Source organism: Dysgonomonas mossii (genome assembly GCF_004569505.1).
GTDB lineage: Bacteria > Bacteroidota > Bacteroidia > Bacteroidales > Dysgonomonadaceae > Dysgonomonas.
Genome location: NZ_SPPK01000002.1, coordinates 1038086 through 1085138, shown reverse-complemented (window position 1 = coordinate 1085138; position 47053 = coordinate 1038086). Strand labels below are relative to the sequence as shown.

Annotated in this window: 44 protein-coding genes and 1 tRNA gene (1 of these 45 only partly in view); 21 read left to right on the top strand and 24 right to left on the bottom strand. The window is 36.1% G+C overall.

Annotation, left to right across the window (positions count from 1 at the left end; all coding sequences use genetic code 11):
* Positions 1-112: 112 nt before the first annotated feature.
* The 4 genes from nth to bamG form a co-directional block, all read right to left on the bottom strand.
* A complete protein-coding gene (gene nth / locus E4T88_RS09910; protein ID WP_135105270.1) occupies positions 113-751 on the bottom strand; it encodes an endonuclease III in 639 nt (212 codons plus the stop codon).
* Between the two features lie 76 nt (positions 752-827).
* Positions 828-2954, bottom strand: a complete 2127-nt coding sequence (locus E4T88_RS09905) for a peptidylprolyl isomerase (protein WP_135105269.1) — start codon at positions 2952-2954, stop codon at positions 828-830.
* A gap of 106 nt (positions 2955-3060) precedes the next feature.
* Positions 3061-3687 (bottom strand): LPS export ABC transporter periplasmic protein LptC, encoded by a 627-nt coding sequence (gene lptC / locus E4T88_RS09900; RefSeq protein ID WP_228093850.1) that lies wholly within the window; start codon positions 3685-3687, stop codon positions 3061-3063.
* Positions 3688-3743: 56 nt separating this feature from the next.
* Positions 3744-5063: a BamG family beta-barrel-assembly machinery protein gene (gene bamG / locus E4T88_RS09895; RefSeq protein ID WP_135105267.1), complete on the bottom strand. Its 1320-nt coding sequence runs from the start codon at positions 5061-5063 to the stop codon at positions 3744-3746.
* Positions 5064-5439: 376 nt separating this feature from the next.
* On the opposite strand from bamG, the gene E4T88_RS09890 reads away from it, so the two are divergent.
* Complete coding sequence (locus E4T88_RS09890; RefSeq protein WP_135105266.1) at positions 5440-6135, top strand: archaeosortase/exosortase family protein; 696 nt, start codon at positions 5440-5442, stop codon at positions 6133-6135.
* A 13-nt stretch (positions 6136-6148) separates the two neighbouring features.
* Here E4T88_RS09890 and E4T88_RS09885 read toward each other — a convergent pair whose 3' ends face one another.
* From E4T88_RS09885 to E4T88_RS09875, 3 genes are all read right to left on the bottom strand, one after another.
* Positions 6149-7300 (bottom strand): glycosyltransferase family 2 protein, encoded by a 1152-nt coding sequence (locus E4T88_RS09885; protein WP_135105265.1) that lies wholly within the window; start codon positions 7298-7300, stop codon positions 6149-6151.
* Between the two features lie 90 nt (positions 7301-7390).
* Positions 7391-8548, bottom strand: coding sequence for a diaminopimelate decarboxylase (gene lysA / locus E4T88_RS09880; protein WP_135105264.1), 1158 nt, complete (start codon positions 8546-8548; stop codon positions 7391-7393).
* Positions 8549-8563: 15 nt separating this feature from the next.
* Complete coding sequence (locus E4T88_RS09875; RefSeq protein WP_135105263.1) at positions 8564-9877, bottom strand: aspartate kinase; 1314 nt, start codon at positions 9875-9877, stop codon at positions 8564-8566.
* 407 nt (positions 9878-10284) lie between these two features.
* Here E4T88_RS09875 and E4T88_RS09870 point away from each other — a divergent pair, with 407 nt between their 5' ends.
* Both E4T88_RS09870 and E4T88_RS09865 read left to right on the top strand, forming a co-directional pair.
* Positions 10285-10794, top strand: coding sequence for a peroxiredoxin family protein (locus E4T88_RS09870; RefSeq protein ID WP_006842786.1), 510 nt, complete (start codon positions 10285-10287; stop codon positions 10792-10794).
* A gap of 91 nt (positions 10795-10885) precedes the next feature.
* Entirely contained in the window at positions 10886-11506 is a 621-nt protein-coding gene (locus E4T88_RS09865; protein WP_135105262.1) for an EcsC family protein, read from the top strand.
* 15 nt (positions 11507-11521) lie between these two features.
* Here E4T88_RS09865 and E4T88_RS09860 read toward each other — a convergent pair whose 3' ends face one another.
* Complete coding sequence (locus E4T88_RS09860; RefSeq protein WP_135105261.1) at positions 11522-12310, bottom strand: cysteine hydrolase family protein; 789 nt, start codon at positions 12308-12310, stop codon at positions 11522-11524.
* A 219-nt stretch (positions 12311-12529) separates the two neighbouring features.
* On the opposite strand from E4T88_RS09860, the gene E4T88_RS09855 reads away from it, so the two are divergent.
* The 4 genes from E4T88_RS09855 (at position 12530) to E4T88_RS09840 (ending at position 17642) form a co-directional block, all read left to right on the top strand.
* Positions 12530-13063: a hypothetical protein gene (locus E4T88_RS09855; protein ID WP_228093849.1), complete on the top strand. Its 534-nt coding sequence runs from the start codon at positions 12530-12532 to the stop codon at positions 13061-13063.
* A gap of 159 nt (positions 13064-13222) precedes the next feature.
* Positions 13223-15076 carry a DNA topoisomerase IV subunit B gene (locus E4T88_RS09850; protein ID WP_135105259.1) on the top strand — a complete coding sequence of 618 codons (1854 nt, stop codon included), beginning with the start codon at positions 13223-13225 and terminating at the stop codon, positions 15074-15076.
* A 9-nt stretch (positions 15077-15085) separates the two neighbouring features.
* Complete coding sequence (purU, locus tag E4T88_RS09845) at positions 15086-15949, top strand: formyltetrahydrofolate deformylase (RefSeq protein WP_135105258.1); 864 nt, start codon at positions 15086-15088, stop codon at positions 15947-15949.
* A gap of 145 nt (positions 15950-16094) precedes the next feature.
* Complete coding sequence (locus E4T88_RS09840; protein ID WP_135105257.1) at positions 16095-17642, top strand: peptide MFS transporter; 1548 nt, start codon at positions 16095-16097, stop codon at positions 17640-17642.
* A gap of 76 nt (positions 17643-17718) precedes the next feature.
* On the opposite strand, the gene E4T88_RS09835 is transcribed toward E4T88_RS09840, so the two are convergent.
* On the bottom strand, positions 17719-18204 hold the full coding sequence (locus E4T88_RS09835) for a hypothetical protein (protein ID WP_135105256.1): 486 nt from the start codon (positions 18202-18204) through the stop codon (positions 17719-17721).
* A gap of 8 nt (positions 18205-18212) precedes the next feature.
* Positions 18213-19091 carry a helix-turn-helix transcriptional regulator gene (locus E4T88_RS09830; protein WP_135105255.1) on the bottom strand — a complete coding sequence of 293 codons (879 nt, stop codon included), beginning with the start codon at positions 19089-19091 and terminating at the stop codon, positions 18213-18215.
* Positions 19092-19415: 324 nt separating this feature from the next.
* On the opposite strand from E4T88_RS09830, the gene E4T88_RS09825 reads away from it, so the two are divergent.
* The gene (locus E4T88_RS09825) at positions 19416-19991 is read left to right on the top strand and encodes a superoxide dismutase (protein WP_185091201.1); all 576 of its coding nucleotides are present in this window, start codon (positions 19416-19418) and stop codon (positions 19989-19991) included.
* Between the two features lie 78 nt (positions 19992-20069).
* Here E4T88_RS09825 and E4T88_RS09820 read toward each other — a convergent pair whose 3' ends face one another.
* From E4T88_RS09820 to E4T88_RS09790, 7 genes are all read right to left on the bottom strand, one after another.
* A complete protein-coding gene (locus E4T88_RS09820; RefSeq protein WP_135105254.1) occupies positions 20070-21029 on the bottom strand; it encodes a DUF4421 domain-containing protein in 960 nt (319 codons plus the stop codon).
* Between the two features lie 433 nt (positions 21030-21462).
* Positions 21463-21852 carry a DUF1398 domain-containing protein gene (locus E4T88_RS09815; RefSeq protein WP_135105253.1) on the bottom strand — a complete coding sequence of 130 codons (390 nt, stop codon included), beginning with the start codon at positions 21850-21852 and terminating at the stop codon, positions 21463-21465.
* Between the two features lie 302 nt (positions 21853-22154).
* Positions 22155-23300: a cytochrome d ubiquinol oxidase subunit II gene (locus E4T88_RS09810; RefSeq protein WP_135105252.1), complete on the bottom strand. Its 1146-nt coding sequence runs from the start codon at positions 23298-23300 to the stop codon at positions 22155-22157.
* Positions 23301-23333: 33 nt separating this feature from the next.
* The gene (locus tag E4T88_RS09805; protein WP_135105251.1) at positions 23334-24893 is read right to left on the bottom strand and encodes a cytochrome ubiquinol oxidase subunit I; all 1560 of its coding nucleotides are present in this window, start codon (positions 24891-24893) and stop codon (positions 23334-23336) included.
* Positions 24894-25069: 176 nt separating this feature from the next.
* Positions 25070-26176, bottom strand: coding sequence for an alanine dehydrogenase (gene ald, locus E4T88_RS09800; protein ID WP_135105250.1), 1107 nt, complete (start codon positions 26174-26176; stop codon positions 25070-25072).
* A gap of 38 nt (positions 26177-26214) precedes the next feature.
* Positions 26215-26526, bottom strand: a complete 312-nt coding sequence (locus E4T88_RS09795) for a DUF3467 domain-containing protein (RefSeq protein WP_006842800.1) — start codon at positions 26524-26526, stop codon at positions 26215-26217.
* 119 nt (positions 26527-26645) lie between these two features.
* A complete protein-coding gene (locus E4T88_RS09790; RefSeq protein WP_135105249.1) occupies positions 26646-27074 on the bottom strand; it encodes a YbaN family protein in 429 nt (142 codons plus the stop codon).
* Between the two features lie 267 nt (positions 27075-27341).
* Here E4T88_RS09790 and E4T88_RS09785 point away from each other — a divergent pair, with 267 nt between their 5' ends.
* Positions 27342-28241 carry a PfkB family carbohydrate kinase gene (locus E4T88_RS09785; RefSeq protein ID WP_135105248.1) on the top strand — a complete coding sequence of 300 codons (900 nt, stop codon included), beginning with the start codon at positions 27342-27344 and terminating at the stop codon, positions 28239-28241.
* 80 nt (positions 28242-28321) lie between these two features.
* Here E4T88_RS09785 and E4T88_RS09780 read toward each other — a convergent pair whose 3' ends face one another.
* Positions 28322-29542 carry an MFS transporter gene (locus E4T88_RS09780; protein ID WP_135105247.1) on the bottom strand — a complete coding sequence of 407 codons (1221 nt, stop codon included), beginning with the start codon at positions 29540-29542 and terminating at the stop codon, positions 28322-28324.
* A gap of 168 nt (positions 29543-29710) precedes the next feature.
* Between E4T88_RS09780 and E4T88_RS09775 the strand changes: the two genes are divergently transcribed.
* Positions 29711-31090 (top strand): C1 family peptidase, encoded by a 1380-nt coding sequence (locus E4T88_RS09775; RefSeq protein WP_135105246.1) that lies wholly within the window; start codon positions 29711-29713, stop codon positions 31088-31090.
* Between the two features lie 287 nt (positions 31091-31377).
* Here the strand turns inward: E4T88_RS09775 and prmA are convergent, their stop codons facing one another.
* The gene (gene prmA / locus E4T88_RS09770; protein ID WP_135105245.1) at positions 31378-32217 is read right to left on the bottom strand and encodes a 50S ribosomal protein L11 methyltransferase; all 840 of its coding nucleotides are present in this window, start codon (positions 32215-32217) and stop codon (positions 31378-31380) included.
* A 181-nt stretch (positions 32218-32398) separates the two neighbouring features.
* Positions 32399-33355, bottom strand: a complete 957-nt coding sequence (locus tag E4T88_RS09765) for an alpha/beta fold hydrolase (protein ID WP_167755444.1) — start codon at positions 33353-33355, stop codon at positions 32399-32401.
* A 371-nt stretch (positions 33356-33726) separates the two neighbouring features.
* Between E4T88_RS09765 and E4T88_RS09760 the strand changes: the two genes are divergently transcribed.
* The 6 genes from E4T88_RS09760 (at position 33727) to E4T88_RS09735 (ending at position 39674) form a co-directional block, all read left to right on the top strand.
* Positions 33727-34749, top strand: a complete 1023-nt coding sequence (locus tag E4T88_RS09760) for a hypothetical protein (protein ID WP_135105243.1) — start codon at positions 33727-33729, stop codon at positions 34747-34749.
* Between the two features lie 101 nt (positions 34750-34850).
* Positions 34851-35651 carry an alpha/beta hydrolase gene (locus tag E4T88_RS09755; RefSeq protein ID WP_135105242.1) on the top strand — a complete coding sequence of 267 codons (801 nt, stop codon included), beginning with the start codon at positions 34851-34853 and terminating at the stop codon, positions 35649-35651.
* 270 nt (positions 35652-35921) lie between these two features.
* A complete protein-coding gene (locus tag E4T88_RS09750) occupies positions 35922-37253 on the top strand; it encodes a hypothetical protein (protein ID WP_228093848.1) in 1332 nt (443 codons plus the stop codon).
* A gap of 30 nt (positions 37254-37283) precedes the next feature.
* Positions 37284-37784: a hypothetical protein gene (locus E4T88_RS09745; RefSeq protein ID WP_135105241.1), complete on the top strand. Its 501-nt coding sequence runs from the start codon at positions 37284-37286 to the stop codon at positions 37782-37784.
* Between the two features lie 209 nt (positions 37785-37993).
* Positions 37994-39478, top strand: coding sequence for a DUF3078 domain-containing protein (locus tag E4T88_RS09740; RefSeq protein ID WP_135105240.1), 1485 nt, complete (start codon positions 37994-37996; stop codon positions 39476-39478).
* A gap of 124 nt (positions 39479-39602) precedes the next feature.
* Positions 39603-39674, top strand: a tRNA-Met gene (locus tag E4T88_RS09735).
* A 143-nt stretch (positions 39675-39817) separates the two neighbouring features.
* Here the strand turns inward: E4T88_RS09735 and E4T88_RS09730 are convergent.
* Complete coding sequence (locus E4T88_RS09730; protein ID WP_228093847.1) at positions 39818-40321, bottom strand: hypothetical protein; 504 nt, start codon at positions 40319-40321, stop codon at positions 39818-39820.
* Positions 40322-40525: 204 nt separating this feature from the next.
* Positions 40526-40693 (bottom strand): 4Fe-4S ferredoxin, encoded by a 168-nt coding sequence (gene fdxA / locus E4T88_RS09725; protein WP_006842812.1) that lies wholly within the window; start codon positions 40691-40693, stop codon positions 40526-40528.
* 284 nt (positions 40694-40977) lie between these two features.
* On the opposite strand from fdxA, the gene porT reads away from it, so the two are divergent.
* Complete coding sequence (porT, locus tag E4T88_RS09720) at positions 40978-41691, top strand: type IX secretion/gliding motility protein PorT/SprT (RefSeq protein ID WP_497707118.1); 714 nt, start codon at positions 40978-40980, stop codon at positions 41689-41691.
* 62 nt (positions 41692-41753) lie between these two features.
* Positions 41754-42113 carry a nitrous oxide-stimulated promoter family protein gene (locus E4T88_RS09715; protein ID WP_135105239.1) on the top strand — a complete coding sequence of 120 codons (360 nt, stop codon included), beginning with the start codon at positions 41754-41756 and terminating at the stop codon, positions 42111-42113.
* On the opposite strand, the gene aroC is transcribed toward E4T88_RS09715, so the two are convergent.
* Both aroC and E4T88_RS09705 read right to left on the bottom strand, forming a co-directional pair.
* Positions 42052-43140, bottom strand: coding sequence for a chorismate synthase (aroC, locus tag E4T88_RS09710; RefSeq protein ID WP_135105238.1), 1089 nt, complete (start codon positions 43138-43140; stop codon positions 42052-42054). The genes E4T88_RS09715 and aroC overlap by 62 nt on opposite strands.
* A 140-nt stretch (positions 43141-43280) precedes the next feature.
* Complete coding sequence (locus tag E4T88_RS09705) at positions 43281-43631, bottom strand: hypothetical protein (protein WP_135105237.1); 351 nt, start codon at positions 43629-43631, stop codon at positions 43281-43283.
* 159 nt (positions 43632-43790) lie between these two features.
* Here E4T88_RS09705 and E4T88_RS09700 point away from each other — a divergent pair, with 159 nt between their 5' ends.
* The 3 genes in view from E4T88_RS09700 to E4T88_RS09690 are tightly spaced (at most 45 nt apart) and all read left to right on the top strand, a layout consistent with a single transcriptional unit that may run on beyond the window.
* Positions 43791-44180 carry a diacylglycerol kinase family protein gene (locus tag E4T88_RS09700; RefSeq protein ID WP_135105236.1) on the top strand — a complete coding sequence of 130 codons (390 nt, stop codon included), beginning with the start codon at positions 43791-43793 and terminating at the stop codon, positions 44178-44180.
* Positions 44181-44225: 45 nt separating this feature from the next.
* The gene (locus E4T88_RS09695) at positions 44226-45083 is read left to right on the top strand and encodes an endonuclease/exonuclease/phosphatase family protein (protein WP_135105235.1); all 858 of its coding nucleotides are present in this window, start codon (positions 44226-44228) and stop codon (positions 45081-45083) included.
* Between the two features lie 19 nt (positions 45084-45102).
* Positions 45103-47053, top strand: partial view of a M16 family metallopeptidase gene (locus tag E4T88_RS09690; protein WP_135105234.1) — the 5' portion only. The gene runs 854 nt beyond the window's last position; the window shows 1951 of its 2805 coding nt (coding positions 1-1951); it begins with the start codon at positions 45103-45105; its stop codon lies beyond the right edge, outside the window.

Genomic DNA, 47053 nt, shown 5'->3' with positions numbered 1-47053 from the left:
GCGGGTGCAAAGATATGCATTTTATTTATACATCTCCAAATATTTTAATGCCTTTTTTTCAAAATATTTTAACCGAAATATACAATCACCTTAAACAAAACTACTTAATTGATTATTGTTTTTTCGAGAAGTATTTGCAAAATGGCGTCAATCCACATTCTTCACATTTTGGCTTGCGAGCCAAGCATACATATCTGCCATGTAATATCAACCAATGATGTGCTTTCGATAAATATCGAGAAGGGATATATTTTATCAACTCCCGTTCTGTTTGAGCCGGATTTTTTGAATTATCAGTCAATCCTATCCTATTAGAGACTCTGAACACATGCGTATCAACAGGCATAGCCGGCTTATTAAAAGCGACTATAAGCATTACATTGGCAGTTTTGCGCCCAACCCCGGGTATTGACTCCAACTCCTCCAAAGTATCGGGAATTTGGCCGTTAAAATCAGCCATAACCTTCTTTGCCATCCCAACAAGATTCTTCGCCTTGTTATTGGGGTATGAAATGCTTTTGATATATTCATAAACATCATCCGGAGAAGATACAGCTAAAACCTCGGGGGTTGGGAATGCTTTAAAAAGCGCAGGAGTGACCATATTAACTCTCTTGTCGGTGCATTGAGCAGATAGAATAACTGCAATCAAAAGATGAAATGGGCTATCATAGTGGAGTTCGGTATCCACAACCGGCATATTTTTATCAAACCAGTCTATCACACGCTCGTATCGTTCTTTCTTTGTCATATAATAATTAGATAAAAACACAAAATCCCCTATAGTTATAACTATAAGGGATTTTTTATAATTTAAGTTTTAATAATTACCAGAATGCAACCCTGTTGTCTTTTACATTCATTTTTTCTTTCAGAACCAACATTGCCTGAGACATCAACTGATACATGTTGCTTTGACGTATCATTTGTTTTGACTGTGCCGGGTCGAATGTTGCTGTATTTTCAGTCTTACTTGTTACATCTATAACGTACACTCCCGATTTACCTTTCTTAGGAGCTTCCAGCTTGTTTACTTGCCCATGTTTTGCATATACGTTCAACAACGGCTCATAACCAACACCCGATATATTATTCGTTTGGAAAGTAACAAAGTTTACAGTATCAACTCTACCTGCTATAGCTTGAGCATATCCATCTAGTGAAGTCAAGTTTTTAGCTTTCAGATCAGCAATTATTTTTTCTGCCTTTTTATCATTAATCAATTCAGCTTTCAACATTGCTGAAACTTCTGATACTGGCATATAATCACCGCTTATTTCATTCTTAACTACAGCAATGATTCTCTTGTTTGTAAGATTATCAAATTTCTTCACAGACCCAACTTTATTATTGAAAGCCCAAGATATAACTTGACGAGAACCTGCGACCTGCCCCAATAACATATCAGACGGAGAAACAACTGCATTTGATATAATATTATATCCTTTAGTTAATGCAGCATTATCGAAATTCTGAACATTTCCATTTTCAGCAACAAATTGGTTCAACTCGTTATCTACCGAGTTTTGAGTCTTATCACTAACAATCACCGGCATTTGTATAAGTGCAATCTTAACTTTTGCAACAGGATTGGTTTTATCTTCAACACGTACGATTTGTGTCTGACCATTTATTGACACATTGAAAACATCGCCTTTAGCTGCTCCGAAGCATTTTTTGATCAAATCTCCACCGGCACTAGCCAAAGCCATTTCTGTAGCCCAGCCAATATTACCGCCATTTGATCCCGGCATCAACTCATTTGCTAGAGCAGAAAAATCTTTACCTCCTTTAATTACATTTAGCAAACTATCTGAAATATGAGTTGCAGTAGCCTGATCCAAGCCCTGAGGTAATGGAATCATCTGTAGTTTTACAGAGTCGGCAGCAGAAGTTCTGTCAACCAACTTATACATTATATATGATTGCTCGTTGCGTTCAGGTCCGTTTACTTGACCAATTGTAGCTGTTTGAGCAAATTCTTTCATATCTGCAGGTAAAGTATTTACCGAGATAAATGCATCTACATACTGATTGTTTGAATATTCATTAACAAGTAGTCCAGGATTATCTGTTGCTACAAATTTATCATGAATAGCATTGATTTCTTTTTCTACAGCAGCATAATCTTCATCACTCGGAACAACATCTTTTACAAAGTAAGAAATCTTACGTAATTCAGATTCAAGCTTAAAGTTGTTTTTACGTTGATCGTATAACGCTTTAATATCCTTATCTGTTACATCCTTAGCAACTAAAGAGTCTGCGATAGAAGTATATTTTTGTACAACATACGAGATGCTGGCTTGTGTCTTAGAATCATCAAAAGCCGATTTAGCTTCTGTGGCTGTAGGAATCACAATACCTGCAACTATAGCTGAATATTTTTCTTCGAGACGTTGATATTTCATCATATTCTGGATAAATGTCCAGATTTCTCTCCTTGCCTGAATTTCAGCTCTTTGATTCTCAGGTAAATTAGTATCATCCTGAGAGATAGTTTGTATGAACTGATTTAAAGCCGCTCTTTCGAATTGACCTGTTTGAGGATTAACGAAGAATGGTATCTGATGTAGTATCGGAGCTACGTTAGGCCCTGTAACCATATCATTCAATTCTTCTTTGGTCACATTTAAGCCAAGTTGAGCAGCCTGCTTGTCGAGAATAATCTCTTTCACCATTTGTTGGTAAACCATTTCGCGAATTTGCAAAGTAGCATTTTCGTCCAATGAGTTCTGTCCAGACATTATTTTCTGAAAATGTTCCCACTGCGCAATCCTATCTGCATACTGCTTAGTTGTAACAACTTCACCGTCTACAGTGAATGCTTTATCCTTACTTTTGTTTATAAAAGAAGATATTTCGCTCCAAGGGAGGACGAATGCCAATAGTCCGAGAGCGATAACTCCGATCAAGAGACTCGATTTGCTTCTAATTTTCTGTAAAGCAGCCATTTAAATAAATTATTATTTTATATTATTAGTTATTTTATTTACAATTTATAACTTTTTGCGCACGAAGATAATAAATTGAGATTGAATTTCATTCATAATTGAATAACTATTCTTTCTTTTCCTCATTGTTTTGATCATCTGCATTCGCTTCTTGATCTTCATTGTATGTTATTGGCGAGTCTTTCACATTCCAGAATCGATATTCTGTCATTTGTTGATTTGCCTCAAACCCACCCATACCGTGCAAAGTCATTTTATCAGGTCTAAAAACTTCTACATATTTCTTTGAATACACTTTCTGCTGACGCTGATCCCAAAATAATTCTTCGCTCTTAAAAGTTTCGTTAAGTCTATTACGAATTACCACATTCCCTTTCCATCTCCAGATTTTCCGGCTAGTATAATTCCAAGCCGAATCTGATTTTACTGTAGCGACAACATTAAAGACTGTATCCAATTGCTCGAAATAAAAACCATGAGGGAAAAACCAGTGAGGATCTTTTGCCCTATCGAATATTTCCCATGTTTTAGCAATCACTTTATATCGTATGAGCCCCGAATCGGATATTAACATGGTTACACTATCCGTATTCAAAGAGGGAACCTTATCAGCATCATAATGGAGGTCGACAGTACTCTTTACTTCTTCTTTACAGGATATAAAAAAGAAAGCCATAACAGATAAAAATACTGTTACAACCGATAGATTCTGTCGTGTCTTTAACTGTTGCATTTTAAAAACAAGTAGCCCCAATGTATTATTGAGGCTGAATATAGAGTTATATTTTGTTAGTCAATTTTCTTACGGAAGAACCAGAACTCATTAATATTCACATTTAGAGAAACTCCAAAATATTCTTCGGCAATCATGGTTTTAATCTGTGGCTTAATCTTCTTATATTCGAAGTTTAAATTAATATATGAAACCCTTCCTCCTAGATTATCCCTTATCGGGAAACCAAATCCAAGGGTTGCACCATATTCTTTATATCCTTCTACCTTTTTCGTAGAGGCTTCGGTTACATTCAAATAAGAATTACTATAGTTAAGCCCTCCTCTGAATTTTATTTTTTTGAAGAAACTTCTGTCATACGGATCAATCATATATTCGGCACCTACATTGTACCTCCATCTATTATTGAAACGTTCACTGTCGGACAGTTCATCTCCCATGAGTGAAGAGTATTTCACTCCATCCCATTTCTGGTAGGTAATATCAGCTCCTACAACAAGCCTTTCGTTACGTTTCCATGTAAATCCGGCTCCATATGTTTCAGGAAGACCTGCACTGATTCCATTCTGAGTAATGGTGTCACCGCTGGCAATACCTCCTGCTACATTCAGTTCATAATGATAATTTGTATAATCTGCTTTTGAGTTTATCTTAGGAGAATATACAGCACCGACTGTAAAGACATCTTTCTTCGAAACAGGGAATTCATATTGAACACCAATATCAAATTTAGCAGACTTCATAGACAGTTCGGTATAATCGGTAGAAGTATAACTATTTGTACCACTAGAGCCTACAGAAGGAAGACTTCTTGTATGATTCATCGTACCAAAAAGAAAAGACGCATTTGCTCCTACAGAGAACCCTTTCAATGGAGTAGAGTAACCTAGTCCTCCATAAACCTGGCTTAGGCCGCCCGATCCGGTGAACGATTTTGTATAAGTTACAGTAGTACCACCGCTTGCAGTCTCTGTTGATCCGAATTTATATCCTACAGAAGAAAAAGGAATAACTCCAAAACTCATACCAAGTCCCTTTTTGAGTGGTACTAAGATTGTGATATAATCCAATCCTCCGCTGTAATGAGAATCTGAATTTGTACCGTCACTAAGCTTACCCTTATTAAATGACACTCCCATATCAAATAAAAATGTAAGAGAGTCTACTCTCGAATACGAAGCCGGATTGAGAGGGTTTGCACTTTGGCTATTACGCAAACCATATCCGATGCCTCCCATCGCCTTAGACGCACCTACATACTGATCTCTCAGAACTCCATAACCATACCTACTGTAAGGGGAATTTGTTTGTGCCTCTATTAAGCATACCATAATAGCCGAAACGGCAAATAAAAGAAGTACTTTTCTCTTCAACATTATAAAATATAATATACAATTTATCTTTACTCTATCGGGGTATTATATCCCGATGAAAATTACATCTGTTCTTGTCAAACTATAATTCACCATTCTATAACAAAAAAACGAACACTTTATTATTTATAGAGGATAAATTATCTTGGATTTTTTATGGTTCGAAAGAAAATATACTATGAAAGTTAAAATATAAATATAGTATATGCCATAATTCTATAATCCAGTAACAAAGTCTCTTCAGATCTTAATCAAATTTGTGCAAAGTAAATTAAAAAAACTTAGTTAAGCGAGTTTTTAAACAAAATGTCATATTTTTTTTGCCTTAAAAAGGTTAATTATCCTTATTTTGATACCTTTGTGAGTGACTTGAAAAATAATGAGAATACGAGATAAAAACTTCATAAACAATAAGTATTATCAAAAACTAGAACCGTTTAAGGACATCATCTGGTTCTTGGCACTTTTCCTGATATTCGAATTCATATGGAAGCTTTTTGTCCATATAGGAGATGATGAAAAAATACTATTGGTATTGGGTAAAGACCTCACTCGATACACCGAAGGTTTTTGCTTATGGACTGCCGAAACAATTTTCTGGTTGATTCATGATGTTTTAGGCAATCATAATTTTTTCATCAATGGAACTGTACTTCAGTTTGAAGGCTCTATACCCATCGATATAGTTTGGGGCTGTACAGGCCTGAAACAACTATTCATGTTCACATTTATTCTCACATTTTACTTTGGACCGATAAAGAAGAAATTGTGGTATTTGCCCATGGCATTGCTTATTCTGTTGATTGTAAATATCCTTCGCCTTATTTTTATCTTCTATATTATAAAAGATCCATTTCCCGAATGGTTCATATCAGTAAACGAATGGTACAATAACCGTACATGGAGTAACACGAGAGAAAATTATTACCAGTTCTACAAAGACTGGTTCAATGTATTCCACCGCGATATATTCACATGGATATATTATGATGGTGTTATATTTATCCTCTGGCTTATATGGGAAGAAAAGATAAACAAGCCTTTCTCCAGACTGAAAGAAAAAATATCAAATTAACATCTTTACGATACTATTTGAATCGTCGCCCTCTGAAGCGCATATTATACAAAGGCTGAATAATATCCAGAAGCGGAAGAGAAAAATAGAATTTTCCCGAGAAAAAGTATTGAGAAGATTTGTTCAGGATGATCAGTTGAGTCGTTAATCTTAGCAAGAACAAGAAAACAGAAAGTCCGAGCAAAGCCCACTGGCTGAAAAATATACTATATACCACTAAGGCAATAAACAATAAATAAAAAGCACTACGGGTAATTGCTTCAAGCGAAAACAATGCCGTCACTCGCTTATTCAGATATGGACGTATAGAGCAAAACGATCTTTTTATTTGTCTCCACAGAGATAAGCCTTCTATATCTGTTTCCATAAAGCTATCTTGCACTAGAGAAACAGATGTATTTGACTCATCCATAATCCGGCTTATAAAGAGGTCTTCCCCACTCTCTATGTTCAATAGTGAAGCATATCCTTTATGATCAAAGAATAAATGCTTACGAAAAAGAAGATTGCGATAATTGCCTATATATGGTTTTTTATTGAATACAGAACATATACACTGCATACTAAATAGTAAGTTATCGAATCGAGCTAAGCGATTGAAGAACTTCTTGTTCTCTTTGAAGCACGAATACCCCAACACAACATCTTTATCGGAAGACAATTCATTCACCATCGAAGAAATCCAGTTCTTGGATACAGGCTTACAATAGGGCTCGGTAAAAAGCAGAATATCTCCCGTTGCGGCTTTAACACCTATCGTCAAAGCCAATTTACGCCTATCCATCTTTTTATCATTCGAATAAGGAAGATAGGTATGGTATAAATTAGGATAACGCAGCTCTAATGATCTTAACAAAACATCACTTTCATCGGTAGACCCGTTATTGACCACAATCACCTCATAATCAAAAAATTCTTGCTCTAATATAACAGGTAAGTTTTCCGACAAACTATCTACCTCATTCTCAGAGACAATAATCACCGACACTTTCTGCATAGGCTGAGTTGCTTTACCTGTATCCTCTGTCTCTTTTGTAGCCCGTCTATATGGCTTTCTATAATACAGGAAGTAATAAAGCAACTGTATTATAAATAAAAGAACAAAGACAGAGAACCCAACAATCTCAGTCAGATTAAATTCGAAAGATGATAGTATTTCAGTCATTCCTATAGTGTGTATTATGAAAGGCCTTTAAACGATACAAGAGTCATACCGTAGTACGACCCTTGAAACATTATATGATAACGTACATTATTAAATTTTATCAGAGAAATAAGATTTAGGGATATCTCTGCAATTGTATTGAGATGCCATTATTTCACCGTATGCTCCGGCAGAACGTAACACCAATAAATCTCCTCTTTTAGACTCGTTCAGTTCGTAGTCTTTTACAAACACATCCGATGATTCGCAAATAGGTCCTACAACGTCATACTTCTGTATGGGTAAGTCGGAAGATATATTTTCCACCTTATGGTACGCCTGATAAAGAGCCGGACGTATAAGGTCTGTCATACCTGCATCTACGATAACAAAAGTTTTGCTTTCGCCGTGTTTTACATAAGTAACTTTGGTCACCAACGAACCGCACTGAGCAACAATGGCTCTTCCCAATTCGAAGTGAACAACTTGGCCGTCTCTCAACTTTAGTCCTTTATGGAATAGCTCAAAGTAGCGTTGAAAATCAGAAATCGGATTTGCGTCCGGATCTTCATAATCGATACCAAAACCACCGCCGACATTTATATTTTCAAGCTTCATTCCTTTAGCTTCAAACAAGTCCTGTAGTTCGTTTATACGCTCACACAAAGGGTCGAATGTATGCACATCTTCGATTTGTGAACCTATATGAAAGTGAATTCCAATAAGTTTAAGATTCTTCAATGACTTAAGGACCTCGATTGCATTATCAAGGTGAGCCATACTGAATCCAAACTTATTTTCATTTAGCCCTGTAGTGATATATTCGTGAGTGTGCGCATCTACATTCGGATTGATACGAAGAGCTACTTGCGCTGTTTTACCTTTCTTGGCTGCCAACTCATTTAAAACAACGAGCTCAGGCATCGACTCTACATTAAAGCAGAAGATATTGAGGTCTAAGGCCAAATTTATTTCTTTATCGGTTTTCCCAACACCGGCAAAAACAATCTTCGACGCAGGAAACCCTGCTGTTATTGCTGCCTTCACTTCATTTCCGCTTACGCAATCGGCACCAAAGCCTTCTGAGGCGATCAATTCCAATATCCTGCGATTAGCGTTTGCTTTTATGGCATAGTGTTGAATAAATCCATATTTTTTAGTTTCTTCTTTTACGATTTTCAGTGTTCTTTTCAACAAGTCTGTATCGTAATAGTAAAAAGGTGTCTCTATACCTTTCAGTTTATCAACAGGAAAATTTCCTTTTGTCATTTGAAATTAGAAAAATTAATTAAACAATTTATCATTTAATATTTGAAGTGTTCTCTCTTTATCTTTTTTATATATAAGGAACGAAAAATTATATCTGCTACCTCCGTAAGACAACATTCTCACCGGAATTTCTTTCATGGCTCCCATAATATCTACCGATATACCCGAGTCTTGCGACTCCAGGTCTCCAATTACCGATACAATTACCATATCAGGATCTACTGATACAGTTCCATATTTTTTCAGATCATCTACAATGGCCTGAAGGTTACGGTCGTCATCGATTGTCAATGATACTCCTACCTCCGAGGTTGCTAACATATCGAGTGATGTCTGATAATTTTCGAAAACTTCTGCTATTTTACGCAAAAATCCGTGGGCAAGCAACATCTTCCCCGACTTTATCTTTATCGCAGTAATATTATCTCTTGCACCTACCGCCTTTATCACATTTGCCTCTGTCTTGTTAGATATAAGCGTACCTGCCGCATCAGGATATTGCGTATTCTTTAAGCGAACAGGAATATCAGCAAGTTTAGCAGGGAGAATACTTGATGGATGAAGTATCTTAGTCCCAAAGTATGCAAGTTCTGCCGCCTCATCAAAATTCAGCTGGCGGATAGGCGTTGTTGTTTTTACATAACGCGGGTCATTGTTTTGCATAGTGTCTACATCCGCCCAGATTTCTATCTCTTTGGCATTTGCAGCTACACCTATCAATGATGCACTGAAATCACTTCCACCCTTACGCAAGTCGTCTATTTCGCCATAAGCATTTTTACAAATATAGCCTTGTGTGATATACAAATCAGCACCTTTAGACTCTTCAAGCAATGCCGATAGTTTCTCTTTAATATATACAGGATCGGGAGTTGAGTTTTTATCTGTGCGCATAAACTCTAGCGCAGGGATCAATACAGCATTTACCTTCTTATCTAACAGATACAGATGGAATAGTTCGGAGCTTATCAATTCACCTTGAGCCAACACCACACGCTCTTCGAAGAGTGTGAACAAGTCTTTGGTAAATGTACGGATATAATCAAACTTGGAAGTCAAAAGCTCATGCGCCAGTTTTTTAGACTCTTCGTTATCGAAAAGAGAATCAACCAGTTCTACATATTGCTTTTCGAGCCCATTTATTATTTCTATTGCTCCTTCTTGGTTCTTTTTATATAGGTAATCGGATATCTCAGTCAAAGCTTCGGCCGTGCCACGCATAGAAGATAACACAACAATATTGCCATTATCCTTCACTACAATATCAGCCACTTCTTTTATTTTGTCAACAGTAGCTATAGATGCACTTCCAAATTTTTGAACTTTCATATTAGTACCTTATTTATAAATATTAGCCGTAACCAAGATGCAAAAGTACAAAAATTTTTGAGCCTTCATTTCAGATTTACACATATATTTACAATCAAGCTCTATTTTTATCAAAAAAATACACAATAGTCAATTTTAATTCAAAGCGATAGCTTAAAACAACTACCCCCCTATACAAACAAACAGGCAAGTATCTGATTATAAATAGATTAACATTATAAAACATCAAATTCCAGTTAATATATTTCTGTATTTAACAAAAAGACTTTACCTTTGCAGCCGAAAATCAAAACAAGGATATGCTAAGCGTAGTATAATTTGTTTTGTATCCCAAAAATTGGGAGAGCCATATTCTATTTCTGTGAGGCATTGGGATAAGGCTTTAGTGGTAACCAAATAATTATTTTATGAAGTATGCGAAGTATTTCTTGTTTGTAGGTATTGCTTTAATCGGCTTATCATCGAATACAACAAGAACTTCTGGGCTTTCTTCGGAAGGTATTTATCCGGGAAACCTGTTCCCTGATATCAAGAATTTAGAAAACAAATCAGGGACAAAAATGAACCTGTCTGATCTGAAAGGTCAAAAAATATTGGTGAATTTCTGGGCTGCTTATGACGCCCCTTCACACAAGGACAATGTACTTTTTGCAAATGTAATAGAGAACAAAAAGTATCCTGTGAGAATGGTGTCAGTATCTTTCGACAAGAATGAATCTGTATTTGAAAGAACGCTGACTATGGATCGCATAGATGCGAAGTATCAGTTTATAGCAAAAAACGATGCTTATTCAAGCTTATACGATCATTACCAATTGAGGAAAGGATTTAAGAATTACTTAATCGATGAAAACGGAGTAATTATGGCAATGAATCTTTCGCCCAACGATTTAGATCAGTTATTGAAAAAGAATTAATTGATTTCATTTATTATAAAGCGTTTCATTTCCAGAAAATGAGACGCTTTATTCTTTTTATTTTTATCTTGCAGCGTAAATCACAACAAGAATGGCAAAGCGACAAAATACACAAGTCAACAAAGGCATAATAGCAAAAACACTAGACTGGGCATACTCTAAAGCCGTAAGCGGATTTACCGGAGTAGACTCTGCGTACGATTTGGGCAATAGCTACCTCGCACAACAAGGGTCACTCGAAGCCCAGGTAGACTCCCTGATTAAATGGCAAGTAGCCAAAGCTGCAACAAGCGGTTTTGTGACAGGGCTGGGAGGAGTTATGATAATGCCGCTGACGGTGCCGGCTAATATAGCCAGCGTAATTTATGTTCAGATACGAATGATTGCAGCCATAGCATACATGGGAGGACACGATATTCGCGAAGACAGGGTAAAGTCGCTGATTTATATATGTATGGTAGGCAACGGAGCCAAAGAATTACTGAAAGATGTGAGCGTAAAAGCCGGAGAAAGGCTCACAGCCAAAATAGCAGAAAAAGTGAGTACCAGCATAGCAAGCAAAACAGGGGAAAAGAGTGTTACCTCCTTAGGTAAAGCCGTACCGGTATTGGGAGGCGTAGTAGGCGGTTCATACGATGCGATAACAACAAGAGTAGTAGGAAAAGTGGCCAAAAAGATTTTTATTGACAAACAAACTTCAGAAAAAGACTAAAACCAAGCTAAAGCATCACTCAAAAACATATTCTGTTGATAATATAAATCTTACCCCTTGCTTTTTTGCTTTATCAAAAATAGCCTTGGCATTCTCATTACCCGGATTTATCCAAGACATGCAATCTGTGAGAACAGTAACTTTCTTTGCCAACTCATCGTTTTCATCGAGAATATCATTCAAAGAGCTTGCAACACAATAGTCTGCCGCTTCACCCATCAACAACACTTCATCGAAAGCATTCAGTACCGATAACAGGGTTCTATTCAAGTGGGTTCCCACCTCATTCTCCCACTCTACTGCAGCTCTAAAAATACTATAATGCTCTGTTGATTGTGAATATCCTTTATAGAACAACTCATACGAATGTGCATTATCAATAGCCCACTGGGTCAGACTATCTGTCAATACCTTATTGATTGCCCATCCCTCTGTACCCAATATACAATGCATAGGCCATATGGTGCAAACACCTCCTTTAGCCTCCAGTTGCTCAAGATAAGGAAGCGCCTTTTCTTTATTAAATTGAGGAATCCAAACTCCTTTCCTGACATCAGAAGCGGTTATCGAAGAGAACAGAGCCGGACGATTTCCAAGCTCTCCTTTCCAATAACATTGATGCGCAATATGAATCGGCTGATGAGAATCCAATGTAAGTGCTATATAAGAGATTTGCTCCTGATTCTTTAATATAAAATCAGCCATACGTTTCACGTCGGCATCCGCACCTTTCACAAACAGTTCTCCTGTTGGTAAGGTAAAATCATTTTGGATATCAACACCCAGTATAGCTACTTTTTTCATAATCTCCTGTATTTGTTCAATATTATATTAGCTCTTACAAAGATACGACAAAAGGTAACAAAAGTAACACATATTACACAGTTTCTACCGTGTCACTTTGGGTAATTACAGATCAATTTTACCACACTAACGAAGGGGGTAACAACCTTTATCTAATTTAGATAAATATAATCAGGAATCATAAAAAATGCCGTATCTTCAAGCAATAAAATGGCTCTTATGCAAATACATATAAACAAGGGTGTTTTCTATTCATTTAAGATAAAAGACAGAAAACGATTAGAATCGGGCATTCTCCTGGTTGAAGGAGAAGATTGGATACTGATCAGCAGTATTTTTTCTGATTATATTGTGGATGGTTATATGCTCATTAATAAAAAGTATATAAAATCTATATACAGAACCGAAAAAGAGATGTTTACCGAAAAAGTACTGAAAGCCTCTGATAAAACCGACATTGTACCATACATAGATATACCTCACTTATCGATAGACTCTCTTTTCAAATGGATTGAAGACAAACATATTGTTTTTCAGATAGACAACAGGGATGAGAACCAATGCTGGATAGGTAAAATATTAGACTCGACCAAGAAATCCATATTCCTTACACCGCTTACGCCTAAAGGAGAATGGGACAGGTCTTTATATTACGCTTTTCGCAAAGCCAATGTTCGTATCATTTCTTTCAATAGTGATTATATCAATTCACTAATGGCATATAACAAAAAATATGTTGAAGAGAGTGAATGATAACCTAAAATAATAAAAGATGAAGCTTAACAAATAATACACAGACTAAATACTTATTAAATAAAAAATAAGATGAAATGGGGAAATTTAAGACTTTTTGTTCCCAATTTTTTTTTATATTTTTACACCGCATTTACTTAAAGAGTACCAAAAGATTATATGGAAGAAGAAAAGATTGTACTACCCGAAATAAATTATTCTGACGATGATATAAAAACCCTCGACTGGCAGGAACATATCCGCCGTCGTCCGGGTATGTATATAGGAAAGTTAGGTGATGGTTCATCTGCCGATGATGGTATATATGTACTTCTCAAAGAGGTGCTGGATAACTCCATTGACGAATATATGATGGGATTTGGCAAAAACATCGATGTTTCTATCACCGACGGTGTTGTCAAAGTACGCGACCACGGACGTGGTGTGCCATTGGGAAAAGTAAAAGACGTTTCTTCGAGAATGAATACCGGTGCTAAATACGATTCTAAAGCTTTTAAGAAGTCTGTCGGATTGAATGGCGTTGGTATAAAGGCCGTAAATGCATTGTCTTCTTTTTTCCTTATCCAAAGTTATCGTGATGGTCAAACAACTTCTGTTGAATACTGTAGAGCTATTGTAGAAAAGGAAGAAGCAATACACCCTACAAATGATGAGAATGGTACTCTTATCGAATTTATTCCGGATCCTACAATTTTCACAGGATACGCCTTTAGGGATGACTATGTAGAAAGCCTTCTTAAAAACTATGTATTCCTCAATACAGGGTTAACAATAACATATAACGGAAAGAAATTCCACTCCAAAAATGGTCTTGTAGATTTGCTTAATGAGTATATGACTTCCGAGCCTTTATACCCTATCATCCACATGAAGGAGGCAGATATAGAGGTCGTGATCACACATACAGATCAGTATGGAGAAGAATATTACTCATTTGTGAATGGACAGCATACAACACAAGGGGGAACACACCAGTCGGCTTTTCGCGAATCACTTTCTCGTGTGATAAAAGAATTCTATAACAAGAATTTCGATTATGCCGATATCCGTAGCGGAATAGTTGCGGCAATTAGTGTAAAAGTAGAAGAACCGGTTTTTGAGTCGCAAACAAAGACTAAGCTCGGATCTAAAGATATGGGGCCCGGAGGTCCTTCTGTCCAGAAATTTATCGGTGATTTCTTAAAGAAAGAACTGGATAACTATTTGCACAAGCATGCGGATACTTCAGAAGCTTTATTGAAAAAAATTCTGGAATCGGAAAAAGAGCGTAAAGCTATTGCCGGCGTAACAAAACTGGCTCGCGAACGTGCAAAAAAAGCAAACCTGCACAATAAGAAGTTACGTGACTGCCGTATACATTACAGTGATGCCAAAGGAGACAATCTGGAAGAAACAAGCATATTTATCACCGAGGGAGACTCTGCGAGTGGATCGATTACAAAAAGCCGCAATCCTAATCTGCAAGCTGTATTCAGCCTGCGAGGTAAACCACTAAACAGCTTTGGGCTAACAAAGAAGATCGTCTACGAAAATGAAGAGTTCAACCTTCTACAGGCTGCTTTGAATATCGAAGACGGATTGGATGGATTACGCTACAACAAAATAATTATTGCAACCGATGCCGACACCGACGGGATGCATATACGCTTGTTGTTACTCACATTTTTCTTACAGTTCTTCCCCGATCTAATAAAGAAAAACCATGTATATATTCTTCAAACACCACTCTTCCGTGTACGTAACAAGAAAGAGACAATCTATTGCTATACAGAAGAAGAGCGACTGAATGCAATCAAAAAACTGGGTTCGAATCCGGAGATAACACGATTTAAAGGATTAGGGGAAATATCTCCCGATGAATTCGTTCATTTCATAGGAAAAGATATTCGCCTCGACCGTGTATCAATGAAAAAAGAAGACTCGGTAAGCAACATGCTCAACTTCTATATGGGCAAGAATACACCCGAAAGACAAGAGTTTATTATCGACAATCTTGTAATCGAAGAAGATTAACATCATTATATGAATAACAACGCACACGCAATTATCCTTATTTCATCGCCCGATCGTCCGGGACTGGTAGCCGCAGTTACCGACTTTATCAATATAAACGGTGGAAATATCATCAATCTGGAGCAGCATGTAGATAAACAGGAAAATACGTTCTTTATGCGTATAGAATGGGATCTCTCAAACTTCATTATTCCGAAGGAGAAAATAAGTGACTACTTCCAAACCCTATATGCGAACAAGTATAACATGACATTCAGGTTATACTTTAACGACCATACACCGCGTATGGCCGTTTTTGTTTCCAAAATGTCGCATTGCCTTTTTGATATACTGGCTCGCTACACAGCCGGAGAATGGAAAGTAGAGATACCTCTCATCATCAGCAATCACGAAGACCTACGTTGGGTAGCAGAACGCTTTGGCATTGAATATCATGTACTAAAGCTCAACAAAGACAATAAGGACGAAATAGAAGCAAAACAACTCGTTCTCTTAGAAGAAAAGAAGATCGACTTTATTGTTTTAGCTCGCTATATGCAGATACTGACCGATAAGTTTATTGAGTCATATCCGAATAAAATAATCAATATACATCATTCCTTTTTACCCGCATTTGTAGGTGCAAGACCATATCATGCGGCTTACGAACGAGGAGTAAAAATAATAGGGGCTACAAGCCATTATGTAACAACCGAGCTTGATGCGGGACCGATTATAGAACAAGATATTACACGTATCACTCACCGTGATAGTGTTGAAAATCTGGTACGCAAAGGTCAGGACTTGGAAAAGATTGTACTCTCTCATGCCATAGAAAGTCACCTGAAACGGCGCATATTGGTATATAAAAATAAGACTATCTTATTCTCATAAAGTACAAATATTCTGGCGTTTTATGTTATTTAATATACTATGGCTAGAAGATTTTAAACTATGTTTGGTTATATTTGTACTGCTTTAAGTTTAGTCCACTCAAAATCTATAAAAATATAATAATATTAATCTTAAATACGATCGTATGTTTAAAAATCATCCTAAAGGTTTAATAGCTGCATCATTATCAAATATGGGAGAGCGTTTCGGCTTCTATATTATGATGGCTATATTAACTCTGTTCCTGATGTCGAAGTTCGGATTAGACAAAACACATGCAGGGATAATTTATTCTGTATTTTATTTCTGTATCTATGCTTTTGCACTTATTGGAGGGCTTATAGCCGATAAAACCAAAAAGTATAAAAGTACAATTCAGGTAGGTATAGTATTAATGGCAATCGGTTATATGATCATTGCAATCCCTACCCCAACACCTGTATCTAGTTTTTGGCCATTCATTATCCTTACTTGTTTCGGGCTGTTTGTGATAGCCTTCGGAAATGGTTTATTCAAAGGAAACTTACAGGCATTAGTAGGGCAAATGTATGATAACCCACAATATGGGAAAATGCGGGATTCCGGTTTTTCTCTATTTTATATGTTTATCAATGTCGGTGCTATCTTTGCTCCGCTAATTGCTGTAGGCATAAGAAATTGGTGGTTAAAAATCAATGGCTTTTCATACAATTCAGACCTACCGGCTCTTTGCCACCAACATTTAGAAGGATCACTTTCCGGCGAAGCTGCAACCCGATTAAGCACATTGGCTCCTCAGGTTAGCTTAAACGGAGCACCGACCGATCTAACTACATTTGCTAACGAATACCTAAACGTATTCAACACAGGATTCCATTATGCATTTGGTATTGCTATTGTAGCGATGTTAATTTCGTTTACGATATATTCAATCAACAAAAAACGATTCCCAGATCCGGCGTTAAAAGTAAAAGCCGCAAGCACATCAGCTGATGCCCCTGTAGAAAAAGAAATGGACTCTAACGAAGTTAAACAACGTTTATATGCCTTATTCGCAGTATTTGCTGTTGTTATATTCTTTTGGTTCTCATTCCATCAAAATGGTCTTACGCTTACATATTTTGCAAATGATTATACCGATCTGAGTAAGATGAACCTAAACCTCTTTGGCTTGGTTACATTAGAAGGTGCTGAATTGTTCCAATCATTCAACCCTTTGTTTGTAGTATTCCTTACACCTGTTGTATTAGCTATATTTGGATGGCTAAGAGCTAGAGGAAAAGAACCTTCTGCACCCAAAAAGATTGCGATAGGTATGGGTATTGCTGCTTTAGCTTATGTTGTAATGACTATTGGATCATTAGATCTACCTGCAAACTCAGTAGTAAAGGCAATGGGCGGCCTGGCAGACTCGGGACGGGTAACTCCATTCCTTTTGATAGGGACTTATTTAATATTAACGATTGCTGAATTATTCATCAGTCCTTTAGGCATTTCATTTGTATCTAAAGTAGCACCTCCTCAATATCAAGGTATCATGCAAGGTTGTTGGTTAGGAGCTACAGCTTTAGGCAACCAATTGTTATTTATTGGTGCAATATTATACGAAAACATACCTATCTGGGCTACATGGGTTGTATTTGTTGCCGCTTGTTCTATATCAATGTTTACGATGCTATTTATACTGAAATGGCTTGAACGTATAACAAAGTAAGAATTATAATTATATATAAACAATAACCCCGATCATAGCTAATATAATCGGGGTTATTATTTATATCGTAACAGTTTTATTCTATTTCTTTTCCATCAATCTCAGGAGTAGTCTCAATCAAGTCTGTCTTATTTTCTTTCTTACTTCGAAAAACAACAACCAGATAAATTATCGACAAGATAGAAGTGGCACACAACAAATATACGCCACTCCCCGCTCCCGGCAGTTTGTAGAACAAGTTCAGAGAAACAATGAAAGCAAATATGCTTGTTATTAGTAAAAGGACTCTTGCCGTTTTTTGTCTTAGCATAATCCAAAAACCAATTGTAATTACACTAAACAAAGGCACTAAATACACCACATGGGTACTATATACCCACTCTTTATTCTTGGAAAAGAACTTAATAAAGTTGGTAGCCTTCGTTATCTTTTTTTGTAAATCGGGCACATCCCACCCTACAATTTTAACACCCCACTTATCGAGCCAGGGAAGAAAGAAAGCTATAATAAAAAGCAGAGCAAAAATAAGCTCAAACGATAAATACCTGTTTTTCTTTTCCATACGATTCTCTATAATTCAATTTCATCGGCTGAAATATAGCCATGTGTTATACAATAGAAGATAAGTCCCGAAACTGTTTTTATTCCCAGCTTAGCTGTTATATTTTTTCTGTGCGAAAGCACTGTGTTCAAACTTATATTTAATTTATCTGCCACCTCTTTATTTAAAAAGCCTAATGCAATAAGACGAAGGACATCCAGTTCTCGTTCAGACAGAGGCTGCCTTTTGTTATCACGCGTAATGCGTCCGCTAACAAAAAGTTCTTGCAGATCTTCAATTCCCGATTCGGACAATTCGTCAATCATTGGTTTCAGCACCTTTTCTCTTATGCGATTATGCTTCTCCAGATCTTTCTGAAAGCTGTCTATTGTAAATATAACAGCATAACACATATTCTCATTAAAATTACCCGATATATGCTTTATTATAATGCTCTTGAGATCGGTCAACAAGGCAAGAGGAGCATCTCCATTTACCATTCCCTGCTCTATCTGAACCATTAATTCCTCTTTAAATTCGGAGAACAGCCTGCTGATGAGTTTCATCTGGGCATTGTTGGGATCGCTCATACCGATGAAAGCTTTCAGATGCTTCTCAAAGTTGTATAACTGCCCATGAATCAGATACGCGTCTGTCTGCTTCAAATACTTAATGACAAGCTGAATATCGAACTTCTGAAGCTTCTTTTGAGGAAAATAATCTTCGTTAAGAAAAGTATTCAGTATTACAAGAAAAAATTCTGTATTTACTCCAACCGAATCGCATATCTCGCCTATACTTTTATCACCAAGTCCGAGCTTGATTCCAAAACGATTAACAACAGGTATCAACTGATGATTATCTTCTATTACTTCCGATAAAATGGATGATGATTCTAAAAAAAGCATAACTTTAGGTTTTCATTTTTTCCGTAAGCAAAAGTACAGATTAATTCTGAAAACATATTTCTATTTTATACCAGTAATTTTATATTAAACCTATTATTACTCAATGCTTATAGATTTTAACAATAATCTGTTAAAAACAATCGATAGCAAATCTAGAGTTCTGTAATAAACAAATACGGAGGACAATTGTTTACATATTATATACAACGATAAAGAACACTATATATGAAAAAGATTTTATTTACGTGTATAATGCTCTCAGGACTGATAATCAGCTCTGTAAACGCACAAAATATAAATAATAACAATCAAAAAACAAGAACTATGAAATTTGAATTACCAAAGTTGCCGTATGCAACAAATGCTCTAGAACCTGTAATTGGTCAACAAACAATTGAATTACATTATGGTAAACACCTTCAGACTTATATTACAAATCTGAACAATCTGATTCAAGGTACTAAGTTTGAAAATGCAGACCTAGAAACAATCGTAAAAGAAAGCGATGGAGCTATCTTTAACAATGCCGGCCAGACATTGAACCACAACATATATTTCCTTTCATTCAGCCCTAACGGTGGCGGCGAACCTAAAGGTAAACTTGCCGAAGCGATCAATGCTGAGTGGGGATCTTTCGAAAACTTCAAGAAAGAATTTGTAACAGCCGGTACAGGAGTATTTGGTTCAGGATGGGTATGGCTTGCAAAAGATAATGCAGGAAAGCTACAAATAACAAAAGAACCTAATGCAGGAAATCCGATTACAAAAGGATTAACTCCACTATTGGGCTTTGACGTATGGGAACATGCATATTACCTAGACTATCAAAACCGTCGCGCAGACCATCTTGCTGAACTTTGGAAGATTATCGACTGGAATGCAGTAGAAGCTCGCTATTAAGAAAAAAACAACTTTTAGATATTATAAAAAAGCTCCTTAACAATAAGGAGTTTTTTTTATATATTATAGTTTCAGATATTAATTGATATATTTTATTTTCTTCACAAATTTAGGAGCAACACTAAATCGTTTAGTGTAGCTCATCTGCATAGTTCCCGTATTTAAAGTCATTTTCAACAGCTTAGAATTAGCAACATATATCTGATTCACAACCACAGACAAACCAATAGACCAATCCTCCGAATTGTACCCCATAGATATACGAGGAAATACGGATGGGGAGATTTCAACTTTTTTGAAAGAGCTCAGATTCTCCGTTCCTATATTGAGGCCCACTGAAACTCCTCCCGATAAATAGAAGTTTTTACTGATTATCCAATTATAAACATATCCTCCACTAACACTCAATTGATAGTTTCTTAATCTCTTATATTGGTTTAGCTGTAATGTACTATCAGAGCGTACTTGATTGTAGTATATTCCTCCACCCAATTGCCAGCTTCCGGAAGATTTGAGTTGCTTTTCACTTTGGTTAAATGCTGCTTTATAAGAAAATTTCTTATTATTGAATACATATTGCCCAAACACTCCATATTGAATGATACTTATATCGGGATACAGAGTAAATACCTCATCATTTTGCTCAGTATAAAAACCTTTATATCGTTGAAAAAAAACATCAGCGATAAATTTTCTTCCATAGTAATGATATTGAAAGTCAAATATCGCCGTCTTTCCGCGATCCTTATCGCGCATAAATCCAAACCCATACCCCCCACTTATAGAATAATTTTTGTACGTGATGCCTAGTCCCAAACTCACAGGACTATTGGGCATATAGGTTATTTCATTATTATCATCTATCTCATGAGTTAGTGAAGTATATTTATAATATACATGAGGTTTCACAGACAGCTCATGTTCATACGGTTGAATATATGTACTATCTACCTGAGCCCGGATTATAAAAGGAGTTAATAAAAATATTAGAAGAAATATAAATTTACAATACTTTAAAATTCTAACAATAAGAAACATTTAATAAGTTTTATTCGGCAAATTACGTAATATAAACGATCCTACTACCAGAAAAGTATATAAGTTAATGTTTTTAGTTAATTATAAGAAAGGTGTAGATATTAAATCTCCGTATTCTAATAGGTAAATAGAAGAATACGGAGTCAAATTGAAAAGGTTGGAAAGTCCGACTATTATAGATATTCTTCTCAATTCTCACTTTGAATAATTAATTTTTTTGAATAAATTATTTTGATGAGTAAGGGTACTACTGCGATCAGTTAATACATAGTATAGAATACCTGAATTTCATTCTCCAGTTTTTTAATTACGCATAATATCTAAGAATGAAATAGATAAATAGATTTATATCATTATTTTTGTTCTTTTAGTCGTTATAAGTTTTAGTTCTTCTTTAAGACCTAATATAGAGTAACAGAGCTCAGAATAATTCTCATATCGGTATTTTTTCTTCTAGGACAAAGTTCCCAAATGAGTCATAGTAAATACAAGTCTTATTTGCTGTATCTATTTCCCATTTATAAATCCCTGTTTCTGCCGAATTCTCACAAAAAATAAAGTAATTAGTCTTACCTTGTTGATGTGCTCTCAGATACTCCTTAAATTTTATAATATCAGTATCAGATATTATATGTAATTTTTCATATTCAGCCTCCGACAAAACTGTGTGTCCATCATTGCCGACGTATTCGGCATGACCATCATTCACATAAATAGAATACCTTGATACCCCCATGGCAATAAGATCACGGATATACTGAGGAAAGTCAGCACCACTCTTAACTTTAGAATGAGCGTCTTCTATTTGACGGAGTGTAAACATGTTCACTATTTGATTCGATATTATAAACAAAATAATCAGATCAAATGTTCATTCAACCTAATATTTACGAATAGTTATAAGTATCTGAATATTTACACATTTTAGACAAATTGAATATTTTGATAAAATATTCAATAGATTGATAGAAAATTGAAAATATAATTTCAATTTTAAGATAAATAAAATATATAAAAGCTTACAAATTCTCTTTTTTTATAGGACTAATCTCCTTCAGCTTTATAAAAAAAATGGATGCCATTTATAATGGCATCCATTTTTATCTATATTATATCTATACAATATTAATACACGTGTCCGTCGTCTTTCAAATCTTTGACATCGAATTTTTTCTTCTCTAAAGAGTTCCAAGCATAGATAATATATCCTAATACAAATGGAACAAATAAAGAAACTACACTCATCACGGTAAGGGTAAACTCACTCGATGAAGAATTTTCGATAGTCAGGGAACTCTGAAGATCTGTAGAAGATGGATAGTAAGCAGTATTGTTAAAGCCTGTAATAAGCAACAACATACATACTGTTAGCACTGTACCCACGCCACTAAACCAAATACCGGAATGATATTCCTTACTTAATAATGTTTTACCAATACCAAACAGTACCAGCAGAACCCCAACAAGGAATACAACTCCTACAATTGGCATTTCTATCATGTTTAATAAGTATTTGTATTGTACAAGCTCCACTACTTTCGTCACAGGATCTACAGCATAACCTTTTGCTAAGAATGTCCATATAACAAATGCAAGAAAGAACACGACAAAAGGAATTGCATTAAGTAATAAATATTTTCTGGAACGACTTACTAAAGTAGCATCTTGAAGACGGTTGATAAAGAACAAACAAGCCAATGTACGGGCAAGGAAAAACACTGTCAATCCTAGCAACCAGCAACGAGCGTCAGCAAGAGCCTCAAGTCCGTGCCATTCAGTACCCCAACGGCTGATAACAGGATTCAAAACATCTGTCATATTTCCTTTGTTCACCGTAAAATCTGATCCTGTAAAGAATGTGGCTAATGCCGCACCTACAAGAAAAGTACCTAATAGTCCGTTGCAAAACAAGAACCATCTGTAAGTATTACGCCCAAATACATTGCCCGGTTTCGACTGAAATTCGTATGATACAGCTTGCAATACGAAGCAGAATAAAATAGCCATCCATACCCAATATGCACCACCAAAGCTGGTAGAGTAGAACAATGGAAAGGACGCAAACAATGCACCTCCAAATGTCACAAGGGTAGTAAAGGTATATTCCCATTTACGGCCTAATGCATTTACCAATATCATGCGTTCCTTTTCGTCTTTTGCTAATGAGAAAAGCATCGACTGTCCACCCTGAACAAACAAGAGGAATGCAAATATCCCCCCGATCAGGCATATAAGGAACCACCAATAATGTTGTAAAAATGAATAATCCATAGTTATATCTTTTTTTAGTTAAAAAATCAAGTTTTAGTGTGAGCCTGCCGGTCCTTTTTTAATTTGGTTCAGCATAATACGGATCTCTGCAATAAGCAGTGCGGTAAACAATGCCAAAAACAAACAGAATGTTATCACTACAGATTGAGTAGATACCGCAGACACTGCAGCTTGTAGAGGAAGTACATCTTGTATAGCCCAAGGCTGACGCCCCACTTCGGCAACTAACCATCCCGCCTGACTTGCAACATATACCAATGGGATGGTCCAAAGACAAATCCACAAAAGCCACTTTTTCTGCTCAAGATCTTTTCTTCGATAAACAAAGAATGTCATAACCATGAACAATAGGATAAAATATCCACCCAGATAAACCATAATATGGAAACTCCAATATACGGTTTTAGATAAGTTAGGAACTAACTGCTCGGGGCTATCAAGATAGCCATACCCGAAGTAAGCAAAGTTAGCTTTCAATGTTTCTTTATATTGTACAGCCGAAGCATCATCTCCGTCTTTTTTAGCCTTCTTATAGTCTGCCAATGCCTGTATCGCAGCTTTACCTTTAGATTGCATTTCGGCAAAAGACAAGGCGGTTGTTCCATCCGGTTTTGGATACCCCCCATCTATGATATCTTTAATACCCGGCACGTATGCCTCCGTATCATAGAATGCGATTAGAGAGAGTGCACCCGGAAGTTTAATTGGAGGGAATAAGAACGCATCTTCTCCGTCATTGAATGATTTTTTAGAAGGATTCGGAATACCAAAAAGTACCAATCCTTCGTTTGTGCCCCCTTCATAGAGACCCTCCATTACAGCCAGTTTCATCGGTTGTTTTTCTGCAACCTGTACAGCCGAACCGTGACCTGTATAAATAGTAAGTAACGATGCTATCAATCCGAAAACTGTAGCAACCTTCATACTTTGTTGAGCAAACTCTGTGTCCCTTTTTTTAAGCATATACCATGCAGCTATACCCATCACAAATACAGCTCCCAAGATCCAGCTGGAAAGGACTGTATGGAAAAATTTGTTTATAGCTACCGGCGACAAGGCTACAGCCCAGAAGTCAACCATTTCGTTACGAGTTGTGTCCGGATTAAACTCCATGCCAACAGGAAATTGCATCCAAGCATTAGCCACCAATATCCATACAGCAGACAGGGTTGCTCCTGTAATAGTTAACCAAGTGGCAGCCAAGTGCACCTTCTTGCTTACACGTTTCCATCCAAAGAACATGATGGAAATAAATGTTGCCTCCATAAAGAATGCAACAATAGCTTCAATAGCCAATGGCGCACCAAAGATATCTCCTACAAACCAGCTGTAGTTTGACCAGTTGGTACCAAACTGAAATTCCATGATAATCCCTGTAGCAACTCCGATAGCAAAGTTGATACCAAAAATAGTCATCCAAAATTTCGCAGTTTTTTTCCACTGTTCATTGCCTGTACGCACATACATTGTCTCCATGATTGCCATAATGACCCCCAGACCCAATGTCAAAGGAACAAACAACCAGTGATACATTGCTGTCATAGCAAACTGACCTCTAGACCAGTCTATTAACGATGCATTTAGTAGTTCCATAAATAATAATTTTATATTAGTAAATATATGAGGATTTTATTTTTACTCGTTTATTGTCGATATCTTGATCAACGTTTCACTTACACAATCAGCCTTACCTTGTTTATAAGTTAGGCTGCCAAAAAGTTAGGAAAAATTGAATTCAGACATCTGCTCTATTATGTCTGTTTATTTTTTTAAAATTGAAACTCTTTGTATTCTAGTCCGAAGTTTTGAGCAACGGCCTTATATACAACGTCTCCTTTTACAATATTCAATCCTTTGCTTAGATCTTTATGCTCACGGCATGCTGCCTCCCAGCCCATATTAGCCAGATTTAATGCATACGGCAAAGTAGCATTAGTCAAAGCTAACGTTGAAGTCATCGGAACAGCTCCCGGTATATTGGCAACACAGTAATGCACTACATCATCAATAACAAACACAGGATCTAAATGCGTTGTTGGTTTTGATGTCTCAAAACAGCCACCTTGGTCGATAGCCACATCCACCATAACGGTTCCCGGCTGCATATCTTTGAGCATTGCCCTCGATATTACCTGAGGAGCCTTATCGCCAGCAATAAGCACAGCGCCCACTATAAGGTCTGCATCCTTTATCAATTCTTTTATTGTATGCGTATCAGAATATCTTGTTGTAACATTGGCCGGCATAATATCGCTCAAATAGCGAAGACGTGGAAGGCTCTTATCCAGAATGGTTACTTTTGCACCTATTCCGGCAGCTATTTTAGCCGACTGGGCTCCAACAATACCACCACCTATTACAATTACGTGCGCAGGTTTCACACCCGGAACACCACCAAGCAAGACGCCTTTTCCCAGATGCGGCTTTTCGAGGAAACGAGCACCTTCTTGAATAGCCATACGTCCGGCCACTTCACTCATCGGTATAAGTAGCGGTAACGAGCGGTCAGGCAATTCAACGGTCTCGTATGCGATACAGATAGCTTTGCTTTTTATCATAGCTTCTGTTAGCTCAAGACTCGATGCAAAATGGAAATACGTAAACACTATTTGATTCTCGCGGATAAGATGATATTCTTGCGGGATAGGTTCCTTAACCTTCACAATCATATCCGAAATGGCATAAATTTCTTCTGCCGTAGTTAATATTTTAGCACCGGAAGCTGTGTAATCAGTATCATTGATTCCGCTGCCAAGTCCGGCTCCGGCTTCTATATATACCTCATGTCCACAGACAACCAACTCATGCACACCTGCCGGCGTAACGGCAACGCGATTTTCAAATGCTTTCAGCTCTTTAGGAATACCAATTTTCATTTCTCTTGCTTTTTGTATTTATTTATAAAATACCTGATTTAAGCTTCTCCAATAGGACCGTTTATCGGTGGTAAAAAACCTGCCGAATTATCAACTTGTATGGATCCATTTTGAGATTCAAATCGGTTAATGTTTTCATTCAGAGCATACAACAGGCGTTTCGCATGTTCAGGGGTAATTACTATTCTCGATTGTACTTTGGCTTTGGGCATACCGGGCAAAATACGTACAAAATCGATAACAAATTCTGATGACGAATGGGCTATAATAGCCAGATTAGAATATATGCCTTGTGCAATATCATCCGGCAGTTCTATTTGAATTTGATTGTTCTGATCGTTGTTCTCCATAATTTAATTAGATTGTTTTTTAGTCTATAACCCTTCATATACAAAGGAAAATAAATATCATAAAATAACAAAATATAACATCAACATTTTTATAATATAAATACTCTCTTTTGTGCCCATTAAGAGGCCTTCAGCTTATTATTATCTTTTTCTTCGTTATCAAGTGTTAACAGAACCTTTTCTTTCTTTTTTCTCTTACGTAAAACAATTATTTGAGAAACAGTACCGACAAAACCTAATCCCAACATTACGAGTTGCATTGTCTGATTACTTTTAAACACAACTAATGTAGTAAGGATTATCATAGTCCACATGATACTAATGGATATAATCAACCCTTTTGTACTAAAGCCATTATTAACCCGCCTTATATATGGACCTGTAATCTTATGATCTAACAATTTCTGATGAAGACGAGGCGAGCTCTTAGCAAATAAGACGCCGGTAAGAAGGATAAATGGTGTGGTTGGAAGTCCCGGAGTTACTATTCCCAATAGTCCAAGGCCTAATGAGATTAAGCCTAATATTATAAATAAATACTTTTTCATTTCCTATTATTGCGTATCGGTTCAGATATTGTATCCAAGCCAAAAACAAAGAAAAGAAAAAAGTATGAATAAATAAAATATAATTGGCTTTATTAGTCTAGTGAAAATCGTTTAACAGGATGGAAATAATCTGAACTTATCAAAAAACATTGAAGATAAAATACATTTTTTGCTGACTCTTAGTATTATCAAAAAAGAGAATAAAATTGAAATGAGAACTTCGGTATAACTTAATTTTACTACTTTTGCATTTCAAAAAAATAAGTAATGCAAAAACATGATCTTTGTTGCATTGGGCATATTACTTTAGATAAAGTAGTTACACCCAAAAGCACAGTGCATATGCCCGGCGGTACGGCTTTTTATTTTTCACACGCTATTCGTCATTTTACCGATATAAATTATACATTGGTAGCATCGCTGGCTCAGTCAGAAATGTCTGTAGTGGACGATTTACGTTCAAAAGACGTAGATGTGCATGTAGTACCGAGTAAGCACTCTGTCTATTTTGAAAACATCTATGAAGAGAATCAGAATAACCGAACTCAACGAGTGTTGGCAAAAGCTGATCCTTTTTCTGTTGACGCACTAAAAGATATAGAAGCCAACATATTCCTTTTAGGTGCTTTACTTGCCGATGATTTCTCATTGGAACTGGTAGAATATCTTTCTAAAAAAGGCTTGATAGCGATAGACTCTCAAGGGTATTTAAGAGAGGTGAGAGACCAAAATGTCTACCCGATAGACTGGGCTAATAAAGAAGAGATACTAAAACATGTTCATGTTCTGAAAGTGAATGATCTGGAAATGGAAGTTCTTACAGGCATGAAAGATATTAAACAGGCATCAAAACAGCTTCACGCTTGGGGAGTAAAAGAAGTTTTGGTTACTTTAGGCAGTCTGGGTTCTGTAATCTATGATGGAAACAACTTCTATAAAATACCGGCCTATAAGCCGAAAGATGTAGTGGACGCGACAGGGTGTGGCGATACTTACGTTACAGGTTACTTATATCAAAGAGCTAAAGGAGCAACAATAGAAGACGCCGGAAAGTTTGCAGCAGCTATGGCCACGATAAAAATAGAAGGATCGGGCCCTTTCAACGGAACAAAAGAAGATGTTGAAGATCGGATTAAGAATGCCGAACAGATTATACCGGAATTTTAATTATCCAGAATTTATAATACATAAAAAAGGCTTTTAGTTGCTATCTAAAAGCCTTTTTCTATTTATAAGACAGAATATATCTATTTTCTTAAATTCTTCACGAACGATACTGCAGCTATTATCAGTAATCCGACTATACTCATAATAAGATATGCCCATTTGGGTCCGTAAGCATCGGATACAGAACCTACAAGCAATGGAGAGATAAATGGACCAACGAAACTAATACTCGACATGATAGTTAACGCCGTTCCCACCGGAGTTTTAGCCTTATCTCCTACAATACTGTAGATAGTAGGCACAACGCAAGAAATCCCTAAACCGATGAGCATAAACCCTATAGACGTAATAATTACTTTGGTGATTAAAGCGTCGGAATATCCGATAAAAAGGGACGAAATTATAAATCCTGCAAAAATAAGTGCCCCTGCTATTTGCAACACTGTCTTTTTCTGCCAAATAGTATATGCAAAGTTAGTGAGCATACGCCCCGCAAACATCATCACCATAAATACAAGAAATCCAACTTGCAATGATTCCGGTGCCTTGATCACAGACTGAAAATACACATCGCTCCATTCAAACATTGTATTTTCAACGATAAGAGCCAATAGCCATACCAATCCAAGCTGTATGAGAAGCGTCTCAGGGAGATGCAATTTGCCTGTTTTCGCTTTGGAACCTTGCGCAACATTTAAATTCTCGTCCTTTTCAACAGCTTTAGCAGGTTCTTGCAGATATTTGTAATTAAGCATAACAATCGCTATAGCAAGCAAAGCCATACCTAGAAAATGATAGAAAGTAATAACATTCAGATTGATCATCGAATAACCAATAATAGCACCTATACACGCAGATAAGCTCCAACTCGCATGAAATGTCGCAATTATGGGCTTCCCGTATATACGTTCAACTTCAATAGCCTGCGTATTCAACGAAATATCAGTCATATTCCAAAATATACCGAACAAGAACAATGTTATCCCTAATCCTGTAATTCCGGGTACAATACTAACCAAAAACAAGGACAGCGCATATCCGATAATGCTAATTAAAACAGTTTTTTTACTACCTAAACGAGGAAGTAGAAAACCAACTGCAGGAATAGCGATAAACTTTCCCATCGGAAGGAGAAACATTAATAGTCCGTAATGTAGATAACTTTCGACATTAAAATCTTTCTTTATATCCGGAAGGCGGCTGGCCCAACTGGCAAAGCATAATCCTTGAGCAATAAAAATAGATAAAACAGCATATCTAATTCTTTGTTTCGAATATGCCGGTTGTATTTCTGAAGTCATTTCTTAGATATTTTTTTTAACGATGCAAAGATAAAAGTCTTTGATGAAGATTAAGCATTATGTTTAAACAAATATTTATTATAATCAGCATGTAGAACAAATATCTATCAATATTTCGTATTTTTGCATAATTAGTTATTCTACATTCAAATATAAAAGACATATTTTATGAAAAAACATCTATTCACGGGATTTTTGCTATGTTTTTCTCTTGCTGTTTCTTCTCAAAGTATCACCGAGAAAGAATTACAGGAAATACAGTCTAGCTTTAAAGAAGACCCCGCTACTAAGGCTATCCAAAACGTTCTGACATCAAATGCCAACATTACTGCAAATGCATTAAACAACAACCTTCAAGGGAAAATAGACCATTACTTCAAATATCGGGTAAATGTTAAAGGTATCACTGATCAAAAAAGTTCGGGACGGTGCTGGATGTTTACGTCCATGAATGTATTGCGCCCTTCCATCATCGATAAATACAATCTGAGTGAATTTGACTTCTCTCACAATTATCTATATTTCTGGGATATATTTGAAAAATCAAATTTATTTTTAGAAAATATAATCGCAACAAGCAAAGATTCTTTCAATGATCGCACCGTAGAATATCTCTTCAAGTCACCTGTAAGTGATGGTGGGGTTTGGAATCTATATTACAATCTTGGACAAAAATATGGTGTTGTACCTCAAGAAGTAATGCCGGAAACAGCACACTCGAATAACACGAGACAGATGATTAACCTTGTAAACGAAAAACTGCGTCGAGGAGGATATAATCTTCGCGAACAAGCAGCTTTAGGGAAAAAGACCCAGGAGTTAAGAAACGAAAAAGCAACTATCTTGAAGGATGTATACCGGATTCTGGTTCTTTGCCTTGGCGAGCCCCCAAAACAGTTTACATGGAGATATAAGGATAAAAACGGAAGCGTAAAAGAACTCAGCAGCTATACGCCTCAACAGTTTTATAAACAGATTACACCGGAAGATTATTCTCCGAGCAACTATATAATGATAATGAATGATCCTACACGTGAATATTACAAGTTGTATGAGATCCAGAATTATAAAAACACAATAGAAGGTATAAACTGGATATATCTGAACTTGCCAAATGAAGATATTAAGAAAGCAGCATTAGCCTCTATAAAAAGCAATGAGCCGATGTACGCTTCATGCGATGTTGGCAAACAAATGAATAGAGAATCAGGTATATTAGATCCCGAAATGTATGATTATGAATCATTGCTGGGTGTAAACTTGTCGATGGACAAAAAAGCGCGCATTTTAACCCGCCAAAGTGGATCGACACATGCCATGACTCTTGTTGGATGTGATACGGATATGAGCGATCAGCCGATTAAATGGGAGTTTGAAAATAGTTGGGGTGCAGCATCAGGGAATAAGGGATACTTAACTTTTACTGATAAATGGTTCAGCGAGTATATGTTTCGTATAGTGGTACATAAGAAGTATTTGGATGCGAAGGCTCAAAGTTGTTTGACTCAAAAACCGATACAGTTACCAATGTGGGATTATATGAACTAGCCCTTTTGTTAAATTATTTATAATAATCTTGTTCTTAGTTATTTGGAAACAAGTATCTATGGGAAGTAGGCTATTTTAAATGTTAAAATATTAAAGATATTGGCATGTATGGTTAGCAAAATTTATAAAAAATATGTTTTATAATATGTTTTTTTATTTGGCGAGGACTCATAAATGTAGTTCCTTTGTAATGATAACCAAACAATCTTTATTTACCTTAAAGCCTAATACCTAATTAACTCAAACATACGAGGAGGTTTCATTCAGAAGCCTCCTCGTATGTCGTTTTAGGCCTTTTGGAATTTCACTGCAGTCCAATTATCTTTTTGTGTATTGTGACAGAATGCCAACCCATGTTTTTTGCATTCTTCGGTTATAACGGGGATATCATCAATATAGAATCCGCTCATATACAAGCATCCACCGTTGTTTAAAACAGATGCATAAGCATGAATATCATTCAGCAGAATATTTCGATTGATATTGGCTAATATAACATCAAAAGCCATATCCGCGAGCAGGTCTGCCCCTCCTATCCTAACCGTAATATTATCTATGCCATTCAATTTTATATTCTCCATCGCATTGTCGTATGCCCACTGATCAATATCTATTGCTTCAATCGGTCCGGCTCCACGCATTGAGGCTAAGATAGCCAGGATAGCTGTCCCGGTACCCATATCAAGCAAAGATCTTCCGGTGAAGTCTTCTTTCAATATTTCTCTTATCATCAGCTCGGTAGTTTGATGATGACCGGTTCCAAATGCCATTTTAGGATCTATATATATGTTATAGTCATATATCGCCGGAGCATTATGAAAGGTGCTTTGTATTATGCATTTATCATCGATAATCAAAGGCTGAAAATAGTTTTTTTCCCATTCTTCGTTCCAATTTTTCTCTTCAATCTCCTTATAGGTATAAGTTATCTTTGCTTCGTAAGGAAAATTTTCTAAAATTTCGTTCAATTGAGCCTCTTCAAACAAATCGCTTTGAATGTATGCCGTAGTCCCCAGTTCGTTCTCAACAAAGCTCTCAAAGCCTATATCAGCAATAGTTGCAGATAGAATGCTGTTAACTATCTCGTCGTTGGGAGAGCACGTAAAAGTCACTTCTGTATATTTCATATTAATATTAATTTGCGTTGTTGCAAAAGTAGTGTTTTATAATGAAGTCGTCTTTGCTTTTTAGATTTAGTTTTACACAGCGACAAATAATCTTTCTGTGATTTTAAACAAAAGAAAAATTCTCTAAAAAAGAAATAATTCTAGCATCTGGATAGCCTCAAGAACATCTTCTTGTTATTTCCTAATTGTTTGATTGTTGTATAAACTGAATCATACACTTTGCTATTTCATCAACAAATGAGAGGGAAATATCATGTCCCATTCCTTCGACTATACATAGCTTAGAATTTGGAATAGATACCGCAACCTCTTTCCCTGCTTCCAATGGCACTATTGGATCTGCATCACCTTGTATAACTAATGTTGGGAGGCTTATCTGCTTCAGTTGTTCTCTCCTATCGCAGTAGTCTCCTATCAATACTGCTGCGACTTGCCTGTTTACGCTTTCCGGTTTCCAGTTTCTGTTTTTTACATGATTCAAAGCCCTTTCTTTCAGTACCTCATCAGAATCGATTCCCCCCAAAGCCTTATAAACACCGACCAGATAATTTGCGATTAAATCTGCATCAGACGTTTGAGGAGGAGGTGTTGCCATGGCTTTCAGCGCATTTGCATCACCTTGAGGTCGTAAAGGATTACCAGTCGAAGCACTCATACTTGTCAGAGAGAGAACTCTCCCCGGAAAATGAATTGCTATTAATTGGGCAATAGCACCACCCATCGATGCGCCTACGATATGAGCCTTATCAATCTTTAGAGCATCCATCAAGCCTGTTACATCTTTAGACATATCAAACAGAGTATAGGGCAATGAAGCATCATTGCAAGTACCTATATGAGACGCGATAGTTGCCCAGTCGGGCTGCCCCAATGAATCAAGGTGAGTAGACAAGCCTATATCCCTATTATCGAAGCGAATAACATAGAAATTATTTGCAGCTAACTTTTCACATAGCTCGGCAGGATAATGCAGTAAGGTTGCTCCTGTTCCCTGTATTAAGACAATCGTTTCGTTTTGGGGATCGCCAAAAGTTTCATAAGCAATAGTTATTCCATTTGCATCTGCCTTCCCCGGTTGAGCTACAGCTCTATTCGAGATAAGAATAAATATAAAACAGATAATAAAAATGGCTTTCATAAATGTTGGGCTTGACGTCATGGTATTAAGTTTTATTCAGTATCTATATTTTATTGAATGTATTTTATCTAAAAAGCATTATACGTTTAGATTACTATTTTACAACTTAGATATACAAGTTTCTTTGAGATCAAATATATTGTTTTTATTACATTGTATTTAAAATACAGAACTAATAAATAACAGACTCTATAAAACTATTACTATAAACCTATAGACCGACCCGCTATTCATCTAGAATACAGTGCAATACACAAATATACATATTCTGTATATTTTTCGTCATATTATCTTAACAAAACATTAATAATGTGAAGATTATATTTTCAAATCTTTTCATTTTACTTTGTGAGAAATTATAAACTGTGAGTATGAAACGATATTTTTCTATTTTCTTTCTATTTTCTATACTTTGTAGTGTCACCTCTTATGCTCAGGATTCTTTAGCCTTTAAGCCATCGGGTAAGATTATTGCTCGAAGCTTTCTTGATTTTAGTAAAGGCTTTGGTGATGATGATAAGTCAGGGTTTGATATCACAAGAGCTCTCCTTGGATATAATTATAAATTCACACGTACGTTACAGGCTCAAGTCGTTATTGATGGCGCTGCAGGAAAAACATCTTCCGATGGACTCGAAGTATATCTACGAAATGCTTTTGTAAACTGGAGTGATAAAGGCTTTAGTGTTAATGCTGGATTAATTGGGCTAATGGGCTTTAGTGTACAAGAAAAATACTGGATGCACCGTTATGTGATGAAATCATTTCAGGACTTAAACAAAATGGGGCCAAGTGTAGATATGGGAGTAACGGCTGAATATGCGTTCAATCCGTATATATCGGCAGATTTAGGGATCACTAACGGAGAAGGATATAAGAAGATCAAAAAGGATAATAGTATGAAATATGCTGCCGGGCTGAGCCTTCACCCTACAAAAAATACGATACTCCGCATATATGGAGATTTTTATAATGAAAGTGAAAACTTGAGAGATGCTTTACCCGAAGGAGTTACAGATGTAAACTTTAAAGATCAATATACAATGGCTGTGTTCGCAGGATACAAAGACAAAAATATTTCTGCCGGTGCTGAATACAACCGCGTTTTTAATAAAGGATTTGTTGAGAAGAAAGATTATTTCGGGTATTCTGTCTATACATCAATCGCACTGGCTCCTAAATGGAGAACATTTGCTCGTTACGATCTTGTAGACTCTTCGGCTTCCAATAGTTTTAATACAGCATGGAATAGTCTTGATGGTCAGTTGATGATGATCGGAGTAGAATTTCAACCAGTAAAACAATTGAAAATTGCTCCTAACTTTCGAAACCTGAATCCTGATCATTCAAAATCACAAAGATATTTATTTGTCAGTGTAGAGTTCAATTTGTAATATCTGCTTATTCTTTTCTATATTTAATATTAACTTAGCATACATGAATTATCCATGTATGCTTTTTTATTACCTATTGATTACATAACGAATACGATATAATGGTAAAAATTGCGATTCGGTTTCTTGCTATAGCATTAGCTTTTTATATAATATTTTGCGGTGCTTTCTACTTTTTCCAAGAACGGTTCTTGTTCTATCCTGATAAGTTAGGCAAAGATTATAAATTCAATTTTAAGGAAAATTTTGAGGGGCTATATATACAAACAGACAATGGGATAAAGCTGAATGGACTACTTTTCAGAGCACATGAATCTAAAGGGTTAATTTTCTATCTGCATGGCAACGCCGGAGCTTTAGATTCATGGGGAAGTGTGGCTTCTCTTTATACAGAGTTAGGATACGATGTATTTTTATTGGATTATAGAGGTTTTGGCAAAAGTGAAGGAGAAATTCGTAGTCAGAGAAGATTATTCGAAGATGTACAAACGGCCTATAATAAAATGAAAGAATTGTATGATGAGGATAACATTATTGTATTAGGCTATTCGATAGGTACATGCCCCGCAACTTGGCTGGCATCAGCCAATAATCCCCACTTATTAATTCTACAAGCTCCGTACTATTCTATGACTGGTATCATTCAAGGTATCTGCCCCGTCATCCCTCGCTTTTTGGTAAAATATAAATTAGAGACATATAAATATATTACTAATTGTAGAATGCCCATTGTTATTTTTCATGGAGACGCAGACATGGTTATAAATTATAAGAATTCGATAATGCTTAGCTCCTTGTTCAAAAAAGAAGATTCGTTAGTCATATTAACGAATGAAGGACATAATGGCATAACATATAATGAACAATATAAGAAAAATTTGATTGACCTCCTGTCAAAATGATTCATTATTAATCATTTTATAAATAGATCGGCATTTTACTCCGTTTTTTTTGTTAAATAATTTCCATTGTGTATATTTGACATTTATACGATAAAAAGATAAACTAAATTAAACCAATCTTAGATTTATCAGTCTTAAAGATATATTACAACCAATAACAGACACATAAAAGACATCAATATGCTATAAACAAATAAGACAAAACTAAGATACCGACTATTACTATAAAACATTTATTCGCATTTTAATAATAACTAATATGATATCGCCATGAGACGAACAGTAATTCTTTTTGCCATATTGGCCACATTACTTATACCATCAAGCTGTAATCAGCGATCTGAAAATAAAGAGGATAACAGACCTGATACTCAAATAAAGGATACGATAAAAAATGTATCTATAAACAACAGTGATACTGTTCTGGAGGAGACTCCAAGTCGCCCTTTGCATTGGAATCTACCGAAGAAGGATGCTAATTCTAATTCAGAAATGAGCTATGCAGAAGGTGAAAATTATATTTTAGAACCATTAAGTCCGAACAATTATGTAGAAGATACTTATTATACTAACAATCATAACACAACGAACAATGGATATAGTAATTATCCTAATGGCAGCTACAATAATTACCCGATAGAATATGAATATAATCAGTATTATTACGACAATTATTACAATTACTATCCTTCATATACAGATAATTACTTTTACTGGCATTACGACAATAGCTACAATTGGTACTATGACTATGATATGACTCCTCCGATTTGGAATAATAGGCCTAACAAACCGAATAGACCAAAAAGGCCGAGCAGACCTCACGAATCTCATCGCCCCCAATTGCCTCATCGGCCGAATCCGGATCGCTATCCGATTAACAGACCTGAACGTCCGGAATCTTCTCGTCCGACAGAACGTCCGAGACCAGAAATCTCAGAGAGGCCAACAGCTCCATCTATAAGACCTCTACCTGAATCAGTTTCTGGCAAAGAGAATATAAATACTGAAAGAGAACGCAGAGAAGCAGAATCTCGTCGTCAAAGGGAAGCGCAGGAAAGGCAAGAGCAAGAAAGAAGAGAAACTGAATCTCGTCGCCAAAGGGAAGCTCAAGAAAGGCAGGAACAAGAACGAAGAGAAACAGAATCTCGCCGTCAACGGGAAGCTCAGGAAAGGCAGGAACAAGAACGAAGAGAAACTGAATCTCGCCGTCAAAGGGAAGCTCAGGAAAGGCAAGAGCAAGAACGAAGAGAAACTGAATCTCGCCGTCAAAGGGAAGCTCAGGAAAGGCAAGAGCAAGAACGAAGAGAAACTGAATCTCGCCGTCAAAGGGAAGCTCAGGAAAGGCAAGAGCAAGAACGAAGAGAAACTGAATCTCGTCGTCAAAGGGAAGCTCAGGAAAGACAAGAACAAGAACGAAGAGAATCTGAATCTCGTCGTCAACGGGAAGCTCAGGAAAGACAAGAGCAAGAACGAAGAGAAACAGAATCTCGCCGTCAAAGGGAAGCTCAGGAAAGACAAGAGCAAGAACGAAGAGAAACAGAATCTCGCCGTCAAAGGGAAGCTCAAGAAAGACAAGAGCAAGAACGAAGCAGACGTTAAAACATTACTTATATTTTAAATTATATCATTATGAAAAAGTTATTTTTATTGTTAATCTCAGCTATTACACTTTCTTTATTTTCATCATGCGAAGGACCTGAGGGTCCAATGGGTCCTACCGGACAAAGTGGATTGAATGGAAAGGATGGTATCGATGGAAAGGATGGTTATGGTACAAACTGGTACGTAACATCATTTACGATAAAGCCCGACGAATGGGAACTAGTGGGAAAGCCGGGAGAACTTAATTCTCATTTCTTTGTAGACAAACCACTAAAAGAATTAAGTGACTTCATTTATAAAGAAGGAGCTGTAATCGGTTATATTGAAACCGCTAAAGGTGTCAAAAATGGACTTCCTTATGTTTTACATCTAGGGGGAAAAGATGATAAGGGTGAATTTTTATGGACAGAAACTGCTGATTTCGACTTTTATCCGGGTGGAGTAGGATTTTATCTTACATATTCAGATTTTAATACTCAACTTCGTCCTTATAAGGATAAAACATTTTATATTGTATTGATGTGGTAAACATTTAAATACTTGATAATTATGGGCTTAATCTATTTAAGTCCATAATTATACAATAAGGTTAAGTATTTAACAATTAATTCACTAAATTGAATCTTTTTATTATCTACCGGGATAATAAAGCATTAAATATAGGATTTAATTACTAAATTTGCATCTTATAAAATGAAAATTATTAAGGATAACTTTCTCTGAAAAAGATAAGTAAAATGAGAGTAAATAAAGTCTACCTCTGTTTTATTATATGTTTGTTTATATTTTCTACATCTGTAAATGCACAGAATACAGGTCTTGTAAGACAACAGAAAGATAGTATTTTGAAAGATATAACAAATATAGACAGGCAACTCAAGAAGATTTCAACACGAGATACAACCAAAGGATTTTCGGCTCCGTTAAGAATCGACTCTGCTTATGCAAAAGGATTAAATGCGAGTAATCTGCAACCTTTAAGAGATGAAAAAGGACTGCTTATTCTAAAAAATGATTGGATGCCATTTGATGATCATGTATCATTTAGAGATACGGTGATTTTTGATCCGGTATTCTTACCTGTTGTTTTTGATGGAAAGATACTACCATCAGACATGGACTTCTTATCAAAAAAATCAGAAAATGATACTACAAGCGAGTTTCATTTGATATCTCCGGATAGTACATTTGCCCCTAAACTTGCACGGATTAAGGAGATAGAGGCTGAAAGAAGACAATACTACATGAATAATCCTCAAAGGATTAAATTGAATGCGTTTCATTTTAAAAACATTCCTCTCTTAAAGGAGACTATAGTCGAGAAAAAGAGTATATTCCAAGATTTACTTACAACTGATGATCCGATAGGCATCAATAAACCGGAAGTAGAGAAAATACGAATAAAACCGGTGTATTGGATCAGAACAGGAGAACATTCATTGCAGATAAATCAGAATGAGCTTTCAGACAATTGGTACAATGGAGGGAATAGCAACTTTAGCATAATTAATTATCACAAGCTGAATGTAAAGTATAAGAAAAACAAGACTAGTTTTGAAAACACTTTCGAATGGCGTTTAAATGTTCAGAGAACACCTGCCGACAAATTCCATAAAATTAGTATCATTGAAGATTATGTAAGAAACAGTAGTCTTTTTGGAATAACTGCATTTAAAAAATGGTCATACAATGTCAACTTAAAGGTAGAAACACCAATATTCAGAGGTTATCCTGTAAACAGTGAATCAAGAGTAAGATCTTTATTTTCTCCTTTAGTTGTCAATTCGGGTATTGGTATGCGATACACTACAGAAAACATATCACCTAAAGATAAATATAAGCGATTAAACTTGTCGTTAGAACTATCTCCAGCCTCTATTAACTACACTTTAGTAGCTGATACAATGGTGGACAAGTCGAGATATGGAGTAGATGAAGGGAAGAAAAGTAAACTGGATTTAGGGTCTACTGTTAAGGCAGATATATCATACTCATTTAACCGATATAACAAATTCACAAGTCGAATTATGTATTTTACAAACTATGAGAAAATACTATTTGAATGTGAGAATAAATACACAATGAACCTAAATAGATTTTTATCAACGTCTATTTATTTCTACCTGCGCTATGACGATGGTGTACCTCCGACTAAAAAAGGAGATTGGGGATATTTTCAATATAATGAGATGGTAGGTTTTGGACTTACTTATACATGGTAAAATATTTCCTTTTTTAACATCCTTGTAATCAATAAGTAACTTGCAAGTATAGAAATAATTTATTTATTTACCCGTTTTTATTTGGAATGTTATGATTATTTCTATACTTTTGCACTCACAAGATCGCGGGGTGGAGCAGTGGTAGCTCGCCAGGCTCATAACCTGGAGGTCATCGGTTCGAATCCGGTCTCCGCAACTAACAGAAAAGCAATCTCAAATGAGATTGCTTTTCTGTTATATATATTGATTTTGGAATATTTTACAATACTTGTAAATGTATGATCAGTGAAACCAAGCATTGAAGAATGCAAGAAGATCATTCTATCATTCGACAGAAATCTAATACTTTGAAATTTTTGTTTTTCTTCTCAATAAATTATACAACTTCTCTGTTGAAAGTGATATTGTAGTCCAATTGCCAACGGAATTATATTTACATAATTGAGTTACACTCCCTGTACTAAATCCAATAGAAATATTACCTACATAGCAGGTCGCGAATTGTTCTGTATAAACAGGATTTGTCACAATATCGTAGATATAATAAAACACTGAATCTTTCTCTTGTTCTGTTATATCAAAATATTCTTGTCCTCGATTTATAGGCTTATATTCGATGACAGATTCATTGATTCTTACCTCTTTAAGGTCACATGTATCTCGAACTCCATAATTCTCATATTTATCAATAACTATTACCTGATTTTGAGATTCAATTCTAAGAGTTTTCCAACATATAGAATTTTTTTCTCTATTCCCTATCATTGATCGATCTTGATTTTTTTTACAAGATATTAGTATAAAAATAAGCATAAAGATAGATAGCAGCAATACAGTTCTCATATCATATTATTTATATCATATGGAGTCTCAATCTGGAATAATTCCATAACAATCACCCTCAATTCCCAAACAAATCACTTTTATAGTCTAACAAAGCATTCAATAAGAAACAGAAAGGACTAAGACTTTTCTTGGCAACTACTATAAAAACAAAAAAGGAAGCTAAAAAGCTTCCTTTATATTTTGTTATCCTGATAATTCTAATTAAGCAGGATGAATTGCTTCAGTTGGACAAGCATCAGCACAAGTACCACAGTCAGTACATGCATCTGGATCAATTTTGTAGATGTCTCCTTCTGATATTGCATTTACAGGACATTCATCGATGCAAGTACCGCAAGCAATACAATCTTCATTAATAACGTAAGCCATGATTTTTGTTTTTTAATATTATTACTAACTTTGATTTGGCAAATATAATGAGTTTTTTCTGTATCTAAAATAGATAGGATTAGATATTATTAATATTTATATTGTTTATATCTATTTACGAAAGGCTCGCTCAACATTATTTACCTGGCAATAAACTAATTATGAATAGTTTTTGTTTTACATCAATAAGATGAAGAAATTACTATTTTTACGCTTTCTAGATTAAAATAAGTACTTTGCAATAACTAACAGCAAATTACGTTATTAGAAATAAATACTGAATTTTGAAACAGCAGAAATTAATACTATTATACCTATCTTTTATTGTCCTGTTCGGTATTAATATGCAGGCACAGACTCGTAAACCGCAAAACCTACCTTTTGCAGATCAAAAGATGTATCATTTGGGCTTTATGATTGGATTCCAAGCGCAAGACCTTATTATATCACATTCGGGCTATGTGGGAGATAACGGTGAAGCTTGGTTTACGGAAATACCGTCCTATTCGGTAGGGTTTAGTGTAGGTATGATAGCCGACAGATATTTGAATCAATATTTCAATCTTCGTACCACTCCTTCTCTACATTTTGGAGAAAGGCGTTTTGTTTTTAAAGAGCAAACATCAGGCAAAGAATACGAATCAGCCTTGAGGAGTAATTATTTAACACTACCTCTTTATCTTAAATTTAGCGCAGACCGTACAGGAAATTTCAGACCCTACCTGCTTGCAGGGGCATATGCTGCTTTAAATATCGGACAAAAGAAGAATGATATACTCCGCTTCAAATCGATGGACTATGGTTTAGAATTTGGCGTTGGGTGTAATTTGTATTTACCGTTATTCAAACTGTGTCCTGAATTAAAATTTTCATTCGGACTAGCGGATGTTGTAAATAAAGACAGATCAGATCTATCAGATAAAGATTTAATTAAATATACTCAAGCGATTTCATCGGGAAAAACACGAATGATATCACTTGTGTTTAACTTTGAATAATAGAGCGATCATTTTTGATCATAATCACTATACCTATCTTCTATATAGGAGATTCTTTGTAAATGAATACTACAGAAAAAAAGACCATCGGAAAGATGATTCACTTGTACTGTAAAGATAAACATGGTACAAGTCATGCTTTATGCTCATCTTGCGCTAAACTGAACAATTACGCACAAAGAAAGTTAACGAAATGCATATTTGGTGAGGATAAACCCACATGTCAAAACTGTAAAGTTCATTGCTATAGTTCGGAAATGAGAGAAAGAATAAAAGAAATTATGAAGTACTCCGGTCCACGAATGCTACTTCACAATCCCATTTTAGCAACTAAGCACTTGATCAAAGGGCTGAGATCACCTAAGAAAGCTTATCCAAGAAAACACGATTTGTACAGCTCAAAAGATAATAATCTAAAATAGTCATCGCCGCCATAGCCTCAACAATTGGTACTGCACGAGGTAGTACACAAGCGTCGTGACGTCCACGAGCCTTAAGGTCTGTGCTATCTCCATCTTTATTTACAGTCTCCTGATGCATCAAAATTGTTGCCACAGGTTTGAAAGCTACACGAAAATAGATATCTTGTCCGTTTGATATTCCACCTTGTATACCGCCCGAATGGTTTGTCTTAGTTCCTATCTTACCATTATCGTTATAGAATACATCATTAACCTCCGATCCTCTATGATTTACATCGAATCCATCGCCGTATTCAAACCCTTTCACCGCATTTATACCAAGCATAGCATTGCCTAAAGCGGCATGTAACTTATTAAATACAGGCTCACCTAATCCTACAGGGGCACCCTTTATAACGCACGAAATAACGCCGCCAATAGTATCCCCTTTCGACTTAACCTCTTCGATAAGTTCTATCATCAACTGCGCTTTCTCCTGATCGGGACAACGTACAGGTGTAGATTCTATAAGTGACAGATCATAATCCTTGTATAGTTTTTCCAGCTTTATATGTCCCACTTGCGAAGTATAAGCCAATATTTCTACTCCTAATTGCTTCAACGCAAGCTTAGCTAATGCCCCGCCTACACAGCGAGCAATAGTTTCACGGGCCGACGACCTGCCTCCTCCACGGTGATCACGTATACCATACTTCTGAGAATATGTATAGTCTGCATGAGAGGGACGATAAATATCTTTCAGGTTATCGTAATCTGACGAATGCTGATTATTATTTCGAATAAGAAATCCTATCGGTACTCCGGTAGTTTTACCATCATATATCCCCGATAAGAACTCTACTTCATCTGCTTCTTTGCGAGGAGTAGTTATCTTAGATTGTCCCGGACGACGGCGGTTTAGTTCGTTTTGTATAAACTCCATATCGACCGTTATCCCTGCAGGGCAACCATCAATAACTCCACCGATACCAGCACCATGAGACTCTCCATAAGAAGTAAGTCTGAATATATTTCCAAAAGTATTCATCGATAATCTTAAATATGATAATAATACAAAATTACATGAAATAATTTAATAATCGAGCAGATATATTAAAAGAGGGCAATTTCCCTTTCTAAAATGAAAGAAGAAATGCCCTCCTATTTTCTATATTGAAGATAGTTTTCTTAGTTTTCTTTATTCTCATCCATCCTCAACACCTTTTTGTCTTCGTTCAGATAACAATTGACAGTGTCATTGATATTATATATCCTATAACTGTTGTCATAAGACCATGTACCCTGAATGTATACCCGCAATAAGTAAGCCTCATCAGGTTTCTGACGTTTTTCTTTGGCTATTTTTTCGTACGATATCGGCTTAAAGTATTCCACTTTGGTTATAGTCCCATTATCTGTATCCCTGTACCTCATGTGCTGCCTTACAGCATCACCCATTTTCTCCAGATTGTTTTGATAACTCAAATTACAAGAAGTCAATCCGATAGACAATAATAAAAAGAATATGTACTTTTTCATATTTTTCAGATTTTGTTATTCAAAATTACAGAAACCGAATATCAGAAACAAATAAAAAGCAAAAGTTATTTGCCAAAAAGAAGCAGGAACTGTCTTTTTATCATTTTTTTGTTACTAAATTAGCGATTCAAATGTATTCCAATTTAAGGGTTGCCTGAAATGAGCAAAAAAGGTTCGGAAAAATTTTCGCTAAAAAAGCGTTCTAAATCGGCTTTATATGCACTAAACGGTTTGAGAGTATTATTTTTGGAAGAGCATAATTCCCGTATACATATAGCTATTGTAATAGTCGTAGTTACGGCGGGATTTCTTTTAAAAATATCAAATACAGAATGGCTTGTTATATGTATTCTGATAGCGTTAGTTTTTAGCCTAGAGATAATAAATTCTGCCATCGAGAATATATGTGATTATATATCACCTCAGTGGAACGAAGTTATAAAAAAAGTAGAAGACCTTGCCGCAGCTGCAGTTTTTGTATCGTCTGTAATATCTGTCATCTGCGGAGCTATTATTTTCTTACCCAAATTGTATAATTTATTTACATAAATTTCAAATACCAATAAATAGTTTCATTCAATTAACGTACTTAAAATGAAAAAATTAATTTACTTATTACTACCCTCACTACTTTTCATATCATCCTGTAAAACAAAACCTTTAGAGCTGAATGTTATGACATTCAATATTCGTTTGGATGTTCCCAGCGACAGTCTTAACAGCTGGCAATACAGAAAAGATAATGCCGCTGAAATGGTTCGGATGAATGATGTGGATATACTCGGCATGCAAGAGGTTTTGTTGAACCAGATGAATGACCTGAAAGAACGCCTGCCCCAATACACAGCAATAGGCGTAGGACGCGAAGATGGTGCAGACAAAGGAGAATTCAGCCCCATTTTCTATAAAAAAGATAGATTCTCGGCTATAGAGTCCGGTACATTCTGGGTAAGCGAAACTCCAGAATTAGCAGGTTCTAAAGGTTGGGATGCATCATATATACGTGTGGCAACATGGGCCATCCTAAAAGAAAAAGCTACGGGTAAAGAAATATTTGCTATTAATACACATCTTGATAACGATGGATTGATTGCCCGAAAAGAAGGCGGAAACTTACTATTAAAGAAAGCTGAAGACTTGGGAAAAGGTCTGCCGATAGTACTTACAGGAGACTTTAATGATACTCCGCAATCGGAAGCGATTAAGAATATTACAGATGCATCAAAGACTAATCACTTGTTAGACAGTAAAACGATTGCCCTAAAAACATCAGGTACAGACTGGACATTCCACAACTTTGGCAGACTAGCTGAAAGCGAACGTCCTCTAATTGATTATATATTTGTGAGTAAACAAATAAAGGTACAAGATTATGTAGTCTTGCCCGACACTTTAAACGGAACTTTCGTCTCCGATCATAAGCCGGTACTTTCTAAAATAACTATAGAATAACACTTTAAACATTAATAATATGAGGAAGTCTTTTATTTTTATCGCTTTACTAGCCATAGCAGGACTTGTCAAAGCTCAAACAATGGAAAAACTACCTATCGATCCGCAGGTTAGATATGGGAAGTTAGAAAACGGACTAACATACTATATCCGTCATAACGCCTACCCTGAGAAACGAGCTAACTTTTATATCGCTCAGAAGGTAGGTTCTATGCAGGAAGAAGACAATCAGGCAGGATTGGCTCACTTTCTTGAACACATGGCTTTCAACGGGTCAAAAAACTTTCCGGGTAAAAAGACTATGTTAAACTATCTGGAGTCAATCGGAGTTAAGTTTGGCGCAAATGTAAATGCATACACTTCGTTTGACGAAACTGTATACAATTTGGATGACGTCCCCGTAGTACGTGATGCGATCATTGACTCATGCTTGATGGTATTGCACGACTGGTCTGGATTTATCGCTCTGAAAGATGAGCAGATTGATGAAGAAAGACTTGTAATCAAGGAAGAATGGCGTACCCGTAGCGGTGCTCAATACCGTATATGGGATAAGCAGCTACCTGTTATCTTCGAAGGAAGTAAATACGCCGATCGTATGCCGATTGGTAAAATGGAAATTGTAGAAAATTTCCCTTATCAGACATTACGTGATTACTACCATACATGGTATCGTCCCGATTTGCAAGGGATCGTTATTGTTGGAGATATTAATGTAGATGAGGTAGAGGCTAAGATAAAAGCCATGTGGTCTGATATCCCCAAACCGGTTAATCCGGCTGAAAGAGTTTACTTCCCTGTTCCGGATAATGATAAACCAATTGTATCTGTTATTACCGACCCCGAGGCTGTAAGAACTCAAGTAACTCTGTATATTAAGCACGATGTAATACCGGCTGAGACAAAACAAACTCAGGAAGGTCTGATTATTAGCTTCATAAAAAGCCTTGCTTCGAATATGCTATCAGATCGCTTAGAGGAAATATCTCAAAAAGGAGATGCTCCCTTTGCTGCATCCTATGCATACGATGGAGAGTTCTTCGTATCGAAAACAAAAGATGCATGGACCACTATTGCTCTAAGTAAGGAAGGAAAGGTTGATGAGACTTTAGCGAGCCTGATAAGAGAAAATGAACGCATCAAAAGATTCGGATATACTGATGCTGAAGTAGAAAGAGCGAAAGCTACTTTATTGGAACAATATGAAAATATGTATAACAACAGAAATAAAGAGCTTAACAACAGATACGTTCAAGAATATGTAAGAAGCTTTACCGGCGATGAAGGCATACCGGGTATCGAATACGAATATGATTTCGTTAAGAAGTTTGCTCCGTTTATTAATGCTCAAGCAATTAACGCTGTTGTAAAACAACTGATTGCGGATAAGAACATTATCATTACCGTAACAGGCCCTGAGAAAGAAGGACTTGTATATCCGGCAACAGATGAGTTATTGAATGTATTTAAGAAAGTAGAAGCCGAAAATATTACAGCATACCAAGAAGCCGTATCTAACGAACCTCTTGTAAGCCAATTACCAAAACCGGGATCTATCGTAAAGACCGAAGCTGACAACACCCTAGGAACTACGATATGGACACTATCGAACGGCATGAAAGTAGTTATTAAGAAAACAGACTTTAAAGATGACGAGATACTGATGTCTGCTCATGCTTATGGAGGAACTTCTATCGTTCCTGACGCTGATATCTATAATGCAAATATGGCTTCAATGGTTCCATCAGTAGGCGGTATTGGCAATTTCAGCTCTACAGATCTCAAGAAAGTATTGGCTGGCAAATCAGCGAATGTAAACAATAATATATCTGCTTATACACAAGGGTTCAATGGATCTTCAAACATGAAGGATTTGGAAACAATGCTTCAGTTGACTTATCTATATTTTACAGCTCCACGTAAAGATGAAGGCGCATACTCCAACATTATGGATTTGATCAAAAATCAGC

What these genes read in the sequence shown, in the direction of transcription:
- E4T88_RS09790 (WP_135105249.1), bottom strand. Translation starts at nt 27,074, where the DNA reads ATGAAAAAGTATTTATTTATAATATTAGGCTTAATCTCATTAGGCCTT.
- E4T88_RS09825 (WP_185091201.1), top strand. Translation starts at nt 19,416, where the DNA reads ATGAAATTTGAATTACCAAAGTTGCCGTATGCAACAAATGCTCTAGAA.
- bamG (WP_135105267.1), bottom strand. Translation starts at nt 5,063, where the DNA reads ATGTTGAAGAGAAAAGTACTTCTTTTATTTGCCGTTTCGGCTATTATG.
- E4T88_RS09705 (WP_135105237.1), bottom strand. Translation starts at nt 43,631, where the DNA reads ATGAAAAAGTACATATTCTTTTTATTATTGTCTATCGGATTGACTTCT.
- E4T88_RS09810 (WP_135105252.1), bottom strand. Translation starts at nt 23,300, where the DNA reads ATGGATTATTCATTTTTACAACATTATTGGTGGTTCCTTATATGCCTG.
- E4T88_RS09865 (WP_135105262.1), top strand. Translation starts at nt 10,886, where the DNA reads ATGGCAAAGCGACAAAATACACAAGTCAACAAAGGCATAATAGCAAAA.
- E4T88_RS09855 (WP_228093849.1), top strand. Translation starts at nt 12,530, where the DNA reads ATGCAAATACATATAAACAAGGGTGTTTTCTATTCATTTAAGATAAAA.
- E4T88_RS09840 (WP_135105257.1), top strand. Translation starts at nt 16,095, where the DNA reads ATGTTTAAAAATCATCCTAAAGGTTTAATAGCTGCATCATTATCAAAT.
- E4T88_RS09745 (WP_135105241.1), top strand. Translation starts at nt 37,284, where the DNA reads ATGAAAAAGTTATTTTTATTGTTAATCTCAGCTATTACACTTTCTTTA.
- E4T88_RS09740 (WP_135105240.1), top strand. Translation starts at nt 37,994, where the DNA reads ATGAGAGTAAATAAAGTCTACCTCTGTTTTATTATATGTTTGTTTATA.
- nth (WP_135105270.1), bottom strand. Translation starts at nt 751, where the DNA reads ATGACAAAGAAAGAACGATACGAGCGTGTGATAGACTGGTTTGATAAA.
- E4T88_RS09885 (WP_135105265.1), bottom strand. Translation starts at nt 7,300, where the DNA reads ATGACTGAAATACTATCATCTTTCGAATTTAATCTGACTGAGATTGTT.
- E4T88_RS09730 (WP_228093847.1), bottom strand. Translation starts at nt 40,321, where the DNA reads ATGAGAACTGTATTGCTGCTATCTATCTTTATGCTTATTTTTATACTA.
- E4T88_RS09715 (WP_135105239.1), top strand. Translation starts at nt 41,754, where the DNA reads ATGAATACTACAGAAAAAAAGACCATCGGAAAGATGATTCACTTGTAC.
- E4T88_RS09850 (WP_135105259.1), top strand. Translation starts at nt 13,223, where the DNA reads ATGGAAGAAGAAAAGATTGTACTACCCGAAATAAATTATTCTGACGAT.
- purU (WP_135105258.1), top strand. Translation starts at nt 15,086, where the DNA reads ATGAATAACAACGCACACGCAATTATCCTTATTTCATCGCCCGATCGT.
- E4T88_RS09830 (WP_135105255.1), bottom strand. Translation starts at nt 19,091, where the DNA reads ATGCTTTTTTTAGAATCATCATCCATTTTATCGGAAGTAATAGAAGAT.
- E4T88_RS09860 (WP_135105261.1), bottom strand. Translation starts at nt 12,310, where the DNA reads ATGAAAAAAGTAGCTATACTGGGTGTTGATATCCAAAATGATTTTACC.
- E4T88_RS09780 (WP_135105247.1), bottom strand. Translation starts at nt 29,542, where the DNA reads ATGACTTCAGAAATACAACCGGCATATTCGAAACAAAGAATTAGATAT.
- prmA (WP_135105245.1), bottom strand. Translation starts at nt 32,217, where the DNA reads ATGAAATATACAGAAGTGACTTTTACGTGCTCTCCCAACGACGAGATA.
- E4T88_RS09905 (WP_135105269.1), bottom strand. Translation starts at nt 2,954, where the DNA reads ATGGCTGCTTTACAGAAAATTAGAAGCAAATCGAGTCTCTTGATCGGA.
- fdxA (WP_006842812.1), bottom strand. Translation starts at nt 40,693, where the DNA reads ATGGCTTACGTTATTAATGAAGATTGTATTGCTTGCGGTACTTGCATC.
- ald (WP_135105250.1), bottom strand. Translation starts at nt 26,176, where the DNA reads ATGAAAATTGGTATTCCTAAAGAGCTGAAAGCATTTGAAAATCGCGTT.
- E4T88_RS09695 (WP_135105235.1), top strand. Translation starts at nt 44,226, where the DNA reads ATGAAAAAATTAATTTACTTATTACTACCCTCACTACTTTTCATATCA.
- E4T88_RS09835 (WP_135105256.1), bottom strand. Translation starts at nt 18,204, where the DNA reads ATGGAAAAGAAAAACAGGTATTTATCGTTTGAGCTTATTTTTGCTCTG.
- E4T88_RS09875 (WP_135105263.1), bottom strand. Translation starts at nt 9,877, where the DNA reads ATGAAAGTTCAAAAATTTGGAAGTGCATCTATAGCTACTGTTGACAAA.
- E4T88_RS09890 (WP_135105266.1), top strand. Translation starts at nt 5,440, where the DNA reads ATGAGAATACGAGATAAAAACTTCATAAACAATAAGTATTATCAAAAA.
- E4T88_RS09805 (WP_135105251.1), bottom strand. Translation starts at nt 24,893, where the DNA reads ATGGAACTACTAAATGCATCGTTAATAGACTGGTCTAGAGGTCAGTTT.
- aroC (WP_135105238.1), bottom strand. Translation starts at nt 43,140, where the DNA reads ATGAATACTTTTGGAAATATATTCAGACTTACTTCTTATGGAGAGTCT.
- E4T88_RS09795 (WP_006842800.1), bottom strand. Translation starts at nt 26,526, where the DNA reads ATGGAGAACAACGATCAGAACAATCAAATTCAAATAGAACTGCCGGAT.
- E4T88_RS09765 (WP_167755444.1), bottom strand. Translation starts at nt 33,355, where the DNA reads ATGAAAGCCATTTTTATTATCTGTTTTATATTTATTCTTATCTCGAAT.
- E4T88_RS09750 (WP_228093848.1), top strand. Translation starts at nt 35,922, where the DNA reads ATGAGACGAACAGTAATTCTTTTTGCCATATTGGCCACATTACTTATA.
- E4T88_RS09760 (WP_135105243.1), top strand. Translation starts at nt 33,727, where the DNA reads ATGAAACGATATTTTTCTATTTTCTTTCTATTTTCTATACTTTGTAGT.
- E4T88_RS09700 (WP_135105236.1), top strand. Translation starts at nt 43,791, where the DNA reads ATGAGCAAAAAAGGTTCGGAAAAATTTTCGCTAAAAAAGCGTTCTAAA.
- E4T88_RS09820 (WP_135105254.1), bottom strand. Translation starts at nt 21,029, where the DNA reads ATGTTTCTTATTGTTAGAATTTTAAAGTATTGTAAATTTATATTTCTT.
- E4T88_RS09815 (WP_135105253.1), bottom strand. Translation starts at nt 21,852, where the DNA reads ATGTTTACACTCCGTCAAATAGAAGACGCTCATTCTAAAGTTAAGAGT.
- E4T88_RS09755 (WP_135105242.1), top strand. Translation starts at nt 34,851, where the DNA reads ATGGTAAAAATTGCGATTCGGTTTCTTGCTATAGCATTAGCTTTTTAT.
- lysA (WP_135105264.1), bottom strand. Translation starts at nt 8,548, where the DNA reads ATGACAAAAGGAAATTTTCCTGTTGATAAACTGAAAGGTATAGAGACA.
- E4T88_RS09870 (WP_006842786.1), top strand. Translation starts at nt 10,285, where the DNA reads ATGAAGTATGCGAAGTATTTCTTGTTTGTAGGTATTGCTTTAATCGGC.
- E4T88_RS09785 (WP_135105248.1), top strand. Translation starts at nt 27,342, where the DNA reads ATGCAAAAACATGATCTTTGTTGCATTGGGCATATTACTTTAGATAAA.
- lptC (WP_228093850.1), bottom strand. Translation starts at nt 3,687, where the DNA reads ATGCAACAGTTAAAGACACGACAGAATCTATCGGTTGTAACAGTATTT.
- E4T88_RS09775 (WP_135105246.1), top strand. Translation starts at nt 29,711, where the DNA reads ATGAAAAAACATCTATTCACGGGATTTTTGCTATGTTTTTCTCTTGCT.